58 protein-coding genes and 1 other RNA gene (2 of these 59 cut by a window edge) are annotated in these 54,099 nt (G+C 68.0%); 29 read left to right on the top strand and 30 right to left on the bottom strand.

The genetic code is table 11. From position 1 onward, the window contains the following. A protein-coding gene (locus V5F66_RS11845; protein ID WP_394093922.1) for a GNAT family N-acetyltransferase crosses the window boundary here: on the bottom strand, positions 1–508 show its 5' portion. The gene continues 47 nt to the left of window position 1, outside the view; 508 of the gene's 555 nt are visible here — the first part of the coding sequence; the start codon lies at positions 506–508; its stop codon lies off the left edge, out of view. Between the two features lie 262 nt (positions 509–770). Then, positions 771–1,901, bottom strand: a complete 1,131-nt coding sequence (locus tag V5F66_RS11840; RefSeq protein ID WP_394093921.1) for a type III PLP-dependent enzyme — start codon at positions 1,899–1,901, stop codon at positions 771–773. A gap of 672 nt (positions 1,902–2,573) precedes the next feature. Between V5F66_RS11840 and V5F66_RS11835 the strand changes: the two genes are divergently transcribed. The 6 genes from V5F66_RS11835 (at position 2,574) to V5F66_RS11810 (ending at position 6,481) form a co-directional block, all read left to right on the top strand. Continuing rightward, the gene (locus V5F66_RS11835; protein ID WP_394093920.1) at positions 2,574–3,125 is read left to right on the top strand and encodes a hypothetical protein; all 552 of its coding nucleotides are present in this window, start codon (positions 2,574–2,576) and stop codon (positions 3,123–3,125) included. A 184-nt stretch (positions 3,126–3,309) separates the two neighbouring features. Continuing rightward, positions 3,310–3,684: a 50S ribosomal protein L21 gene (gene rplU, locus V5F66_RS11830; protein ID WP_012114167.1), complete on the top strand. Its 375-nt coding sequence runs from the start codon at positions 3,310–3,312 to the stop codon at positions 3,682–3,684. A 21-nt stretch (positions 3,685–3,705) separates the two neighbouring features. Then, complete coding sequence (gene rpmA / locus V5F66_RS11825; RefSeq protein WP_012114168.1) at positions 3,706–3,978, top strand: 50S ribosomal protein L27; 273 nt, start codon at positions 3,706–3,708, stop codon at positions 3,976–3,978. A 146-nt stretch (positions 3,979–4,124) separates the two neighbouring features. Next, on the top strand, positions 4,125–4,754 hold the full coding sequence (locus tag V5F66_RS11820; protein ID WP_394007192.1) for a GNAT family N-acetyltransferase: 630 nt from the start codon (positions 4,125–4,127) through the stop codon (positions 4,752–4,754). 131 nt (positions 4,755–4,885) lie between these two features. Beyond that, positions 4,886–5,404 carry an RNA pyrophosphohydrolase gene (locus V5F66_RS11815; RefSeq protein ID WP_012114170.1) on the top strand — a complete coding sequence of 173 codons (519 nt, stop codon included), beginning with the start codon at positions 4,886–4,888 and terminating at the stop codon, positions 5,402–5,404. A 309-nt stretch (positions 5,405–5,713) separates the two neighbouring features. Beyond that, positions 5,714–6,481 (top strand): outer membrane protein, encoded by a 768-nt coding sequence (locus V5F66_RS11810; RefSeq protein ID WP_393999402.1) that lies wholly within the window; start codon positions 5,714–5,716, stop codon positions 6,479–6,481. A 383-nt stretch (positions 6,482–6,864) separates the two neighbouring features. Here V5F66_RS11810 and V5F66_RS11805 read toward each other — a convergent pair whose 3' ends face one another. The 8 genes from V5F66_RS11805 to V5F66_RS11770 all read right to left on the bottom strand — a co-directional run bounded on the left by V5F66_RS11805 (position 6,865) and on the right by V5F66_RS11770 (position 14,099). Continuing rightward, positions 6,865–7,245: a hypothetical protein gene (locus V5F66_RS11805; protein ID WP_394052287.1), complete on the bottom strand. Its 381-nt coding sequence runs from the start codon at positions 7,243–7,245 to the stop codon at positions 6,865–6,867. A gap of 159 nt (positions 7,246–7,404) precedes the next feature. Then, positions 7,405–8,235: a phosphodiesterase gene (locus V5F66_RS11800; RefSeq protein ID WP_394052289.1), complete on the bottom strand. Its 831-nt coding sequence runs from the start codon at positions 8,233–8,235 to the stop codon at positions 7,405–7,407. A 47-nt stretch (positions 8,236–8,282) separates the two neighbouring features. Then, positions 8,283–9,344: an ABC transporter ATP-binding protein gene (locus V5F66_RS11795; RefSeq protein WP_394052291.1), complete on the bottom strand. Its 1,062-nt coding sequence runs from the start codon at positions 9,342–9,344 to the stop codon at positions 8,283–8,285. Further along, on the bottom strand, positions 9,341–10,147 hold the full coding sequence (locus V5F66_RS11790) for an ABC transporter permease (protein WP_012114175.1): 807 nt from the start codon (positions 10,145–10,147) through the stop codon (positions 9,341–9,343). Before V5F66_RS11790 ends, V5F66_RS11795 begins: the two co-directional genes overlap by 4 nt. Positions 10,148–10,151: 4 nt before the next feature. Next, a complete protein-coding gene (locus V5F66_RS11785; protein ID WP_394052293.1) occupies positions 10,152–10,970 on the bottom strand; it encodes an ABC transporter permease in 819 nt (272 codons plus the stop codon). 102 nt (positions 10,971–11,072) lie between these two features. Then, complete coding sequence (locus V5F66_RS11780; RefSeq protein WP_393999408.1) at positions 11,073–12,101, bottom strand: ABC transporter substrate-binding protein; 1,029 nt, start codon at positions 12,099–12,101, stop codon at positions 11,073–11,075. A 30-nt stretch (positions 12,102–12,131) separates the two neighbouring features. Beyond that, entirely contained in the window at positions 12,132–13,145 is a 1,014-nt protein-coding gene (locus V5F66_RS11775; protein ID WP_012114178.1) for a substrate-binding domain-containing protein, read from the bottom strand. A gap of 252 nt (positions 13,146–13,397) precedes the next feature. Continuing rightward, a complete protein-coding gene (locus V5F66_RS11770) occupies positions 13,398–14,099 on the bottom strand; it encodes a hypothetical protein (RefSeq protein ID WP_394093919.1) in 702 nt (233 codons plus the stop codon). Positions 14,100–14,239: 140 nt separating this feature from the next. Between V5F66_RS11770 and V5F66_RS11765 the strand changes: the two genes are divergently transcribed. Both V5F66_RS11765 and V5F66_RS11760 read left to right on the top strand, forming a co-directional pair. Next, positions 14,240–15,025 carry a response regulator gene (locus V5F66_RS11765; RefSeq protein WP_012114180.1) on the top strand — a complete coding sequence of 262 codons (786 nt, stop codon included), beginning with the start codon at positions 14,240–14,242 and terminating at the stop codon, positions 15,023–15,025. Continuing rightward, the gene (locus tag V5F66_RS11760) at positions 15,022–16,443 is read left to right on the top strand and encodes an ATP-binding protein (protein ID WP_394093918.1); all 1,422 of its coding nucleotides are present in this window, start codon (positions 15,022–15,024) and stop codon (positions 16,441–16,443) included. The genes V5F66_RS11765 and V5F66_RS11760 overlap by 4 nt, the downstream gene beginning before the upstream one ends. Before the next feature lie 71 nt (positions 16,444–16,514). On the opposite strand, the gene V5F66_RS11755 is transcribed toward V5F66_RS11760, so the two are convergent. From V5F66_RS11755 to V5F66_RS11720, 8 genes are all read right to left on the bottom strand, one after another. Beyond that, on the bottom strand, positions 16,515–17,396 hold the full coding sequence (locus tag V5F66_RS11755; RefSeq protein WP_012114184.1) for a 3-hydroxybutyryl-CoA dehydrogenase: 882 nt from the start codon (positions 17,394–17,396) through the stop codon (positions 16,515–16,517). A gap of 141 nt (positions 17,397–17,537) precedes the next feature. Then, on the bottom strand, positions 17,538–18,482 hold the full coding sequence (locus tag V5F66_RS11750) for an electron transfer flavoprotein subunit alpha/FixB family protein (RefSeq protein ID WP_393999411.1): 945 nt from the start codon (positions 18,480–18,482) through the stop codon (positions 17,538–17,540). Beyond that, positions 18,482–19,231 carry an electron transfer flavoprotein subunit beta/FixA family protein gene (locus tag V5F66_RS11745; protein ID WP_393999412.1) on the bottom strand — a complete coding sequence of 250 codons (750 nt, stop codon included), beginning with the start codon at positions 19,229–19,231 and terminating at the stop codon, positions 18,482–18,484. The genes V5F66_RS11750 and V5F66_RS11745 overlap by 1 nt, the downstream gene beginning before the upstream one ends. Before the next feature lie 180 nt (positions 19,232–19,411). Next, positions 19,412–20,143 (bottom strand): rhomboid family intramembrane serine protease, encoded by a 732-nt coding sequence (locus tag V5F66_RS11740; RefSeq protein ID WP_394093917.1) that lies wholly within the window; start codon positions 20,141–20,143, stop codon positions 19,412–19,414. A 193-nt stretch (positions 20,144–20,336) separates the two neighbouring features. Further along, positions 20,337–20,918 (bottom strand): cob(I)yrinic acid a,c-diamide adenosyltransferase, encoded by a 582-nt coding sequence (locus V5F66_RS11735; protein WP_394093916.1) that lies wholly within the window; start codon positions 20,916–20,918, stop codon positions 20,337–20,339. Positions 20,919–20,960: 42 nt separating this feature from the next. After that, complete coding sequence (locus V5F66_RS11730; RefSeq protein ID WP_012114190.1) at positions 20,961–21,155, bottom strand: twin transmembrane helix small protein; 195 nt, start codon at positions 21,153–21,155, stop codon at positions 20,961–20,963. Positions 21,156–21,187: 32 nt separating this feature from the next. After that, entirely contained in the window at positions 21,188–21,694 is a 507-nt protein-coding gene (locus V5F66_RS11725; RefSeq protein WP_394093915.1) for a TspO/MBR family protein, read from the bottom strand. An 82-nt stretch (positions 21,695–21,776) separates the two neighbouring features. Beyond that, positions 21,777–22,223 (bottom strand): host attachment protein, encoded by a 447-nt coding sequence (locus V5F66_RS11720; RefSeq protein ID WP_394093914.1) that lies wholly within the window; start codon positions 22,221–22,223, stop codon positions 21,777–21,779. 255 nt (positions 22,224–22,478) lie between these two features. On the opposite strand from V5F66_RS11720, the gene V5F66_RS11715 reads away from it, so the two are divergent. Continuing rightward, positions 22,479–22,778, top strand: coding sequence for a hypothetical protein (locus V5F66_RS11715; protein WP_393999415.1), 300 nt, complete (start codon positions 22,479–22,481; stop codon positions 22,776–22,778). A 68-nt stretch (positions 22,779–22,846) separates the two neighbouring features. Here V5F66_RS11715 and V5F66_RS11710 read toward each other — a convergent pair whose 3' ends face one another. The 5 genes from V5F66_RS11710 to ffs form a co-directional block, all read right to left on the bottom strand. Continuing rightward, positions 22,847–25,189: a Tex family protein gene (locus V5F66_RS11710; protein ID WP_394093913.1), complete on the bottom strand. Its 2,343-nt coding sequence runs from the start codon at positions 25,187–25,189 to the stop codon at positions 22,847–22,849. Between the two features lie 285 nt (positions 25,190–25,474). Next, positions 25,475–25,795 carry a YbaB/EbfC family nucleoid-associated protein gene (locus V5F66_RS11705; RefSeq protein ID WP_012114195.1) on the bottom strand — a complete coding sequence of 107 codons (321 nt, stop codon included), beginning with the start codon at positions 25,793–25,795 and terminating at the stop codon, positions 25,475–25,477. Positions 25,796–25,907: 112 nt separating this feature from the next. After that, positions 25,908–27,773, bottom strand: a complete 1,866-nt coding sequence (locus V5F66_RS11700; RefSeq protein WP_394093912.1) for a DNA polymerase III subunit gamma/tau — start codon at positions 27,771–27,773, stop codon at positions 25,908–25,910. A 138-nt stretch (positions 27,774–27,911) separates the two neighbouring features. Further along, on the bottom strand, positions 27,912–28,175 hold the full coding sequence (locus tag V5F66_RS11695) for a hypothetical protein (RefSeq protein ID WP_394031565.1): 264 nt from the start codon (positions 28,173–28,175) through the stop codon (positions 27,912–27,914). A gap of 217 nt (positions 28,176–28,392) precedes the next feature. Beyond that, positions 28,393–28,490: signal recognition particle sRNA small type (ffs, locus tag V5F66_RS11690), an RNA gene on the bottom strand. Between the two features lie 164 nt (positions 28,491–28,654). Here ffs and V5F66_RS11685 point away from each other — a divergent pair. Next, positions 28,655–28,951: a GIY-YIG nuclease family protein gene (locus tag V5F66_RS11685; RefSeq protein WP_394093911.1), complete on the top strand. Its 297-nt coding sequence runs from the start codon at positions 28,655–28,657 to the stop codon at positions 28,949–28,951. A 773-nt stretch (positions 28,952–29,724) separates the two neighbouring features. Here V5F66_RS11685 and V5F66_RS11680 read toward each other — a convergent pair. Continuing rightward, complete coding sequence (locus tag V5F66_RS11680) at positions 29,725–30,525, bottom strand: DUF5677 domain-containing protein (protein ID WP_394093910.1); 801 nt, start codon at positions 30,523–30,525, stop codon at positions 29,725–29,727. Positions 30,526–30,853: 328 nt separating this feature from the next. Between V5F66_RS11680 and V5F66_RS11675 the strand changes: the two genes are divergently transcribed. From V5F66_RS11675 to V5F66_RS11600, 16 genes are all read left to right on the top strand, one after another. Continuing rightward, complete coding sequence (locus V5F66_RS11675; protein ID WP_012114201.1) at positions 30,854–31,966, top strand: hydrogenase small subunit; 1,113 nt, start codon at positions 30,854–30,856, stop codon at positions 31,964–31,966. Then, a complete protein-coding gene (locus tag V5F66_RS11670; RefSeq protein WP_012114202.1) occupies positions 31,963–33,777 on the top strand; it encodes a nickel-dependent hydrogenase large subunit in 1,815 nt (604 codons plus the stop codon). Before V5F66_RS11675 ends, V5F66_RS11670 begins: the two co-directional genes overlap by 4 nt. 12 nt (positions 33,778–33,789) lie before the next feature. Continuing rightward, a complete protein-coding gene (gene cybH, locus V5F66_RS11665) occupies positions 33,790–34,542 on the top strand; it encodes a Ni/Fe-hydrogenase, b-type cytochrome subunit (protein WP_012114203.1) in 753 nt (250 codons plus the stop codon). Between the two features lie 394 nt (positions 34,543–34,936). Next, positions 34,937–35,563: a HyaD/HybD family hydrogenase maturation endopeptidase gene (locus tag V5F66_RS11660; RefSeq protein ID WP_012114204.1), complete on the top strand. Its 627-nt coding sequence runs from the start codon at positions 34,937–34,939 to the stop codon at positions 35,561–35,563. 3 nt (positions 35,564–35,566) lie between these two features. Next, a complete protein-coding gene (locus tag V5F66_RS11655; protein WP_012114205.1) occupies positions 35,567–35,899 on the top strand; it encodes a HypC/HybG/HupF family hydrogenase formation chaperone in 333 nt (110 codons plus the stop codon). Next, entirely contained in the window at positions 35,899–36,309 is a 411-nt protein-coding gene (locus V5F66_RS11650) for a thioredoxin domain-containing protein (protein WP_282641344.1), read from the top strand. Before V5F66_RS11655 ends, V5F66_RS11650 begins: the two co-directional genes overlap by 1 nt. A 29-nt stretch (positions 36,310–36,338) precedes the next feature. Next, positions 36,339–37,193, top strand: coding sequence for a hydrogenase expression/formation protein (locus V5F66_RS11645; RefSeq protein WP_012114207.1), 855 nt, complete (start codon positions 36,339–36,341; stop codon positions 37,191–37,193). 5 nt (positions 37,194–37,198) lie between these two features. Then, positions 37,199–38,113, top strand: a complete 915-nt coding sequence (gene hybE, locus V5F66_RS11640; protein ID WP_393999422.1) for a [NiFe]-hydrogenase assembly chaperone HybE — start codon at positions 37,199–37,201, stop codon at positions 38,111–38,113. Further along, the gene (locus tag V5F66_RS11635) at positions 38,110–39,099 is read left to right on the top strand and encodes a nickel-dependent hydrogenase large subunit (RefSeq protein ID WP_394093909.1); all 990 of its coding nucleotides are present in this window, start codon (positions 38,110–38,112) and stop codon (positions 39,097–39,099) included. Before hybE ends, V5F66_RS11635 begins: the two co-directional genes overlap by 4 nt. After that, positions 39,092–39,433 (top strand): hydrogenase maturation nickel metallochaperone HypA, encoded by a 342-nt coding sequence (hypA, locus tag V5F66_RS11630; RefSeq protein WP_012114210.1) that lies wholly within the window; start codon positions 39,092–39,094, stop codon positions 39,431–39,433. The genes V5F66_RS11635 and hypA overlap by 8 nt, the downstream gene beginning before the upstream one ends. Continuing rightward, entirely contained in the window at positions 39,433–40,479 is a 1,047-nt protein-coding gene (gene hypB / locus V5F66_RS11625; protein ID WP_394093908.1) for a hydrogenase nickel incorporation protein HypB, read from the top strand. Before hypA ends, hypB begins: the two co-directional genes overlap by 1 nt. Continuing rightward, complete coding sequence (locus tag V5F66_RS11620; protein WP_012114212.1) at positions 40,476–41,969, top strand: sigma-54-dependent transcriptional regulator; 1,494 nt, start codon at positions 40,476–40,478, stop codon at positions 41,967–41,969. The genes hypB and V5F66_RS11620 overlap by 4 nt, the downstream gene beginning before the upstream one ends. Positions 41,970–42,076: 107 nt before the next feature. Continuing rightward, complete coding sequence (locus V5F66_RS11615) at positions 42,077–42,376, top strand: HypC/HybG/HupF family hydrogenase formation chaperone (RefSeq protein WP_012114213.1); 300 nt, start codon at positions 42,077–42,079, stop codon at positions 42,374–42,376. Between the two features lie 10 nt (positions 42,377–42,386). Next, complete coding sequence (gene hypD / locus V5F66_RS11610; protein ID WP_394093907.1) at positions 42,387–43,511, top strand: hydrogenase formation protein HypD; 1,125 nt, start codon at positions 42,387–42,389, stop codon at positions 43,509–43,511. Further along, positions 43,508–44,572 (top strand): hydrogenase expression/formation protein HypE, encoded by a 1,065-nt coding sequence (gene hypE / locus V5F66_RS11605; protein ID WP_394093906.1) that lies wholly within the window; start codon positions 43,508–43,510, stop codon positions 44,570–44,572. Before hypD ends, hypE begins: the two co-directional genes overlap by 4 nt. Positions 44,573–44,595: 23 nt before the next feature. Further along, positions 44,596–45,195, top strand: coding sequence for a HupE/UreJ family protein (locus V5F66_RS11600; protein ID WP_012114216.1), 600 nt, complete (start codon positions 44,596–44,598; stop codon positions 45,193–45,195). Positions 45,196–45,507: 312 nt separating this feature from the next. Here the strand turns inward: V5F66_RS11600 and mmsB are convergent, their stop codons facing one another. The 5 genes from mmsB to V5F66_RS11575 all read right to left on the bottom strand — a co-directional run bounded on the left by mmsB (position 45,508) and on the right by V5F66_RS11575 (position 49,956). Next, positions 45,508–46,407, bottom strand: a complete 900-nt coding sequence (gene mmsB, locus V5F66_RS11595; RefSeq protein WP_394093905.1) for a 3-hydroxyisobutyrate dehydrogenase — start codon at positions 46,405–46,407, stop codon at positions 45,508–45,510. A 128-nt stretch (positions 46,408–46,535) separates the two neighbouring features. Beyond that, on the bottom strand, positions 46,536–47,678 hold the full coding sequence (locus V5F66_RS11590) for an isobutyryl-CoA dehydrogenase (RefSeq protein WP_394093904.1): 1,143 nt from the start codon (positions 47,676–47,678) through the stop codon (positions 46,536–46,538). Position 47,679: 1 nt separating this feature from the next. Further along, on the bottom strand, positions 47,680–48,105 hold the full coding sequence (locus V5F66_RS11585) for a type II toxin-antitoxin system VapC family toxin (protein ID WP_394093903.1): 426 nt from the start codon (positions 48,103–48,105) through the stop codon (positions 47,680–47,682). Next, complete coding sequence (locus V5F66_RS11580) at positions 48,102–48,326, bottom strand: FitA-like ribbon-helix-helix domain-containing protein (protein ID WP_012114220.1); 225 nt, start codon at positions 48,324–48,326, stop codon at positions 48,102–48,104. The genes V5F66_RS11585 and V5F66_RS11580 overlap by 4 nt, the downstream gene beginning before the upstream one ends. Positions 48,327–48,459: 133 nt before the next feature. After that, on the bottom strand, positions 48,460–49,956 hold the full coding sequence (locus V5F66_RS11575) for a CoA-acylating methylmalonate-semialdehyde dehydrogenase (protein WP_393999431.1): 1,497 nt from the start codon (positions 49,954–49,956) through the stop codon (positions 48,460–48,462). Between the two features lie 217 nt (positions 49,957–50,173). Between V5F66_RS11575 and V5F66_RS11570 the strand changes: the two genes are divergently transcribed. From V5F66_RS11570 to rpmB, 3 genes are all read left to right on the top strand, one after another. Then, complete coding sequence (locus tag V5F66_RS11570) at positions 50,174–51,097, top strand: LysR family transcriptional regulator (RefSeq protein ID WP_012114222.1); 924 nt, start codon at positions 50,174–50,176, stop codon at positions 51,095–51,097. 81 nt (positions 51,098–51,178) lie between these two features. Beyond that, on the top strand, positions 51,179–52,669 hold the full coding sequence (locus V5F66_RS11565; protein ID WP_394093902.1) for a sensor domain-containing diguanylate cyclase: 1,491 nt from the start codon (positions 51,179–51,181) through the stop codon (positions 52,667–52,669). A gap of 143 nt (positions 52,670–52,812) precedes the next feature. Further along, positions 52,813–53,115, top strand: coding sequence for a 50S ribosomal protein L28 (rpmB, locus tag V5F66_RS11560; protein ID WP_012114224.1), 303 nt, complete (start codon positions 52,813–52,815; stop codon positions 53,113–53,115). A 192-nt stretch (positions 53,116–53,307) separates the two neighbouring features. Here rpmB and gcvPB read toward each other — a convergent pair whose 3' ends face one another. After that, positions 53,308–54,099, bottom strand: partial view of an aminomethyl-transferring glycine dehydrogenase subunit GcvPB gene (gcvPB, locus tag V5F66_RS11555; protein WP_394007247.1) — the 3' portion only. 780 nt of this gene lie beyond the right edge of the window; the window shows 792 of its 1,572 coding nt (coding positions 781–1,572); its start codon lies off the right edge, out of view — the gene reads right to left on this strand; it ends in the stop codon at positions 53,308–53,310.

The following is a 54,099-nucleotide window of genomic DNA, read 5'->3' as shown; positions in this document are numbered from 1 at the left end:
GCTGGGTCGCGCGCGCGCCGGTGGGGCTGATGAGGCCGTGGGCGCCATCGAGGGCGCCCGTTTCCAGCTCCACCGCCAGCAGGCGGTGGCGCGCATAGGGGCCGGGCATCCAGAGCGCGCCGGTCTTCTGCGCCGAGAAGCCGAAGCGCTCGTAATAGGCTGCATCGCCCACCAGGATCACCGCGCCATGTCCCTTCGCGCGCGCGGCATCCAGCGCCGCGCGCATGAGGCTGGCGCCGAGGCCATGGGCCTGGAACCAGGGGTGCACCGCCAGGGGGCCGAGCAGCAGCGCCGACTTGCCGGGACCGGCGGCGACGTTCCACAACCGCACCGTACCGACGAGACGACCGTCCGGACCACGAGCGGCGAAGGCGAGGCCCTGGGCCGGCAGGCGGCCTTCCCGCAGGCGCTCGGACGACTTGGAAAAGCGCTCGGCGCCCAGGCACAGGTCCAGCAGGGCCTCGCGCGGGGCCACATCTTCCACGTTTTCCAGCACGATCTCAGTCATCAGCAGCTCCTGTGCCAACGTGAGAGGCGAAGACATCCGTCCCGCCGCGCGGGAGGCGCGATCGGCCATGGCCTTTCGGGACGGTGCGGAAGACGAGGGGAAACCCCCTCCTCATTGCCACCGAGGCGGACCAACAGGTCCGGCGCGCGGTGGGGATCGTGCGGGGGCAGGAGGCGCCAAAGACCGGACCTCTCGGGTCCGGTTCCTCGACGCGCTGTCCCCTTTCGATCGCAGGGCCTGAGACGCGGCCTTAATCAGGTGCTCAGATCACGTAGGACTTCAGCGGCGGGAAGCCATTGAACGCCACCGCCGAATAGGTGGTGGTGTAGGCGCCGCAGGCCTCGATGATCACCTTGTCGCCGATGGAGAGCGACAGCGGCAGCTCGACCGGGGTCTTCTCATACATCACGTCGGCCGAATCGCAGGTCGGGCCGGCGAGCACGCAGGGGGCGGTGTCGTCGCCGTCGCGCGGGGTGCGCAGCGGGTAGCGGATCGCCTCGTCCATGGTCTCGGCGAGACCGCCGAACTTGCCGATGTCCAGGTACACCCAGCGCATGGCGTCGGCCTCGGACTTCTTCGAGATCAGCACCACCTCGGCCTCGATGAGGCCGGCGTTGCCCACCATGCCGCGGCCCGGCTCCATGATGGTTTCCGGGACCTGGTTGCCGAAGTGCTTGCGCAGGGAGGAGAAGATCGCCTCGCCATAGGACTGCGCGCCCGGCACTTCCTGCAGGTAGCGGGTGGGAAACCCGCCGCCCAGGTTGACCATGGAGAGCGAGATGCCCCGCTCCGCGCAGGCCCGGAAGATCTGCGCCGCCGAGGCGAGCGCGCCGTCCCAAGCGTGCACGTTCTTCTGCTGCGAGCCCACATGGAAGGACACGCCATAGGCGGCAAGACCCAGGCGATGGGCGTGCTCCAGCACGTCCGCGGCCATCTCCGGCTCGCAGCCGAACTTGCGCGACAGGGGCCATTCGGCGCCGGCGCCGTCGCACAGGATGCGGCAGAACACCCTGGCGTGGGGCGCCACGCGGGCGATCTTCTCCGCCTCCTCGTAAGAGTCCACCGCGAACAGGCGCACGCCAAGGCGGAAGGCGCGCTCGATGTCGCGCTCCTTCTTGATGGTGTTGCCAAACGAGATGCGCTCGGCGCCGGCGCCGGTGGCGAGCACCATCTCGATTTCGCCCACGGAGGCGCAATCGAACGACGAGCCCAGCTCTTCCAGCGCCTGCAGGATCGCGGCGTCGGGGTTGGCCTTCACCGCGTAATAGACGCGGGTGTCCGGCAGGGCGCGGGCGAAGGCCTGGTAATTGGTACGGACCACGTCGAGGTCCACCACCACGCAGGGGCCATCCTCTCGTCGGGTACGCAGGAATTCGCGGATGCGATCGGTCATGGTGTCCTCCCCGTGACCTGAAGCCTCGTGAAGCACGGAGAATTCCGCGCGACGACAGGGACGGACGAACCCGCGCTGGGCTCGGCCGGGGCACGCGCAAGCAGCCGCCCGGCGCTGTGGACACGCCGGGCGGCTGCGGGCCGTACCCGCTTCGCCGGGGCTCTATCCCGGCCGCATCATCGGACCGAACGGCAGATGAACCGCCCACCAGGCAATGAGCCAGGCGAGGGCGAGACAACTGCGCACGATTGGAGAGGGATTCCCGCTCCGCACGGCCGGCAAGATGTAGTGCCTCTTCAGTAACGTCGCCCTTTGGAGGGGTGACCGAGACCAAAAAAGCCCTTACGTCGTTGCTTCAAGTCACGTCCCCCGCATGAGGAGCGGGGTGGGCCGGTTCCCTCCGGCTATCGGTCGTCCTGGCAGCTTTCCGGCCTCTTGTCCGGAGATCCTACCGACCGACACGCGACCACAGGCACGTGCGAATTTGGGCAAAGCGGATTTAGTGGATTCGACCCGCCCATGCAAGTGACAATTTGATGATTTTTGCAGCGCGGATTTTGACGCAGCAAGGGGTGGAAGCCTGGAGGTGAAGCTAAGCTGCCGGAGGTACTCCAGACCAGCGGGAGAAACCGGGGCCTCGGCCCATCGAACGGTCTTCGGCAGGACGATTCCATGTGTCTCCAGCGTATCTTCTCCCTCTCCCCAGCGGCCGCCGTGCTGGTCGCCCTTCCCCTGGCTCCGGTGGTCCTTGCATCTGCGGCTCCGGCGATGGCGCAGCAGGCCTACGTTCTCGCATTCGAGGGCTGGCAGCGCACCGCATATTCCAACGGCATTGTCGCCTATGAATGCGTCAGTCGGGGCTGCCCCGCCAATGCGCGCGTGAGCTACAGGCGGCAGCCCCATCGGCCCGTGCTTGAGATGGCGCAGTTCGAGGCCCACCACCAGCGTCTCTCCCGAGAGGCGCCTGCCAGTTCCCAGGGCCGCGTCAGCGAGGCGAAGGCGAGCGGGTTCGCCGAACGCGCGGTGGAAGGGGTGCGGGTGCTGACCCTGCGCCGGGACGTGACATGGACCGACGGTGTGCAGACCGCCGCCATCGACGCCCTGCTCATTGGTCCGGACGCCTCGTTCAGCGTGGTGAGCGATGCCGATGACCTGGCCGATGCCCAGGCCGATTTCGCCCAATTCCTGCCGCGTCTCATCGATCTGGTGCTGCAGACCCGCTGAACGCCCGCCCCGAGGCCGCGCCATTCCTGCGCAACTGGGGGCGCAGATGCGACCGCGACGTTGACTTTTAAGGCGCCGGTAGTGTATCGGACCCACTTCGCGTGGGCCCTTGTGCCCGCATTCCCATTCCCGACCGGAAGAAGCCAGCCCTTCGAGGCTCGGCGGAACACGAAAGCGAGACAAGATGTTCGCGGTCATCAAGGCAAACGGCAAGCAGTATCGCGTTGCCGCCGCCGACGAAATTACGATCGACCACCTCGATGCCGAGGTCGGCTCGGTCTTCACCTTCCCGGTGTTGATGCTGGGCGGCGCCACCGTCGCCATCGGCGCGCCCCACGTGGATGGCGCCACCGTCACCGGCGAAGTGGTCGAGCAGACCCGCGGCGACAAGGTGATTGCCTTCAAGAAGCGCCGCCGGCAGAATTCGCGCCGCAAGCGGGGCTTCCGCGCCGACCTCACCGTCGTGCGCATCACCGAGATCTCGGGCCTCGGCGAGACCGTCAAGGCTGAACCCAAGTCCAAGCGCGCGCCGGCTCCCGAAGCCGCTGCCGACGCCTGATAGCGAACGAGGAGAGCAACAATGGCTCATAAAAAGGCAGGCGGCTCGTCTCGCAACGGTCGTGATTCCGACGGTCGCCGTCTTGGCGTGAAGCGCTTCGGCGGTCAGGACGTGATTCCGGGCAACATCATCGTGCGCCAGCGCGGCACCAAGTGGCATCCCGGCACGAACGTGGGCATGGGCAAGGACCATACCCTCTTCGCCCTGGTGGAAGGCAAAGTCACCTTCCAGACCAAAGCCAACGACCGCACCTACGTATCGGTGCTTCCCCTTGCCGCTGAGGCGGCTGAATAAACGGCGAGACCTGAGAATGCAGGTTCCCGCCGGTCACGTCGACCCGGTGGGCGCCTGAGCAGGCCGAACCTCAAAGCTCAGACACGAACCGGGGAGACGGGACACCTCTCCCCGGTTTTCGTTTGTCTGGCCTTGAGGAGCTTGCCATGACCCTGTGTGAGACGCCGTCCGGAGCGCCGCTCGCGGAGAACTGTATCCCCGTCCTCGAAACCGACCGGCTCGTGCTCCGCGCGCCGCGCCTCGAGGACGTTGCCGCCGTCGCGGAGCTCGCCAACAATCGCAAGATCGCGGAAATGACCGCGAACCTGCCCTTCCCCTACAAGCGCTCCGACGCCCATGCCTTCGTCGAGACGCTGGCCGCCGTTCCGGACGCGGCCACCTTCGCCTTGTTCCTGAAAGGCGAGGGCGCCCTGACCTTCGCCGGCATGGTGAGCTTCGGCCGCCGCCCGCCCGAACCCGCCCCGGAGATCGGCTACTGGATCGGCGAGCCCTTCTGGTGCCGCGGGATCGCCACCGAGGCGGTGCGCGCCGTGATCGACTATGCGTTTTCCGAGACCGATCTCCAGCTCCTCATCGGCTCGGCCCGCGTGGTCAATCCGGCCTCGCGCCGGGTGCTGGAGAAGTGCGGCTTCCAATGGTCGGGCGTCGGCCTCACCCGGGTGAAGGCGCTGGGCGCCTCCGTGCCCGTGGACCGCTTCCAGCTCGACCGGCGCATCTGGGCCTCGCTGCGCGCCTGGGGGTCTACCGCCCTGCCGCGCCATAGCGCGGCCCACTGAGGGCCCCGCGCCATCGCGCGGCGCGTGGACGGACCGCCGCGTCATCGCGGGGTGCCTGAAGGCATGGGGCCTTGCGCGGCGACGCCGCGCGGGCCAATCAGGAGTTAGCAACTCTCCTTCGGATCACGACCATGTCCAATCGTCACGACAAGAAACAGGACGACCTGCCGTACCGCCCCTGCGTGGGCCTGTGTGTGTTCAATGCGGCCGGCAAGGTCTTCCTCGGCCGGCGCATCGGCGGGCCGGAGCACGTGGACGCCACCCATTCATGGCAGCTGCCCCAGGGCGGCATCGACAAGGGTGAGGAGCCGTTCGCCGCCGCCTTGCGCGAGCTCTACGAGGAGACTTCCATGCGCTCGGTGACGAAGCTCGCCGAGGTGGGAGAGTGGTTGTCCTACGATCTGCCGGGTCGCATCGCCGGCGAGGCCTGGAAGGGCAAGTATCGCGGCCAGACACAGAAATGGTTCGCCCTGCGCTTCACGGGCCTCGATGCCGAGATCAACATCACCCGCCCGGGCGGCGGGCACCACAAGCCCGAATTCATGGACTGGCGCTGGGAGAGCCTCGACAAGGTGGCGGACCTCGTCGTGCCGTTCAAGCGCAGGGTCTATGACGAGGTGGTGAAGGCCTTCCGCCCGTTCTCCGGATAGCGAAGCGTCGCTCTTCGCATCCGAATGATGGTGGCGACGGAAGTATCACGCGGCGAGACGATGCATGCCGAGATGAAATCGAAAGAAAAAGATTAGACGACTTCCGATTTTCTAAACAAAATCGCCAATGATGGCTTTATTTCAGGAATGGGCCGAACAGAAGTCCCATTGTAGTCCTAATATACCAGACTTTTTTGTCTGTGGTATGACAGTCCGGGCAGGGTCACCTGTTGCCGCTGGGAGACAGTCAGGGGGGCTGAACTGCGCTAAGACCCCCTCATCCTGTTTTATCCGGGCTCGGGGGATCACATGCGCAAGTCGCTGCTCGCTACCACCATTCTCGCGGCGATGGTCGCCGTCGGCGCCGCCCAGGCGGCGGACCTTGCCACCAAGATGCCAGTGAAGGCCGCGCCTGTCGCGCCGGCCTTCAGCTGGACCGGCTTCTACATCGGCGCGCAGGGCGGCTACGCCTGGGCCGACAACAGCTTCAGCAACACCCACGACCTTTACAACACCTACGCGAACGACGCGAGCTACACGCTCGACGGCGGCCTCGTCGGCGGCGTGATCGGCTATAACTACCAGATCAACAACATCGTGCTCGGCGTCGAGGCCGATGCCAACTGGGCCGACATCTCCGGCTCGGGCTCCGTCCTGCGCGCCGGCGAGCTCGCCACGAACTGCATCGTGAGCAACAACCCCTGCTCGTCCAAGATCGACGCGCTCGGCACCATCACCGCCCGCCTCGGCGTCGCCTTCGATCGTGTTCTGCTCTACGCCAAGGGCGGCGCGGCTTGGGCCAACGTCAAGCACACCGCCGGTAGCACCGACTACGAATATCCGGAGTTCAGCTACAGCGCCTCCAACAGCAACACCCGTTGGGGCTGGACCGTGGGCGCGGGCGTCGAATGGGCCTTCTTCAACAACTGGTCCGCGAAGGTCGAATACAATTACATCGACCTCGGCAGCAACGACGTGACCTTCAACTTCGTCCCCAATACCTATATGCCGGCTTATACCTCGACGGCCGACACGACCGTCAATCTGGTGAAGGCCGGCATCAACTATCGCTTCTGATAACGACGACGGCACCCGCGGCGGCTTTGCGCGACACGCGCCGACCTGCCGCGGGTATCGGCATGCCACGACGGGTGGTGTGACCGGGTCTCTTGAGGAACCGTCCGCCAAAGATCCGCGTGGTCGCGCGAAGAAGAGATGATCCGGAGGCACTTGGTCCCCGGCATTAAGACTGCCTTTGCCATCGTCGATCGTTTTTGCATCCCACCGGTGGCGACATCGCTCGAAAATGCTCTCGCTCGGTCGCGTCAGCATCGGGCCGTGAATGGTCATGGATGGCCAGGACTCCGGCGAAGGCCGTGCACCAGGCGGTGGCGCCACGCGCATGAGTCGCGCGCTCCAGCGAGCCGCCAGGGTCTTTCAGCTGGGCCAAGAGCAGGCGCTCAGGTTTCCGGTCCGGTCGCAATGAAGCGGATGGTCAGGACCCGGGCCGCTGCGACGCGGGCGAATGCCTCGGTCATCAGCACCGGCGTGCAGTTGCTCAGGGAGAGAATGGCGGCGGCCACGAAGTCCCGTTGAAGGTCCGGCGGGCCGGGCAGAACCGAATAGGTGGCCAGCGGCTTGCCGCGCAGCTCGCCCTTGCCTGTGAGGCCGAAGCGCAGCGTGATCTGGAAGCCCATCGTTCCCGGCGGCGGAACCCAGCAGGCGAACAGAGCGCGGGACAGGTCATCGAAAGAATTGACCGGCACCGTGTTTGCCGGCGGCCGGGCAGGCGGCTCGGCGCGCGCATCCCCGCCCGACACCGATGCGAGCAGAGCGATCACGAGCGCTGCGAAGAGCCTCTGCAAAGGGCTGCCGGGCTGAGAGTGGGCCATCGACCATCATCGGTACGTCAGGTATGGCCTTCAGCCAAGCGGATCGCGCCGTTTCCCGCTTGCGAAGTGCGCTCATGATGCGCCGCCTTCACGATAGTCGAACCGATTTCAGGCGCGCTCCGGCGTGCCGATGGCCTTGCCGTCCGGGCCGAAGAACGGATGCGGGCCGTCATAGGCGCCGATGAAGCTGCGATGGGTCACCACGCGGCCGTCGGTGAACAGGTGCAGGGACAGGCTCGGCGGCTCCATGTGGAAGGTGGGCGGCGCCTGCGGATCGAGGGCGAGGCTCACCGCGTGGGCGGGGGCCGGGCCGATGGTGGCGGCGATGCCGGCGAAGGTGGTGGTCACCGCCCGGTGGACATGGCCGCAGGTGAAGCCCAGCACCTGGGGCCAGTGCCCGAACACCTCTTCCAGCCCCGCCGCATCGGACAGGTTCTGCACATCCATGTGCCGGATGCCGGTGAGGAACGGCGGATGATGGGCGCAGACGAAGGCCGGCCGCCCGGGCGTCGCGCCCAATGCGCGGTCGAGGAAGGCGAGGCCCTCTTCCCCCAGCTGGCCATGCGGGCAGCCGTAGACGGTGGAATCCAGCATCACCAGCCGCAGCGGGAAATCCTCCACCACATAGTTCACCCGGCCGCCGTCGCAGCGTGCCGCAATCTCGGGGAACGCGGCGAGCAGGCCGGCGGAGGAATCGTGGTTGCCCGGAATGGGAAACAGCGGCATGGGCAGCGCCGCCGTCAGCGCCCGGAAGCGGGCATATTCGGCCGGATCGTCGAAATCCGTGAGGTCGCCGGTGACGATCACCACGTCGGGCCGGGGCGTCAGCGCGAGGATGTGGGCGACGGCCGCTTCCAGATAAAGCGCAGTGTCCACCACCCCGTAGGCGAGGGTGCCGGGGCGGCGGATGTGGGTGTCGGTGAGCTGGGCGATGAGCATGGGGCAGGATCAGACGAGCAGGATAGTCGGGACAGGGCGAATGGAAATCAGGCGAGGCTGATTCGGGCAGGATCGAGGATAAGCCCGACGGCGGCGCCGGGCGCCAGCACCCCATCGGCCGGCGCCTCCACCAGGATGCGCGCACCGGCCGGGTCCTTGAGGGTGACCTTCTGGCGGGCGCCCTGGAATTCCACCTGCATCACCTCGAACACCAGCCCGGCTTCCGGGGGTGGGATGAGCCGCGCCGCCTCGGGACGGAACAGCAGCCGCACCGCGCCTTGCCCGGCCGGGGCGGCCGCCGGGGACGCAAGATCCGGCGGCAACGGTATGAACCCGGCAGCGGTCTCGAAGCGGCCGTTCGTCACCGTGCCCGCGAGGCGGTTGGTGATACCCACGAAATCGGCCACGAAATCGTCAGCCGGGCGGAAATACACATCGCGCGGGGTGCCGACCTGGGCGATGGCGCCGTTGCGCATCACCACGATGCGGTCGCCCAGCGCCAGCGCCTCGGCCTGGTCGTGGGTGACATAGATGGCGGTGATGGCGAGGCGCTTCAGCAGTGCATCGATCTCGCCGCGCAGATGCTCGCGCAGGGCGGCGTCCAGCGCGGTGAGCGGCTCGTCCAGCAGGATCACCCGCGGCTCCACGGCCAGCGCCCGGGCGAGCGCCACCCGCTGGCGCTGGCCGCCGGAGAGCTGGTCGATGCGGCGCTCCGCCAGCGCGCCGATGCGCATCATCTCCAGCACGCCGGCCGCCTGCGCGCGGCGTGCTGCCTTCGCCATGCCGCGCACCCGCAGTCCGTAGGCCACATTGTCGATGACGCTCATGTTGGGAAACAGGGCATAGGACTGGAACACCATGCCCACGTTGCGCTTCTCGATGGGCAGGGCGGTCACGTCCGCACCGTCGAAGCGGATCTGCCCGCCCGCGTCGGGGGCCTCCAGCCCGGCGATGAGGCGCAACAGGGTGGTCTTGCCGCAGCCGGAGGGGCCGAGCAGCACTAGCGTCTCGCCTGCCGTCACATCGAGGTCGAGGGGGGCGAGGGCGCGGGTGCCGTCGGCGAAGGTCTTGCCGCAGCCGGAGACGGTGATGGCGGCACCCCGGTTCATTTCGCGGCACCCTGCACGGTGCGGCCGAACAGCTGGAGGGCGACGAGCAGGGGCACGATCATGACGAAAAATACCAGCGTATAGGCGCTCGCGATTTCGAGGCGCATGGAGGCGTAGCTGTCGGCAAGTCCCACCGGCAGCGTCTTGGTGAGGGGGGTGTGCAGCATCCAGGTGAGGTTGAACTCGCCGATGGAGAGGGTCACCACCATCAGCGCCCCGGCGAGGATGCCGCCGCGCGCATTGGGCACCACCACTTGGAAGAAGCGTTGCAGCGGCGAGGCGCCGAGCGAGGCGGCACCTTCCTCCAGTGTGCGCACGTCCACGGCGGCGAGCACCGCCATCACCGCGCGCAGCATGAAGGGCAGGGTGTAGAGCACATGCCCGGTGAGGATGAACAGCGGGCTCATGCGGAAGTCGCGGATGCCGCCGTAGGCCAGGATCAACGCCAGCGCCAGCGCGAGGCCGGGGATGGCGACGGGCAGCGTCACCACCTCCTCCACCAGCCGGGTGAGCCGCGACGGCCGGCGCGCCAGCGCCCACGCCGCCGGCACGCCGATGAGCAGGGTGACGCCGAGGGTGCCCAGCGCGATGGCGATGGAGAGCGCGATGGTGTCGGAATAAAGCGCCAGCACCTCGCCGATCCATTTCAGCGTAAGACCGGAGGAGACACCGCGAAAGTAATTGGCGGTGAAGCCGGCGAGGATCGAGGCGCCCGCCGGCACCATCAGGAAGGCACACGCCAGAAGCGTCACCGTCAGCTGGAAGGCGAAGGTGAGGCGGTGGGGTTTCATCGACGCGGTCATGGCCTCACCCCGCCGCCGCCACGCCGGCGCCCGCGAGATTGCGCGCCAGCGCGAGCACCACCCAGGTGATGAGGCCGAGCGCGATGGAAAGGGCGGCGGCCGTGGCGAAGTTCGCGTTCAGGGTGAACTCCGTATAGATGGTCATGGCCAGCACATCGATGCGTGTCGCCAGCGTGAAGGCGGTGCCGAAGGCGCCCATGGCGGTGGCAAACGCAATGGCGCCGGAGGCCATGAGCGCCGGGGCGATGCCGGGCAGGGTCACGTCCCGCAGCACCTGCGCCGGGCTGGCGCCCAGCGAGCGGGCGGCCTCCTCCAGCGCCGGGTCCAGCTTCTCCACCGCCGCCATGAGGGTGACCAGCACCCGGGGCAGGGAAAAATAGACATAGCCGGCGAACAGCCCGGCCATGGAATAGGCGAATACCCACCGCCCCATCCCGAGCCCCATGGAGAGGCTGGAGAGCAGCCCCTGCCGCCCTGCCAGCAGGATCACCATGAAGCCCACCACCACGCCAGGAAAGGCCAGCGGCAGGGTTAGCAGGGACACCAGCAGCGGTCGGCCGAAGAAGCGGTTGCGGGCGAGGAACAGGGCCACCACCGTGCCGATGGCCAGCGTCGCCGCCGTCACTGCGGCCGAGAGCGTCAAGGTGGCGACGAGGGTCGCGAAGTGACGCGGGTTGGTGAGAATGGCGAGATATTCCGCCATGCCGTTTGGCCCGGAGCCAGCCACGCCGATGAGCCGCACCATGGGCAGCAGGAAAAACGCCGCCACGAACAGGAACAGCGGCAGCAGGAACAGGCGGGCGAGGCGGTCGGCGCTGTGCATGGGGTGGGACCGGGTTGGAGAGTGCCGGGGTGATGGCGGCGCAAGGACAGTCGGGCTCCCTCCCCCGCAAACGGGAGAGGGCTTTGCCGCGGCTCGTAGCCCTCACTTCACCGCGTTCAGATAGGCTTCCGAGAAGGCCTTCTGGGCGGCTTCCATCTTGGCGTAGTCCACCGGCTTGGCGCGGGCATAGTCGGCGGCGGGCAGGAAGCGGCTCGCCACCTCCGGCGGCAGCTTGATGTCGCGGGCCGGGCGCAGATAGGCCTTGGCCCACATGGTCTGGCCCTTGTCGGAGAGCACGTAGTCCAGCACCTTTTTGGCCGCTTCCGGGTGGGGGGCGCCCTTCACCATGGTCATCACATAGGGCACCACCACGCTGCCCTCGCACGGGATGACGAACTCGAAGTGGCCCATGTCCGAGTAGCGGGCGCGGTAGGCGTTGAAGTCGTAGTCGAACAGGATCGGGATCTCGCCGGAGACCACGCGGGCGTAGGAGGTCTGCTTCGGCACGATGGGCTGGTTCGCCTGCAGCTTCTTGAAGTATTCGATGCCCGGCTTGAAGTCGTCCAGCGAGCCGCCCATGGCGCCGTTCACCGCCACCGCGCCCACATAGCCCACGAAGGCGCTGGTGGGATCGAGATAGCCGACGAGGCCCTTGTATTCCGGTTTCAGCAGGTCGGCCCAGCAGGCCGGCACCGGCGCGCCGCCGAGCGCGTCCTTGTTCACGAACATGCCGAGGGTGCCGGAGTGGATGGTAAACCAGTTGCCATCCTTGTCCTTCAGTCCGTCCGGGATGTCGGCGAAGCCCTTGGGCTCGTAGGGCTGGGTCACGCCGGCGTCCTTGGCCTTGATGCCGAAGGTGACGCCCAGATAGGCCACATCCGCCACCGGGCTCGCCTTCTCGGCAATGATCTGGGTGAGGGACTGGCCGGAATTCTTGTTGTCCTGCGGCACGTCGATGCCGGTGTCGGCCTTGATGGCCTTCAGCATGCTGCCCCAGTCGGCCCATTCGGGCGGGCAATTGTAGCAGATGGCGTCCGCCGCCGCGGCCGGCCGGCCGGCGAGGGGAAGCGTCGCGAGGGCGAGAGCGGCAAAGGCGCCGGCTTTGAGGAGGCGGGGAAGGGTGGGGCGCATGGCTGGCCTCGGGAGAAGGAGAGGGGCGTTCTAAACTCTGGACGCAAGCGTTCCGCCGGGGCGGAGCGTAAACGGCAGGTGCTCGACACGGGGCGTGGCGCCCGTCTCGATCATGGTGAAGAGCATCGCCACCGCGTGCTCCCCCATGAGGCGGGTGGGCGTATCCACCGTGGCGAGGGTGGGGTGAACCGCCCCGCCCAGGGCAATGCCGTCGAAGCCGGCAACGGAGATGTCGTCCGGCACGCGGAGCCCCAGCGTGCGCAGGGCCCCGACCACGGACAGGGCGAGCAGGTCGTTGGAGCAGAGCGCCGCCGTGGGCGGCGCTCCGGCGCGAAAGAGGCCGGCGAGGGCCTCGGCATGGCTCGGCGCATCGCCGAGATAATCGAGCTCGAGGGGACCCTCGGGCTCAAGGCCCGCCGCTTCCATGGCGGCGCGGTAGCCCTCAAAGCGGCGGCGGGCGCGATCGGAGGTGGCGAAGCGGCCGGCGAGATAGGCGATGCGCCGGTGGCCGGCCGCGATCATGGTCTCGGTGAGGGCGCAGGTGGCGCCGGCGTTGTCCACGCACACGGCGGCCCGGCCGGGGCGGGCCGGTTCGTTGTGGACCAGCACGTAGGGGATGCCCTCCGCCTCCAGCAGGTCGAGGGTGGCATTCTCGCAGGCATCGGCGACAGTGAGGATGAGGCCGGCCACGTTCTGGGCGACCAGCGTCTCCACCAACTCGGCCTCGGCACCGGGCTCGTAATCGGTGGCGGTGAGCAGCAACGTGTGCTGCCGCTCCCGCGCCGCCGACTGCATGCCGGCCACCGAGGCTGCGAACACCGGGTTGGTCAGGCTGGGGATGACCACGCCTAGCGTCCGGGTGCGCAGGGTCTTCAGCGCGCGGCCGATCTCGCTCGGGCGGAAGCCGAGTTCAGCGACGGCGGCCCGCACGCGCGCCTCAACAGCTGTGCTGGTGGGGGCCGAGCGGTTGATGACCCGGCTGACGGTGGCGATGGAGCAGCCGGCGCGTTCGGCGACGGTGCGAATGGTGACGATGCGTGCCATCCAGCGATCCTGAAGCCGGCGACTGGAGGCCGTCCAGTCCGTGAAATCGTTTTCAGGAACTTATTCTACAAAGCACGACAGGCATATGACCGTTGGCGCGATCCTTTGAAACGGGACCTCGGCTGTGCGTCTCGCAGCGGATCCCGGTGACCCTGACCACATGTGCAAACGCGGACAGCGGGCGTGCCGGAGCACGCCCGCTGTGGGGAAGGGAGGATCAAGGGCGGCGAGACTCCCTTCCTTCGCTGAGCCTCACCGGGGTGGGAGGCGATCTGGGGGGCCGCGGCGTGCGCCGGGCGGAACGAGGCCGGGGGGCGGCGGTGGCAGCAGCGCCGGCTCGATCTGCGCCAGCCGCTGGAGCTGGTCCGGGGACAGGCGCGCCTTCAGCGCTTCCACCGCCTGCCTCAGCCGTGTTCCGGCCCGGCCGGCCTCCTCGTCGCGCACCGCAAGGGCGTTGACGAGGGCGAAGGGGGCGGGCGCCGCGGCCGGGGCGGCAGGGGGCGGGACGGGCGCGCCCGGAGGCGGCGGGGGCGGGGGAAGGGCGGCCTGGAAGGCGTCGGTGAAGTCGCGCCAGGCGTCCATCTGGTTCGGCCGGACGCCGATGGCGGTTTCGGCAGCGGCGAGAGCCTGGGCGAGCCCCAGCGGACCGCCGGGGGGCGGGCCACCGCGCGGTCCGGCGGCGTCTCGTGGATGGCCGGGGCGCGCCGGCGCGCCGGCCTCGTCAAGACCGGGGGGCGGCGGGATGCGGGGCAGGTCCGGGGGCACGTCCGGCGGCAGCGGCTGGCCTTCCATCGCGAGGGCAGCGAAGCGAACCGGTGCGCTCGTGGCCTGCGGCAGCCGGTCCTGGGTCTTCGAGGCGGCGGGGGCGGACATGGACGCAGCGAGTGCGCATCCCGCCACGAGGGCGAGGGCCGCGCCAGCAAGAAGCTTGGTGCGCAGGGGCTTGAAGATCATGGAGTGCCTCCTGTCTTTCTTCAGGTTGAAGGCACCTTCACCCCCTCCCGTTGCTGGCGAAGGTCGGGACATGTCCCAAGGTGTCGGCGGTGGGCGAATTTGTATCGCAATGTTGCTGAGAGCCCGCAGGCAACGCTTCGATGCAATGGAGGGCGCGGCGGAGGCGGGTCTCCGCTAGACTCGGCGAAAAGGAGACGCCGGTGCAGTCCGAAGGCGCAACGCATATTCTCGTCGTCGATGACGATCTCGAAATCCGGAAATTGCTCGGGCGCTACCTGGCGGCCCAGGGCTTCCGCGTCACCACGGCCGGCGACGGGCGGGAGATGGAGGAGAAGCTCGCCACCCAGCGCATCGACTTCGTGGTGCTCGACCTGATGCTGCCGGACGCCTCCGGCCTCGATTTGTGCCGCGCCCTGCGCAACCGCTCGAAGATCCCCGTCATCCTGCTCACCGCGCTGAAGGAGGATGTGGACCGCATCATCGGGCTGGAGATCGGCGCCGACGATTATCTCGGCAAGCCGTTCAACCCGCGCGAGCTGGTGGCGCGCATCCGCGCCGTGCTGCGGCGCACCGGCGCGGCCGAGCCGGAGCCGGTGGCGGCCACCGCCTTCCGCTTCGCCCGCTTCCGCGCCGAGCCGGAGCTGCGCCGCGTGACCGATGCCGAGGGAGTGGAGGTGGCGCTCACTGGCGCCGAGTTCGACCTGCTGATGGCGTTCCTGGAGCGGCCGGGCCGCATCCTCTCCCGCGAGCAGTTGCTGGACATCACCCGTGGCCGCGAGGCCGGGCCGTTCGACCGCTCGGTGGACGTGCTGGTGAGCCGCCTGCGGCGCAAGCTCGGCGACCAGGGCGCGTTCCAGATCCTGAAGACCCTGCGCAACGGCGGCTATCAGCTGGCGGTGCGGGTGGACCGGGAGGACGCCTCGTGAGGACCCTGCGCGCGCAGGTAACCGCGCTTCTGGTGGTGGCCGTTCTGGTGGTGACGGCGCTGGCCAACGTCGCCTCTTTCTTTCTGACCCATCCCGAATGGCCCCCCTTTGACGAAGGCGACAAGGCTCAGGACATCGCCCTCCTCGCCGATCTGGCGGCGGCGGTGCCGGTCACGGGCGCGCCTGTGACCGTGTTCGGCGGGGGGCGCGGGGTGATCCAGAAGGCGCCGCCCGACGGCGAGATCGACCAGGTGGCCACGCGCATGCTGGCCGACGGTCTCGCCCGTCTCGGCCGCAGGATGCCGGTGCGGGTGTTGCGGCCGGGACCCGCAAGCCAGAAAGGTCCAGGCCAGGCCGGATTCGGCCCCCCGGGCCCAGGTCAAGCCGGGCCAGGTGAGCCGGGACCGCCCAATGTGGACCCGGGGCGGCCGGGCCCGGACCATTCTGGCCCTGATGAGGGTCCCGCGCTTACGGCGCTCGGCCTTGCCGACGGGCGCTGGCTGGTGATCCAGCGGCGCTTCGGTCCCATGGGCCCGCCCTCCGGACCGCCGGGCGGGACCTTCGGCTTTGCCACCTGGCTCGCCTTCATGGTGGCGGGGGTGACGCTGGTGGTGGTGTTTGCTGTGCGGAGGCTGACCAAGCCCCTGTCCCTCATCGAGGAGGCGGCCGGGCGCATTGGCCCTGACGGCGAACTGCCGGTGCTGCCAGAGGAGGGGCCGACGGAGGTGCGCGCGGCGGCGGCCGCCATCAACCGCCTGTCGGCGCGCCTCAAGGTCGCCATGGACAGCCGGATGCGCATCGTGGCCGGCGCCGCCCACGACCTGCGCACGCCGCTCACCCGCATGCGCCTGCGCGCCGAGTTCATCCCCGATGACGAGGAGCGCGCCCAGTGGCTGTCCGACCTGGAGGAACTCGACCGCATCGCCGACAGCGCCATCCGGCTGGTGCGCGAGGAGGTGGAAGGTGGACCGGAGGAGATCGTGCGTCTCGACGATCTGGTGGATGGTGTTGTCGCCGAAGTGGTCGAGGCGCGCCGGCCCGTCCGCCTCGTGCGTGCATCACCGGCGGCGGTGCGCGGGCGGCCCTTGTCGCTGAAGCGGGCGGTGCGCAACCTGGTGGTCAATGCCGCCACCCATGGCGGCGGCGCGCGGGTGTCTGTCAGCGCCGAGGCCGGCCGGGTGGTGCTGCTCATCGAGGATGACGGCCCCGGCATTCCCGAGGCGCTGATGGGGCAGGTGTTCGAGCCGTTCTTCCGGGTGGATCCGGCGCGCCAGGTCAAGATTCCCGGCGCGGGGCTGGGGCTTGCCATCGCCAACGAGATCGTCTCGCGCCACGGCGGCCGCCTCACCCTCGCCAACCGGCCGGGCGGCGGCCTGCTGCAGCGGGTGGAACTGCCGGGGGTCGCCGTGGAGGGGTGAGGGCGCGGGGAGGGGGGCGACGCGCATGACGCTCCGGCAAGCGGGCGGCCTTGAGGCCGCCCTGCGGGGGCTCAGCGGGTCGGGACCGGCTTCTCGCCGCGATAATCGTAGAAGCCGCGCTGGGTCTTGCGGCCGAGCCATCCGGCTTCGACATATTTCACCAGCAGCGGACAGGGGCGGTACTTGGAGTCCGCTAGGCCCTCGTGCAGCACCTGCATGACCGCCAGGCAGGTGTCGAGGCCGATGAAGTCGGCCAGCTGCAGCGGTCCCATAGGATGGTTCGCGCCGAGCTTCATGGCCCGGTCGATGGAATCCACGCTGCCGACGCCCTCGTAGAGGGTGTAGATGGCCTCGTTGATCATGGGCAAAAGGATGCGGTTGACGATGAAAGCCGGGAAGTCCTCGGCCACCGCATAGGTCTTGTGAAGCCGGGTGACGAACTGCTTCGAGCTTTCGAAGGTGTCGTCGTCGGTGGCGATGCCGCGCACCAGCTCCACCAGCTCCATCAGCGGCACCGGATTCATGAAGTGAATGCCGATGAAGCGCTCGGGGCGGTCGGTGGCGGCGGCGAGGCGCGTGATGGAGATGGACGAGGTGTTGGAGGCGAGCAGCGCGTCGGGCCGCAGCACCTGGCAGAGGCCGGTGAAGATCTTGCGCTTCACCTCTTCCTTCTCGGTGGCCGATTCGATGACGAGGTCGCAGTCGGCCAAGTCCTCGGTGCGCTCGGCCATGCCGATGCGGGCGAGGGCCACCTGCCGGGCTTCCTCGGTCACGGTGCCTTTGGAGACCTGCTTGGCCATGTTGCCGTTGATGGTGGCAAGGCCGGAGCGAATGCGGTCGGGGTCCGCGTCATGGATGAATACGTCATAGCCGGCGAGGGCGCAGACGTGCGCGATGCCGTTGCCCATCTGGCCTGCGCCGATGACCCCGACCTTCTTGATCTCGAGCGGCATGATTCTCTCGTTTCACCTTGAAGCCGGGGGGAGGAGCCGGCGCCCCTGATGGCAGCGGCCGGGGCGTGCCCGGCCGCTCGTTTCTAGATCATTTTCGCGCCGCGTTGAATGGGGGGCACCGCGCGCGAAAACGCTTTGGCCTTATCCCTTCGCCTTGGCGAGTTCCGCCTTGAGCTCGGGGATGACGGTGTTGATGTCGCCGACGAGGCCGTAGTCGGCCACCTGGAAGATGGGGGCCTCCTCGTCCTTGTTGACGGCGACGATGACCTTGCTGTCCTTCATGCCGGCCAGATGCTGGATGGCGCCGGAAATGCCCAGCGCGATGTACAGCTCCGGGGCCACCACCTTGCCGGTCTGGCCCACCTGCCAGTCGTTGGGGGCATAGCCCGCGTCCACCGCGGCGCGCGAGGCGCCCACCGCCGCGCCCAGCACGTCGGCCAGCGGCTCGATCAGCTCGGCGAACTTCTCCCGCGAGCCCAGGGCGCGGCCGCCGGAGACGATGATCTTCGCCGCCGTCAGCTCCGGACGGTCGGAGGCCGCGATGGTCTCCTCCACGAAGGTGGAGACGCCGGGATCGGCCACCGCCGCGATGGCCTCGACCGCGGCGGAGCTACCCTCGCCGGTGGCGCCAAAGGAGGCGGTGCGCACCGTGATCACCTTCTTGGCGTCCGAGGACTTCACGGTCTGAATGGCGTTGCCCGCATAGATGGGCCGCTCGAACGTGTCGGGAGCCACCACCTTGGTGATGTCCGACACCTGCATCACGTCCAGCAGGGCGGCCACGCGCGGCAGCACGTTCTTGGCCACCGCCGTGGAGGGGCCGACGATGGCGTCATAGCCGGGGGCCAGCGCCACGATGAGCGCGGCGAGCGGCTCGGCGAGGCGATGCGCATAGAGCGCGTCGTCCGCCAGCAGCACCTTTTCCACGCCGGAAAGCTTGGCCGCGGCATCGGCGACGCCCTTGGCGTTCTGGCCGGCCACCAGGATGTGCACCGGGCCACCGAGGGCGGCGGCGGCGCTGAGCGCCTTGGCGGTGACGCCGTTGAGAGCCGAATTGTCGTGTTCGGCGAGCAGCAAAGTTGCCATCAGATCACCCCCGCCTCATCCTTGAGCTTCGCCACCAGCTCGGCCACCGAGCCCACCTTCACGCCCGCCTTGCGGCCCGCGGGTTCCGCGGTGGAGAGCACGGTGAGGCGCGGGGCAACGTCCACGCCGTAGTCGGCGGGCGTCTTCTCGGCGATGGGCTTCTTCTTCGCCTTCATGATGTTGGGCAGCGAGGCGTAGCGCGGCTCGTTGAGGCGCAGGTCCGTGGTGACGATGGCCGGGCCGTTGAGCTTCACGGTCTGCAGGCCGCCGTCGATCTCGCGGGTGACAGCGACGCCGCCGTCCTCGATCACGACCTTGGAGGCGAAGGTGCCCTGCGGCCACCCCAGGAGGGCGGCCAGCATCTGGCCGGTCTGGTTGCAGTCGTCGTCGATGGCCTGCTTGCCAAGGATGACGAGGCCGGGGGCTTCCTCGCCCACCACGCCCTTGAGGATCTTGGCGACAGCGAGGGGCTCCACCACCCCGTCCACCTTCACCAGGATGCCGCGGTCGGCGCCCATGGCGAGGGCGGTGCGCAGGGTCTCGGAGGCCTGCGCCGGGCCGATGGAGACGGCGATCACCTCGGTGGCCTTGCCGGCTTCCTTCAGGCGCAGCGCCTCTTCTACCGCGATCTCGTCGAACGGGTTCATGGACATCTTGACGTTGGCGAGCTCTACGCCCGACCCGTCCGATTTCACCCGGACCTTCACGTTGTAATCCACCACCCGCTTAACGGGCACCAGGATCTTCATTGAGGCGTGCTCCCCGTTCCCGAAATATCGACCGGCAGTCGAAAAATCGCACCGGTCTTCCAGTCTTCCGCGTCGTCCCTGCATTGCAGCATTTTGTGCGGGCCGGCAACGTAGGAGGGGCCAGAAAGTGTGTCAACGCTCGCGCTTTCAAGGTCTGCTAAAGTTGGATTTGCAGATCTTCTACGGCTCGTTCTTCCGCGGCGCCTGCCGGCTCGGCACTCCGGAGGGGTCGGTATCCAGCAGCGCCACCCCCGGCCGGCGCATCACGGTCACCAGCAGCGCTCCGGCAACGAAACCGCCCACATGGGCCCACCATGCGGTGTCCTGGTCGCGGCTCACCAGGATCTGCCAGATCTGGAGGGTGAACCACGCGCCGATGGCCCAATAGGCCGGCACGCGCAGCGGGATCTTCATGAGCACCAGCGCCCACAGGCGGATATTGGGGTGCAGCACCAGATAGGCGGCGATCACCCCTGCCACCGCGCCCGACGCTCCCACCAGAGGCGCTTCCGAGGCGGGGTTCGCCAGCACGTGGGCGCTCGCCGCCAGGGCGCCGCACAACAGGTAGAAGGCGAGGAAGCGGACGTGGCCAAGCGCGTCTTCCACATTGTCGCCGAACACGAACAGGAACGTCATGTTGCCGATGAGGTGCAGCCAGCCGCCGTGCAGGAACATGTAGGTGACGAGGCTGAAGGGCGCGGGAATGCGCGCATAGCCTTCCGGCAGCACCGCCTCGCCCGTCACCACCGCCGGAATGGTGCCGAAGGCGAGGGTGCCGGCCTCGCTCACCGCGCCGAAGGCGCCGTGCTGGAGCGCCAGGAACACGAACAGGTTGAGCGCCAGCAGCGCCCAGGTGACGTAGGCGTGCCGCACATGCTCCAGCGGGTTGGCGTCGGCGATGGGGAGGAACATGGCCCAAGGTCTTCCACGGGCGCCCTGTGCGCGCCCATGGCCGGAAGCCTAGAGTATTTTCGGGTGGAGGGGGCAGCGGACCGCGCGAAGAAAATGCGCCGGAGTGACGATCCGGGACGCGCCACCCCGCCGGTGGGCGGAGGGTGCGCCCTCATCACTTGCCTGGAGGCCGCCTCGTGGGGCCGGCTCGGCGTCAGGTACGGCTGGCTCCCGGCACCCAGAGCACGTCGGCGGCGCCGCGGGCGTTGGCGTAGCGGCCGGCCACGAACAACAGGTCCGACAGGCGGTTCACATAGTGGATGGCCGGCCCGCCCACGCTCTCGTCCGGCTGGTGCGACAACTCCACCATGATGCGCTCGGCGCGCCGGCAGACGGTGCGGGCGAAATGCAGGTGGGCGGATGCCGGCGATCCCGCCGGCAGGATGAAGGAGGTGAGGGGCGACAGCTCGGCATTCAGCAGGTCGATGTCGCTTTCCAGCCGGCTCACCTGCGCCGGAAGGATACGCAGCGCCGCGCCCGCCGCCTCGTCCGCCTTAGGGGGCACGCACAGGTCGGCGCCGAGATCGAACAGGTCATTCTGCACACGCATGAGCATGGCATCGAGCACCGCTTCGCCCGAAAGATGCAGGCGGGCGAGGCCGATGGCGGCGTTGGTCTCGTCCACCGCGCCGTAGGCGTCCACGCGCAGGTCGTATTTGGGTACCCGCGCGCCGGTGCCGAGCCCCGTGGTGCCGTCGTCGCCGGTGCGCGTGTAGATCTTGTTCAGCTTCACCATCTGGCTGCAGTTCCTCTCAGCGTCCGAGCGTGCCGACCCAGCTCACCGCCCCATGGCGAAGATGGTGATCATCACCAGGATGATGGCGCCGAACTGGAACAGCACGCGCAACTGCATCAGCCGCTGGGACCGTTGGGGCGAGCCGCCCGAGGCGACATTGAACAGGCCGAGGATCAGAACCCCTGCCACCAGGGCCAGAGCCAGCGGGATGAAGAGATAGATGGACCAGTGGAGCATGGGGCAGACCTCGGGGACGCGGTAGGGCCGCGTCAGTTGAGGAAGACGATAGCTGCATTCAGGGTGGAGGCGTAGCACACCCAGGCGAGATAGGGCACCAGCAGCCCTCCCGCCGTGCGGTCCACCCGGAAGGCGGCCCGCACTGCGAGGGCCAGAACGACGATGAGAGCGAGGATGACGACGAGCCCCGCCACCGGCGCGTGCAGCCCGAAGAAGACGGGCGACCACAGCGCATTCAGCGCCAGCTGGGCGAGGAACAGGCCGATGGCGGTGCGCCGCGCCGGCGACGGGGCGACCTTGTCCCACAGCCGCCAGAGCGACAGCGCCATCAGGATGTAGAGGATGGTCCAGGCGATGGGAAACGCCGCGTTGGGCGGGGTCCACGCCGGCTTGTGAAGACCCTGATACCAAGCGGGAATGGCGGGGGCCGTTACGGCGCCGCCCACCGCCGCAACCACCCCCACCAGTGCAAGGCAGGCGAGGAGCCTCAGCCGCGAGACGGCGCAGGGGGAAAAGGATCTCGATTGGATCAGCGACATGGGCCACCTTTTGCGTTCGAACTTATTCGAACGCGGTGCCGGGACGGATCGTTTCCCGAGATTCCCAAGCTGCGGCTATGGCTCAGCTCACGATGTGGCGGCTGATTTCCTCCACCGGCAGCATGACGAGGTCCTTGGCGATTTCCCCGTCCACGCGGCCCTTAACCTTGGCGCTCAGCGCGCCGCGCAGGGTGCCGAGGGCCCGCGGCGGCGCCACCAGGAGGATGCGCTCCGGCGCCGTCCCGGCCTCCACCATCACGCCGAGCCGGGCGGCCACGCGGCCGAGAAACGCGGCTTCCGCCTGCGCGTGCAGATCGGTCTCTTCCATGGCGCTGCGCGCGGTGGTGGCGGATTCATGGACCCGGCCGGGCCGGTCGGTGCCGAGGGCGGCGGTGCCGGGATGGGGTTCGTCGTAGCTTTCGAGGACGCTGAGTTGCGGGACGAGGGCGGTGCCGGCATCGGCCAGAAGGATGGCCTTGGCACCATCGCAGACCACCACCAGGCGGTGGGTCTTGTCGTGCTTCGTCATGTGCTGCCTCCCGTTGTTATTACGCCGACGCCTTCTTCAGTGACGCCGGATACGACGTGATCCTGGACGCCTTGGCGCCCCGGCACCTTGATGGCGCCGCCTTGACTGTTTCGCCTTGATATGGCGTGTCCTGCGACTTTGTGACGGCAGGGGGGCCCTTGCCGCCATCAAAGGCGCGTGAGACCATTTTCGATACGGAAACCCCAAGCCCGCTTGGTCGTTCCAAGTCATGGGCTCAGGAGGGGAGGCCTCGCGATGCCATTTCTCGTTCGTTTCCTGCTGCGGCACGCGGTGATCGGCGTCGGCGTGGCCGCCGTCTTCGTCGCGCTCCTCGCTGCATTCGACGTGGCGCATCTGGGCACCCTGTTCGCCACCTCTCCCGATGGCCCGCTGGCGCTCATCGTGCTTACCCTGGCACTCGGCGTGACCTTCGGCAGCGTGCAGATGGGCTTTGCCGTGATGCTCATGAGCGACAAGGACGAGCCGCCGCGCGGCCGTCGCATCCGCCTCACCCGTCTGGTGCCGCGGCTGGCGCGGGTGCATGCGGGCCGCTGAGGCGGCAGTCTTGTGAACCGTCAGGTCGTTGAAAGGCCGGGCATTGCCCGGCCCTTTCGTTTGCGGACCTACTGGCCCTTGCGCCGCAGGGCGTCGGCGAGGGCAGCGCCGAACGCGCCCTGGGCGGGCTTGTCCTTCGGCGGCGGGCTCCGGCGGGTGTCGTTCTGGCGCGGCTCATTCGGGCGCTGGTCCTGGGGACGGCCGGCGGGGGGCCGCCCGCCGGCATCGTCCTTGCGCATGGAGAGGGCGATGCGCTTGCGCTTCACATCCACTTCCACCACCCGCACCTTCACCACGTCGCCGGCCTTCACCACCTCGTGGGGGTCCTTCACGAACCGGTCGGCCAGCGCCGAGACGTGGACCAGCCCGTCCTGATGCACGCCGATGTCCACGAAGGCGCCGAAGGCGGCCACATTGGTCACCGTGCCTTCCAGAACCATGCCGGGCTTGAGATCACTCATCTCGTTCACCCCCTCGGCGAAGGTGGCGGTCTTGAACTGCGGGCGCGGGTCGCGGCCGGGCTTCTCCAACTCCGAGAGAATGTCACGCACCGTGGGCAGGCCGAAGCGCTCGTCCACGAAGGCGCGCGGGTCCAGCGCCTTCAGTGCCGCCGTGTCGCCCATGAGGGCGCGCACGTCCCGCCCGCAGGCGGCGACGATCTTCTTGGCGAGGTCATAGGCTTCCGGATGCACGGCGGAGGCATCCAGCGGCTCCGTCCCCTCGGCGATGCGCAGGAAGCCCGCGGACAGCTCGAACGTCCTAGGCCCGAGGCGCGCAACCTTCAGCAACTCCTTGCGGGTCTTGAACGGCCCCACCGTGTTGCGATGGGCGACGATGGCCTCCGCCAGCGAGGCGCCGAGGCCTGACACGCGGGCGAGCAGCGAGGCAGAGGCGGTGTTGAGATCCACCCCCACGGCATTCACCGCATCCTCCACCACCGCGTCGAGAGCCTTGGCGAGGCGGGCCTGGTCCACGTCGTGCTGGTATTGGCCCACCCCGATGGCCTTGGGCTCGATCTTCACCAACTCCGCCAGCGGGTCTTGCAGGCGGCGGGCGATGGAGACGGCGCCGCGGATCGACACGTCGATGTCCGGCATTTCGGCCGCGGCGGTGGCGGAGGCGGAATAGACCGAGGCGCCGGCCTCGCTCACCACCACCTTGATGGGGTGGGGTGGCGGCAGCATGCCAAGGAGATCGGCCACCAGCTTGTCGGTCTCGCGGCTCGCGGTGCCGTTGCCGATGGCGATCAGCTCCACCTTGTGCTGACGGATGAGGTGGGCCAGCGCCGCGCTCGCCCCCTGCACGTCGTTGCGCGGCTGGAAGGGATAGACGGTGGAGGTGGCAATGAGCTTGCCGGTGCCGTCCACCACCGCCACCTTCACGCCGGTGCGGATACCGGGGTCGAGGCCCATGGTGGCGCGCGATCCGGCGGGGGCGGCCAGCAGCAGGTCCTTGAGGTTGCGGGCGAACACGCGGATGGCCTCTTCCTCCGCCCGCTCCCGCATTTCGCCCATCAGCTCCACGGTGAGGTGGAGCGAGAGCTTCGCCCGCCATGCCCAGCGGGCCACCTCCAGCAGGAAGCCATCGGCGGGCGCGCCGTTGGCCAGCGGAATGGCGAAGGCTTCCGCCACGATGCGCTCGGCGGGCTTCACCGGGGTGGTGGCGTCCTCGTCCACCACCAGGTCCAGCGTCAGCATCTCTTCATTGCGGCCGCGCAGCATGGCGAGCACGCGGTGGCTGGGGGCGGTGGCCCATTTTTCCGAATGGTCGAAATAATCGCGGAACTTGGCGCCCGCCTCCTCCTTGCCCTCGGCCACCCTGGCCTTAAGCACGGCATTGGCCTTCAGATGCGCGCGCAGGCGGCCCACCAGTTCCGCATTCTCCGCGAAAGTCTCCACCAGGATGTCGCGCGCGCCGTCCAGCGCCGCCTTGATGTCTACCACCTGCTCGTTGAGGAACGCCGCCGCGCGCTCGGCGGGGGCGACGGACCGGTCGGCGAGGAGGGCCTCGGCCAGCGGCCCCAGCCCCTTCTCGCGGGCGATCTCCGCCTTGGTGCGTCGCTTGGGCTTGTAGGGGAGGTAGAGGTCCTCCAGCTCCGCCTTGGTGGTGGCGGCGTCGATCTTGCCGCGCAATTCGTCGGAAAGCTTGCCCTGCCCGTCGATGGAGGACAGCACGGCGGCGCGCCGCGCCTCCAGCTCGCGCAGGTAGGACAGGCGTTCTTCCAGGGTGCGCAGCTGGGTGTCGTCGAGGCCGCCCGTGACCTCCTTGCGGTAGCGGGCGATGAAGGGAACCGTGGCGCCTTCGTCGATGAGGGACACGGCCGCGCTGACCTGCGCCGGGCGGGCGCTGATCTCGGCGGCGATGATGCGGGCGATGGTCTCGCTCATTCCCTGCGGTGCGGCGGCAGCCATGGGCTCTCCTTCGGAATCGGGGCACGCCCCATACCGGACCAACGGGACGCTGTCACGATGCGGTAACCAGGCCCCGCCGTCCGCGGTGGAAAAGCGTCTCGGAGCTGCGATCACTCCCGTCATGGCCGGGCTTGTCCCGGGCATCTACGCCGAACCGCTTGGGACAGGATGTGAAAGTATTTCCCAGCCTCTCCGAGTGGATGGCCGGGACAAGCCCGGCCATGACGGCGCTAAAGTTCAGGATGGGGTAACGAGCGCCCATCCTGGGAATGCTTGATCAGTCTGTCAGAACAGGTTCAGGCCCGGCGGCAGGGCAAGGCCGCCGGTGAGGCTCTTCATCTTCTCCTGCATCACCCGCTCGGCCTTCACGCGGGCATCGCCCAGGGCGGCGACGAGGAGGTCTTCCAGGATCTCCACCTCGTCGGGCTTAACGAGGGAGGGGTCGATGCGCACGGCCTTGCATTCGCCCTTAGCGGTGACGCGCACGGTGACCAGGCCGCCGCCGGAGGCGCCTTCCACCTCGACCTGCTCCAGTTCCGCCTGCATCTGCTGCATGCGGTCCTGAAGCTCCTTGGCCTGCTTCATCATCCCCATCAGGTCGCGCATGGACTTCATCTCCCTGTCATGGCGCGCGGCGGCGCTCGGCGCCGCGCGGACCGATCATTGAACCTACGCGTTTTCTTCACGCGAACCGGTATCCACTTCGCTCGAAAACGCTCTAGTATTCGAGTTCGTCGTCGGCCCCGGGGCCGGCATAAAGGTCTTCTTCCGAGGGGGCGAGCACCTCGGTGTCGATGGGCGCTTCCTCGCGGGTCCGCACGTCAACCACCTCGGCGCCGGGGAAGCGGGCGAGCACGGCGGCCACCAGCGGATGGGCCTTGATGCCCTCCTCCCGCTCGGCCTTCACCGCCGCATTCTCCTCCGCCAGGGTCGGCCCGCCCGCCTGCGAGGAGATGGAGACCAGCCAGCGACGGCCGGTCCAGTCCGAGAGCTTGCGGGAGAGGTCTTGAATGACGCTGGCGGGGGCACCGGGCGCCAGCGCCACCTCGATGCGGCCCTCCTCCACATGCACCGGACGCAGCGATGTCTCGACCGCATGCTTCAGGGCGAGGTCGCGCTTGGCGGCGACATACTGTGCCACGTCGGCAAGGCTGGCGAGACGGGGACCGGCCGCCGGAGCCGCCACGGCCGCCACTGGCGCGGAGCGCATCTGCGGACGCGCCTCTGCGGGGCGGGGGGCGAGGGACAGGCGTGCGCTGCCGCCCCCTCCACCGCCGCCGCCAGAGGGGGCGGAGGGCGGGGCCGGGGCGTCGGTAACAGGCTGGTCTTTCAGGCGCCGCAGGGCTTCGTCCGGGGTGGGCAGATCGGTGGCGTAGCCGAGGCGCACCAGCGCCATTTCCGCCGCCTGGGCGGGCTTGGGAGCCTGCTGCACCTCGCCGATACCCTTGGTGAGCATCTGCCACGCCCGCGCCAGCACCCGCATGGACAGGCCCTGCGCCATCTCCAACCCGCGCACCCGTTCGGCTTCCACGAGGGCTGCATCCTGCGCCGCGTCGGGCATGATCTTGAGGCGGGTGACCAGATGGGTGAATTCGGCCAGATCCGTGAGGATCACCGCCGGATCGGCGCCGGCATCATACTGGTCGCGGAATTCGGAGAGCGCGCGGGCCATCTCGCCCTTCATCAGCGCCTCGAACAGGTCGATGACGCGGCCCTTGTCGGCAAGGCCCAGCAGCCGCCGCACCTCTTCCGCGCCCACCGCGCCGCCGCCATGGGCGATGGCCTGGTCGAGCAGGGAGAGGCTGTCGCGCACTGAGCCTTCCGCCGCCCGCGCCACGATGGCAAGGGCCTCCGGCTCGATGGTGACGCCTTCCTTGGCGCAGATGCCGGCAAGATGCGCCGCCAGCTCGCCGGCCTCCACGCGCCGCAGGTCGAAGCGCTGGCAGCGCGACAGCACGGTGACCGGCACCTTGCGGATCTCGGTGGTGGCGAAGATGAACTTCACATGCTCCGGCGGCTCTTCCAGCGTCTTCAACAGGCCGTTGAAGGCCGCCGTGGAGAGCATGTGCACTTCGTCGATGATGTAGACCTTGTAGCGCGCCATCACCGGGCGGTAGCGGGCGCTCTCGATGATCTCGCGGATGTCGTTGATGGAGGTGTTGGACGCGGCGTCCATCTCCATCACGTCCACATGGCGCGATTCGATGATGTCGCGGCATTGCCTGCCCATCACCGACAGGTCGAGGCTGGGCCCGCCGGCGCTGCCATCCATCGGCTCGTAGTTCAGCGCGCGGGCGAGGATGCGCGCGGTGGTGGTCTTGCCCACGCCGCGCACACCGGTGAGGATATAGGCCTGCGCGATACGCCCGGAGGAGAAGGCATTCCTCAGGGTGCGGACCATGGCCTCCTGGCCGATGAGGTCGGTGAAATTCTGCGGGCGGTATTTGCGGGCCAGCACCCGATAGGCGGCGGGGGCCTCCGAGGTCGGAGCCGGACGCGCGGGGGCGGACGGGGCGCCGAGGTCGAGGCCTAGCCCCGGATTCGGCCCGTCATCGTCCTGGTGCGCGTGGGTGTCCTCGCTCATGAAGCTGCCTTTGGGGATGTGCAGGGGATGCCTGCCCTAGGATGCACCTGCCCCATACATAGCATCGCGGTCGCCCGCGTCGATGGGCGGGCCGGCAAAACGCTGCCGGCCGCGCTTGTGCAACGGGCCTTCGGCGCCTCACTTGGCCTTGGGGGCCTCAACCTTCGGCGCGTCGGCCTTCGGAGCCTCGGCCTTGGGCGCTTCCGCGGCGGGGACGCGGATGCAGACGTAGCGGCGGTAGCCCTCGGCCACGGCTTCCTTGTGCTTGGCATCGAGCCGGGCGGGCACGTTCTTGGCGATGGCGGCCTTGCAGGCCTCCTCGGTGGGATAGGAATTGTCGCGGTTGACCACCGCTTCCGGCTTGACGAGGGCGCTGAGGACGAGGACGACGACGACCCACATGGGAGCCTCCTTGGAACGGTGGCCTGTCTTATCCCCAAATCCGATCCGGATTGCGACCGGGGCGCGGCAATTCACAGGGCGAGGGGAGGCGCGGCGGGGAAGCGCCAACGCCCAAGCCCCTACGCCCAAGCCGCAACGCCCAGGCTCCTCACGCCAAAGGCCCCCCGCGCACCTTGACGGCGCTGCGGGCGGGACTTTGCGATGCGAGGATCGATAAGGTGGGAGGCTGGACGAAGACCCGAGTCGGGCTCGTTGGGGCTGCTTCCTTCCGGACCTGACCCGGTTGGCGAGTGGCTCGTCCACCGCCAACCTCCCGAGGGCTATATGGCAGGGGCGGGGGAGGGATGCAAGGGGGCGCCAAAGCCGCGTGTCTACCTCAAAAGTCGTCATGCTCCGGCTTGACCGGAGCATCCATGGGACCGCTGGCGAAGCGGCCGGCTCAAGGTGCAATGTAGCCGCCACCGCAGCGGAGCTTGAGCATGGAGCGGCGCTACTTCGTCTATCTCCTCGCCAGCAAGCCCCGCGGGACGCTCTATGTGGGCGTGACCAATGACCTGACGCGCCGCGTGTTCGAGCACCGGCTTGAAACCGGACCTGGCTTCACCAGCCGCTACCATATCCAGCGCCTCGTCTGGTTCGAGACACACGAGACGGCGATGGCCGCCATTCAGCGCGAGAAGCGGCTGAAGGCATGGCTGCGGCAATGGAAGATCGATCTGGTGGAGAAGCACAATCCCGAATGGCGGGACCTGTTCGACGAGATCGCGCTTGGCTGAAGCATGGTCCCGCCCCGGCGCGGTGCCCGGCGGGGCGATGGACCCTCCGGTCAAGCCGGAGGGCGACGGTGGGAGGAAAGCCCCGTCATGGGAAGGTCCCCCGGCGCTCGTGCCGCGCCCTCCACCCCAAACCGCCGTCATGCTCCGGCTTGACCGGAGCATCCATGGTCGCGCCCAGCGCGGTGCGCGGTGGTGAGATGGGCCCTCCGGTCAAGCCGGAGGGCGACGGTGGGGAGAAGGCCCCGCCATGAGAATGTCCCCGGCGCTCGTGCCGCGCCCTCGACCCCAAACCGCCGTCATGCTCCGGCTTGACCGGAGCATCCATGGCCCCGCCCCGCGCGGTTCCCGGCGGGGCGATGGACCCTCCGGTCAAGCCGGAGGGCGACGGTGGGGAGAAGGCGCCGTCATGGGAGGGCCCCCGGCGCTCGTGCTGCGCCCTTCACCCCAAGCCGCCGTCATGCTCCGGCTTGACCGGAGCATCTATCGGCAGGCCGCAGGCGCTTATGTGAGGGACAGGGACGGGAGGCCGGACGAAAACCCGAGTCGGGCGCGTTGGGGCTGTTTTCACCCGGACCTGACCCGGTTGGCGAGTGGCTCGTCCACCGCAAACCTTCCAGGTGCTATCGGGTAGGGGCGGGGGAGGGATGGAAGGGGGTGCAAAAAGGGTGCTCTGAGCCAACGCAAAAAGGCATGAACGAAATCGCAGAGGCAATCCCATAAGGCCGCTCTTTGTTACAATGCATCCTCAAAGTAATTCAATTATTATTTTCCAATTAATCGATCGTAATTGGGTTTATATCTAATACTTTTGCCATACGAATAATTGATTTAGCCAGAGGCCATTCCGCGACTTTAAGTGCCGTAGCCGCGACGCCAATTTGCCCCGCAGCAGGGTCAATCGCATTTACTCCCCATAATGCGGCGCGGTAAAAACTCATCGGCGCTCCATGCGAATATGCTGAAAGATAACTATAAAGTGAGTCAAATTCTCCGTCTTTATACCCGATCAATTTTGCAGCTTTTCTCAAACCGTTTATATACAGAACCTGTCCTCCGAGCATTTTTGATTTTTTATCCTGATCAAATGACTTAAATAATTTATTATCTCGGATAATTTTCTTTACGTCATCGATGGATCCTTTAATTAGGGCTAAATTGATGGCTGCATCCAGATCTTCATCGCTGGCGTTAAATCCTTTAAATAAGCGATATCTTGCGGATGCGTCGTGTAGATGGAGTAATAATATTCTAAGGCTAATCTCGTCATCTGAAAGGTTGTCTTCCGTCAGATAATGCAGCATCATACAATGTTCGATAACCATTCTTGATAAATTAGCTGCTGAATAATGATCTACGCGCCCGACCGGGGTTTTAGGTAAAAATTGTAACATTGACTCCGATGCCATGCAAGCCGCGAATAGCAAAGATGCGCTCATGCTATACCTATCTTGCCATTCATTGTTAGAGCAGTTTTCTGAAACTATCTTGCCAAAATCGGTCGTTTTTCTCAAAATCTTATAAGAATCAACGTAATTTATTATCAGTTGATTGTAATTTTCTGGCTTGTGGGTCATTTTATCCTTCTATGTGCGAGAGTTTGCACGATTTCTCAATGGCGGATGAGCGCTTTATCGCCCTGCAAATGCCGTGCTGAAGAGCTGCCAATCTGCCATCGCTAGCTTGGCCGTTCGACACATTTCAACATCATTCATCGCTCCCCCGATAACCCCCTTTCCACCCCACCCGTCAAACCGCTCACCCCCCATCCACCCCCGCCACCCTGCCACCCCATCGAACCCCCTGAAATCCCTCACATCCCCCCTCTGGCACACCCCTTGCTGAACCTCTCCCAATCCCCCGGCCTCGACGCCGGTGGGGTGGTCAGCCAAGGGGGAGCGCCGGATGGCCCTCGAGACGTTCTATGAAGTCATGCGGCGGCAGGGCATCACCCGCCGCTCGTTCCTGAAATACTGCTCGCTCACCGCCGCGGCCCTCGGCCTCGGGCCGGAGTTCGCGCCGCAGATCGCCGAGGCCATGGAGACCAAGCCGCGCACCCCGGTGCTGTGGCTGCACGGGCTGGAATGCACCTGCTGCTCGGAAAGCTTCATCCGCTCGGCCCATCCCTTGGCCAAGGATGTGGTGCTGAGCATGATCTCGCTGGATTATGACGACACCCTCATGGCCTCCGCCGGCCATCAGGCGGAAGCGATCCTCGACGAGGTGATGGAGAAGTACAAGGGCAACTACATCCTCGCGGTGGAAGGCAACCCGCCGCTGAACGAGGATGGCATGTATTGCATCATCGGCGGCAAGCCCTTCGTGGACCAGCTGAAGAAGGTGGCCAAGGACGCCAAGGCCATCATCTCCTGGGGCTCCTGCGCTTCCTATGGCTGCGTGCAGGCGGCGCGGCCGAACCCCACCCGCGCCACCCCGGTGCATGAGGTGATCTTCGACAAGCCAATCATCAAGGTGCCGGGCTGCCCGCCCATCGCCGAGGTGATGACCGGCGTCATCACCTATATGCTCACCTTCGACCGCCTGCCCGACCTCGACCGGCAGGGGCGGCCCAAGATGTTCTATTCCCAGCGCATCCACGACAAGTGCTACCGCCGTCCCCACTTCGACGCCGGCCAGTATGTGGAGAGCTTCGACGACGAGGGCGCGCGCAAGGGCTATTGCCTCTACAAGGTGGGCTGCAAGGGTCCCACCACCTACAACGCCTGCTCCACCGTGCGCTGGAACGACGGCGTGTCCTTCCCCATCCAGGCCGGCCACGGCTGCATCGGCTGCTCGGAAGACGGCTTCTGGGACAAGGGCTCCTGGTACGCGCGCCTCTCCGACCTGAAGAACGCCGGCTTCGGCATTGAATCCAACGCCGACCAGGTGGGTCTCATCGCCGCCGGCGCGGTGGGCGCAGGGGTCGCGGTGCATGCGGCGGTGAGCGCGCTCAAGCGCGCCCAGCACAAGAATACGGACAACGGCGCTGACACGGGCGCGACGGGAGGCGAGAAGTGACCATCCAGACGCCGAATGGCTTTTCCCTCGACACCTCCGGCAAGCGCATCGTGGTCGATCCGGTCACCCGCATCGAAGGCCACATGCGCTGCGAGGTGAATGTCGATTCCAACAACATCATCCGCAACGCGGTCTCCACCGGCACCATGTGGCGCGGGCTGGAAGTGATCCTGAAGGGCCGCGACCCGCGCGACGCCTGGGCCTTCGTGGAGCGCATCTGCGGCGTGTGCACCGGTTGCCACGCGCTGACCTCCGTGCGCGCGGTGGAAGATGCGCTGCAGATCAAGATCCCCAACAATGCCTTCCTGATCCGCGAGATCATGGCCAAGGTGCTGCAGTGGCATGACCATGTGGTCCATTTCTACCACCTGCATGCGCTGGACTGGGTGAACCCGGTCAACGCGCTCAAGGCGGACCCGAAGGCGACGAGCGTCCTGCAGCAGTCCATCTCGGCGCATTCCAAGTCCTCGCCGGGCTATTTCCGCGACGTGCAGAACCGGCTGAAGAAGTTCGTGGAGAGCGGACAGCTCGGCATCTTCAAGAACGGCTATTGGGACAATCCGGCCTATCTCCTGCCTCCCGAGGCGGACCTGCTGGCGGTGACCCATTATCTGGAAGCCCTCGACTTCCAGAAGGAGATCGTGAAGGTCCACACCATCTTCGGCGGCAAGAACCCGCATCCGAACTACCTGGTTGGCGGCGTGCCCTGCGCCATCAACATGGACGGCGACCTGGCCGCCGGCGCCCCACTCAACATGGAGCGGCTGAACTTCGTGAAGCTGAAGCTTCAGGAAGCCTTCGAGTTCTCCCAGAACGTCTATGTGCCGGACGTGATCGCCATCGCCAGCTTCTACAAGGGCTGGCTCTATGGCGGCGGCCTCTCCGGCCAGAACGTGATGGATTACGGCGACTACGAAGCCATCCAGGGCCAGAAGAAGACCGACCGCCTGCCGGGCGGCGTCATCCTCAACGGCAACTGGAACGAGGTGCACCCCATCGATCCGCGCAATCCGGACGAGGTGCAGGAATTCGTGGCGCACTCCTGGTACACCTACGGCGACGCGAACAAGGACAAGGGCCTGCATCCGTGGGACGGCATCACCGATCCCCAGTATGTGCTCGGCCCCAACGCCAAGGGCACCCGCACCAATATCGAGGCAGTGGACGAGAACGCGAAGTATTCGTGGATCAAGGCGCCGCGCTGGAAGGGCAATGCGGTGGAGGTGGGTCCGCTCGCCCGCTACATCCTCGCCTATGCTCAGGGCGTCGACTATGTGAAGGGGCAGGTGGACGAGGCTCTGGGCCAGTTCAACACCCTGGCCGGCACCCAGCTGACCGCAAAGCAGGCGCTGCCCTCCACCATCGGGCGCACCCTCGCCCGCGCGCTGGAGGCCCACTACTGCGCCAAGATGTTCCTGGATGATTTCGACCACCTCATCGCCAACATCAAGGCCGGCGACACCTCCACCGCCAACATGGAGAAGTGGGACCCCTCGACCTGGCCGAAGGAAGCCAAGGGCGTGGGCACGGTGGCAGCCCCGCGCGGCGGGCTCGGCCACTGGATCAAGATCAAGGACGGGCGGATCGAGAACTACCAGTGCGTGGTGCCCACCACCTGGAACGGCGGGCCGCGTGATCCCAAGGGCAATATCGGCGCGTTCGAGGCCTCCCTCATGAACACGCCCATGCAGCGCCCCGAGGAGCCGGTGGAGATCCTGCGCACCCTGCACTCGTTCGACCCGTGCCTGGCCTGCTCCACCCATGTCATGTCCGAAGGCGGCGAGGAACTCGCCCGCGTCACCGTCCGCTGAGGGAGGGATGCCATGAGCGAGACCTCACTGTCCGGCGCCGCGCCTCCGGCGGCCCCTGTTTCCCCGGTTGCCAAGGCGGCGGCCGGTGGAAAGAAGCTGACAACCGTCTATGTGTACGAGGCGCCGGTGCGCCTCTGGCACTGGGTGAATGCGCTTTCCATCGTGGTGCTGTGCATCACCGGCTACTTCATCGGTTCGCCGTTCCCGACCCTGTCGGGCGAGGCGAGTTCCCACTACCTCATGGGCACCATCCGCTTCGTGCACTTCTCGGCGGGCTATATCCTCGCCGTGGGCTTCCTCGGGCGGATCATCTGGGCCTTCTTCGGCAACAAGTATTCCCGCGAGCTGTTCACCTTCCCGTTCTGGCGCAAGAGCTTCTGGCGGGGCTTCTTCGTCGAGATCAAGTGGTATGCGTTCCTCAAGCCGCGTCCGCTGAAGTTCGTGGGGCACAATCCGCTGGCCCAGGTCTTCATGTTTTTCGTGATGGTGCTGGGCCTGACCTTCATGATCGTCACCGGCTTTGCCCTCTATTCGGAGGGGGCCGGGGCAGGCTCATGGCAGGACCGGCTGTTCGGCTGGGTGCTGCCGCTGCTGGGCGGCTCCATGCAGGTGCACACGCTGCATCATCTGGGCATGTGGATGATCATCCTGTTCGTGATCATCCACGTCTATTCGGTGATCCGGGAAGACATCATGTCCCGCCAGACCATGGTCTCGGCCATCACCAACGGCCACCGCACCTTCCGGGACGACGACCCGGAGTGAGCGGCGGAAGCAGCTTGGAAGGAAAGGGCGCGGCTTCGGCCGCGCCCTTTTCGTTTGGCGAGCCGTCGCGCGTTTGGGTCGGCGGAAAGGCCTGCGCCCGCGCCCGCGATGTCGCATGGTCCCGCTCGGTCAGGCCACCGCGTTGGTCCGGAGTGGCGTGAAATTGCATCCCGCCATGCGGAAAGTGGAAATCAGAATTCCAATTTATGGATAAAAATGACATTATTGTTCCACTTGTCATGCTCCAGCCACGTATGAGGTATGCAGCCGCCACGATCCGAATCAACGCTTTGTCCGGAATTGCGAACGGCTGGCATGCTCCTTGAATTGGAGGAACTCGAAAATCAGGCGGCGGTAGACCGCCGTGGGAGGCTAGCCAGGAGGGATGCGTCGCATGGACGACGATCGGCAAGTTGCGCGCATTCTGGTGCTCGGCATCGGCAACATCCTGTGGGCTGACGAGGGCTTCGGCGTCCGCGTGCTGGAAGCGCTGGACGCTTCCCATGTCTTTCCCGACACCGTCACCCTGCTCGATGGCGGCACCCAGGGCCTCTATCTGCTCCCATATCTGGAAGAGGCGGACGGCGTCGTCATCGTGGATGCGGTGGATTACGGCCTCGTTCCGGGCACGCTCCATATCCTCGCCGATGGTGAGGTGCCCGCCGTGCTCGCCGCCCGCAAGGTGAGCCTGCACCAGACCGGCTTCCAGGAAATCCTCGGCCTGCTCGCTTTGCGCGGCAAGACGCCCGCGCGCATCGTGCTGGTGGGCGTGCAGCCCGAGCTGCTGGACGATTACGGCGGCGGCCTCACCGCCACCATCGCTGCGCAGGTGGAGCCGGCGGCGCGCAAGGTGCTCGACATCCTGAAGGACGAGTTCGGCGTGATGCCCGCGCCGCGTGCGGGAGAGGGCAGCCTCGTCACCGCCGCCGTCGGCCGGCAGTCCTATGAAAGCGAGCGCCCGAGCGCGGAGGCGGCATGCCGCATCGGCGATCCCCGCGTCCTCGCAACCTCCCGGAGCTGAACCATGTGCCTTGGCCTGCCCATGCGCATCGAGGAGGTGGAGGGCAGCTTCGCCCTGTGCCGGGCCGAGGGCGCCCGCGAGCGGGTGGACCTCGCCCTGGTGCCCGAAGCGCGCACCGGCGACCATGTGCTCGTCTTCCAGGGCACCGCCCGTCGCCTGCTGGACGCCGACGAGGCGCGCCTCATCACCGAGGCGCTCGCCGGCGTCGCCGCCATCATGGCGGGGGAGGCGGATGCCGCAGTCATCGACCGCGCCTTCGCCGACCTCGCTGACCGCGAGCCCACTTTGCCGCCCCATCTCGCCGCGGCCTATGCCGCCGGCCGAAAGGAAGCCTGATGTCCGAGGCCGCGATCCCCGATCCCAACCTGCATCCCCTGGTGCGCCGGCTCGTGTCCGAGCGCGCCTGGCCCTATCTGGAAGCGCCCGAGGACACGGCGCGGCTCGATGCCCGTGACCATTTCCTGTTCCTGCCGGCCCACGGCAAGGCGCATCTGGAAAGCCCGGACATCGCCGTGGTGCTGCCCGAGCTGGTGAAGGCGCTGGGCGGCGAGGCGGTGCTCGGCGGCGCCGTGGCGGGGCCGAAGACGGAGGCCGCCTTGCGCGATGCCCTCAGCCTCGCCCTGCCGGCCATCGTGGTGGTGCGCGGCGGCCTGCCGGTGGGTGCCATCTCCCGCATGCGCGACTGGGACGAATATCTTGAGCGCCTCGGCGCGCTGCTCAAGACGCCCTCCGCCGCCACCCACTGAGGCCGAGAACCCGAGAAGGCACGCCCCGAATGTCCTCTTCCCCCTTCGCCACACAGCCCCCCGTCGGCTTTGGTCCCGGCAGCCAGTCCGGCAGCGACGAGGAGGGTCTCGCCTATCTGCCGCTGCCCTCCGGCATGCGCATCTTCGAGGCCCATCTGCCGGAAGTGGCGGACCCGGACCGCCTCGCTCCGGCACTGGGCGTGCTGGAACAGGTGATCGCGGCGCTCCGGAGCTGGGAGCCGGGGACGAGCCATGTCATCCCGCTGACCCATCTCGACCGGGACAATATCGCCCTCGTGGACGAGGCCATGGGCGAGGGCGAGGTGGCCATCAAGGTGGCGGCCTTGGGCGATGCCCGGGCCATGGAGATCCAGGAGGCGACCTTCGCCGGAGTGTGGCGCCTGCGGGGTGCCGCCGGCACCGATCGCATCGAGGTGGCGGCCTTCCCGCGCGGCGCGCTGGTGCGGGCCTTCGGCACCGGCGCGGCCATCGACCTTGAGGGGCTGGACACGCCGGCCCCCGGCATCTTCAACGCCCCGGCCCTGCTGGTGGAGATCGACCACCGCGCCCGATCCCGCCAGCCGGGAGATCTGCCCCACGTCATCAACCTGTCGCTGCTGCCCCACACGCCGGAAGACCTCGCCATGCTGGACGCGCGGCTGGGGCAGGGGGCAACCACCGTGCTCTCGCGCGGCTATGGCAATTGCCGCATCGACGCCTGCGCCACGCGGAACGTCTGGCGGGTGCGCTTCTTCAATTCGCAGGACATGCTCATCCTCGACACCATCGAGGTGACCGAGGTGCCGGAAGTGGCCTGCGCCGCCCGCGAGGACATCGCCGACAGCGCCGAACGCCTCGCCGACGTGCTGGCGGCGATCCGGTGAGCGCCATGTCCGCCACCTCCTCCCCCTCCCACGCCTTCTTCGAGGGCTCCTATCTGGGCGACAAGGCGCGCCTTGCCCCTACAGCGCGCCTGGAATGCAAGGTGTGCTGGCACGTCTACGACCCGGCCGAGGGCTGCGAGACGTGGCAGATCCCGGCCGGCACGCCGTTCACCGCGCTGCCAGAGCATTGGCGCTGCCCGGTGTGCGACGGCGCCCGCGACCAGTTCATGGTGCTGGATGGCGGCGCGCCGGATCTTTCCGCGCTCGCCCCCGCCCCGGCGGCCGTGGCGGCGGATCCCCATCTGGAAGCCCAGCTTCGGGACATGCCGGGGCGGTTCGAGGCGGTGTTCCGCGAGATCCATTCGGCCAAGATGAAGGGCGTGCCCTTCGTCAACGAGAGCCTGGGGGTGAAGGCCGTGGGCTTCCGCGCCCATGACGGCCGCGCGCTCGGCGTGCTGGTGACGCCCTGGTTCATGAACCTGGTGCTGCTGCCCAACGCGCAGGATGACTGGAGCGGCCTGAAGACCGGCGACAAGGAGCTGATCGCCTTCCCGTCCGGTTCTTATGAATTCCTCGCCGCCAACCGGCCGGAGACGGGGCCCTACAAGGCCTGTTCCCTGTTCTCGCCCATGTTCGATTTCTCCTCCATGCTGCAGGCGGTGGAAACGGCGGCGGCGGTGCTGCCGGCCCTGTTCGATGCCGCCAACCGAGAGGAGGGCACCCGCTCCGGCGAGATCCGCCGCCGCGCGGAAGAGGAGGCGGCAACGCTCGCCCAGGCCGAAGCGGCCGCGCTCGCGTCCGAGGAACCCGCCCCCCGGCCCGCCGGTCCGCCGCCTGAGATGTCCCGCCGCGCAGTGATCCTCGGCCCGCGCGCGGCACAAGGGGTGGCCCCGGAAGTCCCGCAGGACGGCATCGCATGATCCACGCTCCCGCCACGCTCCGCCGCCTCACCATCGCGCTCGACGGGCGCGCGGGGATGTGGCGCTTTGGGCGGGAGACGGGGCCTGACCCGGCGCAGGCGCTGGTCGGGCGTACGCCGGATGAGGCGGCGCGGCTCGCGCCCCTCGTCTTCAACCTGTGCGGCGCCGCCCACGGCTTCGCCGCTGCCACCGCGCTGGGCCTGCCGGCGGCGGCGGACGGGGCGGCCATGGCGCGTGAGACCGTGCGTGACCACGCCCTCGCCATGCTCCACACCTGGCCGCAGGCGCTGGGCGAGGCCCCCGACCGCGCCGCGCTGGGCCTGCTCGCCCGGCCGGGACGCCCGGAGGATTTCGCCGCCGCCCTGGTAGGGGAGGGGGCGGACCTGTCCTCCTTCTCGCGCGCCGAGCTGGATTCCTGGCTTCGCGAGGCGACGACGCCCACCGCCCGGCTGCTGGCCCGCATGCGTCGCGAGGTCGATCCCGCCGAGGGGCGGGCAGGGTTGCCAGAACTGACGGCGCAGGACGTGGCGGCGGCGCTGGATCCCGCACGGACACCGGGCGCCGAGGGACTTCGCGAAACCAGCGCCCTCGGCCGTGTCGCACACACCCCGCTCGTCTCCGCCCTCCTCGCTGGCGAGGGGCCGAGCCTGTTCGTGCGCCTGCTGGCCCGGCTGGTGGATTGCCTCGCCGCGTTGAAGCCGGCCTCCGCCGTCCCGACATACGATCTGCCCGCCGGCTTCGGCATCGCGCCCGCCGCGCGCGGGCTGCTCGGCCATGGGGTGCGGTTGGAGGCGGGGCGTGTCGCTGCCTATCGCATCCTCTCCCCCAGCGCCTGGAACCTTGCTCCCGGTGGCCTGCTGGAGCGCGTCTTCGCGGCGCTGACACACGGCCCCACGGCACGGCGGCTTGCGCCGCTTCTGGTGTCGGCCATCAATCCCTGCGTGCCGGTCACTTTGTCCTATGCGGAGGAGCCGGCCCATGCATGAGATGGCGGTGTGCGAGAGCCTGCTTTCCGCCATGGAAGAAGCGGCGAAGGCGCAGAATTTCTCCCGGGTCACCCGCGTGCGCCTCGCCATCGGCCGCTTCGCCGGCATCGAGGTGGAGGCTCTGCGCTTCGGTTTCGACGTGGTGATGCGCGGTTCCCTCGCCGAGGGGGCCGAGCTGGTGGTGCTGGAAGAGGACGGCAGCGCCTGGTGCTTCGACTGCTGCGAGACGGTGGCGCTCTCCCACCGCCTCGCCTCCTGCCCGAAATGCGGCGGGGAACGCCTCGTGCCCAATGGCGGCACGGACATGAAGATCAAGGACCTGGAGGTGTTGTGATGTGCACGGTCTGCGGCTGTAGCGGCGACGGCGCCACCATTTCCGATGCCACGGGCGGGCACGCCCATGCCCATGCCCATCCCCATGAGCACGGCCATGAGCACGATCACGTGCACGGCGAGGGCCATTCCCACGGCCATGGCGAAGCCCATGTCCATACCCATGCGGACGGCACCACCCACAGCCACGGACACGGGCACGATCATGGTGACGGGCACGCCCATCACCACCACGATCATGACCACGCCCACCCCGCCGGCGACACCCTCGACTACGGCGCCGGCCCCGCCCGCGCCCATGCGCCGGGCCTTTCCCAGGCGCGCATGGTGGAGATCGAGACCTCCATCCTCGCCAAGAACGACGATTACGCCGCCCGCAACCGCGCCCGCTTCGAGGCCGCCGGCCTGCTCGCCCTGAACCTGCTCTCCGGCCCCGGCGCGGGCAAGACCACGCTCCTGGTGGAGACGCTGAAGGCGCTGGCCGGCCGCCTGCCCACCGCCGTCATCGAGGGCGACCAGCAGACCGACAACGACGCTGCCCGCATCCGTGCAGCCGGGGCGCCGGCGGTGCAGATCAACACCGGCAAGGGCTGCCACCTGGACGCCCACATGGTGGGGCACGCGGTGGAAAAGCTGCCGCTGCCGCCCGGCGGCGTTCTGTTCATCGAGAATGTGGGCAACCTCGTGTGCCCCGCCGCCTTCGACCTCGGAGAGACGGCCCGCATCACCCTCATCTCGGTGGCGGAGGGCGACGACAAGCCGCTGAAATATCCTGACATCTTCGAGGGTGCCGACCTCGTCCTCATCACCAAGGCGGACCTTGCGCCGCATGTGGACGCCGACATGGCGCAGCTCGAGGCCAACATCCGCCGGGTGAACCCGCGGGCCGACATCCTGCGCGTCTCCGCGCGGGGCGAGGTGGGGCTCACCCGCTGGCTGGCGTGGCTGGAGAAGGCCCGCGCGGAGCGCCTCGACGCGCTCGCCGCCGCCCGCGAGCGCGAGGCGCAGGCCCTGCGCGCGGCCATGGTGGCGGGAGGCGCGCGGTGAACCGCCGCCCCGCCATCCTCGTGGTGGACGACGAGCCGCGCTCGGTGGAAGTCATTGCCCGCGTGCTCGACGAGGAGTTCGACGTCTTTACCGCGCTCAACGCGGACGAGGCCCGGCGCATCCTCGAGAACGAGTGGATCCAGGTGATCTTCTGCGACCAGCGCATGCCGCACACCTCCGGCGTCGCGCTGCTCACCGAGGTTCGCGAGCGCTGGCCGGACATCCTGCGCATCATCGTCACCGGCTATACCGAGCCGCAGGACATGATCGGCGCCATCAACGAGGCCGGCATCTACCAGTTCATCCCCAAGCCGTGGCACCCGGACCAATTGCTGCTGGCCGCGCGCAACGCCGCCCACCTCTTCCAGCTCCAGCGCGACCATGAGCGGCTGAACCTGGAAATGAAGCTCACCGCCGTCACCGCCGAGGCGCGGCTCGGCGCCCAGCAGGCGCGGGTGAAGCAGAATTTCCATTTCGACACCCTCATCCGCGCCCCTGGCAGCGCGCTGAGTGCGGTGTGCCTGCGGGCGGCGCAGGTGGCGACTTTCGACGTGCCGGTGCTCGTCCATGGCGAGACCGGCACCGGCAAGGAGCTGCTCGCCCGCGCCATCCATTATTCGAGCCTTCGCTCCGACCGGCCGTTCTTCGCCGTCAATTGCGGGGCGATCCCCGACGAGCTTCTGGAATCGGAGCTGTTCGGCCACAAGAAAGGGTCGTTCACTGGCGCCCACGTCACCCGCATCGGCCTGCTCGACCAGGCGGACGGCGGCACCATCTTCCTCGACGAGATCGGCGATGTGTCCCCCGCCTTCCAGGTGAAGCTGCTGCGCTTCCTGCAGGAGGGCGAGATCCGCCCGGTGGGCTCCAACGAATCCAAGCGCGTCAACGTGCGGGTGCTCGCCGCCACCCATCGTGACCTCTATGGCGAGGTAGGGCGAGGCCGCTTCCGCGAGGACCTCTATTACCGCCTGTGCGCCATGGTGCTGACCCTGCCGGCCCTGCGCGAGCGGCGCCCCGACATCCCGGTGCTGGCCCAGAGCATCCTCGATGCGCTGTCCGCCCACCACGGCAAGCGCGTCAAGGGCTTCACCGAGGAAGCGCTCGCCTGCATGCAGGCCTATGACTGGCCCGGAAACGTGCGCGAGCTGCAGAACGAGATCACGCGCATGCTGGTGCTGGCCGAGCGCGACACGCTCTCCGCCGACCTGCTGTCGCCCCATGTGGTGCGCGCCGCCGCCGCCGAGACACGGGCGGTGGAGACCCGCGCATCCGAGGCGGGGGCGTCTCAGGCCATCTCCCTGCCCGACGGCGGGCCGCTGAAGGAGCGGGTGGAGCGCATGGAAGCCACCATCCTCACCGAGACGCTGGTGCGCTGCCGCTGGAACAAGAGCCGCGCGGCGGAGGAGCTTGGCCTCTCCCGCGTGGGACTTCGGGCGAAACTCGACCGCTACGGGATCTCCCGCGGCGGGGCCTTTTCCAAGTCGCATTGAGGGGGTCGGGATGACCGCCTTTTATCGGCAAATGCTGTCAAGCCCGGCCATGACGGTTGCGAAAGCGGCGTTGTTCCACCGAATTTTGACCCTTTAGGAGCCCTCCCATGTGCCTCGGCATTCCCGGTCAGATCGTCGCCGTCGCCGATGAGGACGCCATGCTGTGCGTCGTGGATGTCTCCGGCGTCCGCCGCAGTGTGGACGTGGTGTGCGTCGCCGAGCCCGGTGCGCCGCTGTCCGACCTCGTGGGCGCGTGGGTGCTGGTGCATGTGGGCTTCGCCATGAGTCGTATCGACGAGGAGGAGGCCGCCGCCACCCTCAAGGTGCTCACCGAGATCGGCGAGGCGGCGGCGGAAATGGAAGCGCTGACAAAAGGCAGCGTCGATCTTCACCCCACCACTGCCTGAGGAGACGGCCATGCGCTACGTCGACGAATTCCGCGACCCCGCCCTCGCCTCGGCGCTGGTGAAGGAGATCGGCGCGATCTCGGCCCGGCTGGAACGCGGCCGCGACCGGCCGTTCGCCATCATGGAGGTGTGCGGCGGGCATACCCACGCCATCTTCCGCTATGGGCTGGAAGGCCTGCTGCCGGACCTCGTGGAATTCGTGCATGGGCCGGGCTGCCCGGTGTGCGTGCTGCCCATGGGCCGGGTGGACGATTGCGTCGCCATCGCCGAGCGGGAAGAGGTGATCTTCGCCACCTTCGGCGACGCCATGCGCGTGCCGGGTTCGAAGAAGAGCCTGCTCCAGGCCAAGGCGGACGGGGCGGACGTGCGCATGGTCTATTCGCCCCTTGATGCGCTCACTTTGGCCAAGCGCAATCCCGAGCGGCAGGTGGTGTTCTTCGGCCTCGGCTTCGAGACCACCATGCCCTCCACCGCGCTCACCGTGTTGCGGGCGGCGCGGGAGCGGGTTCAGAACTTCTCCCTGTTCTGCAACCACATCACCATCATCCCCACGCTCCGGGCGCTGCTGGAGCAGCCGGACCTCGGCATCGACGGCTTCATCGGGCCGGGGCATGTCTCCATGGTCATCGGAACGTCGCCTTACCGCTTCATCGCCGAGGAGTTCCACAAGCCCCTCGTGGTGGCGGGCTTCGAGCCCATCGACCTGTTGCAATCCCTGCTGATGGTGCTGCGCCAGATCGAGGCCGGGACGGCGCGGATCGAGAACCAGTATGCCCGCGTGGTGCCGGAGCATGGCAATCCGCAGGCGCTGAAGGCGGTGGAAGAGGTCTACGAGCCGCGCGAGACCTTCGAGTGGCGCGGGCTCGGCTCCATCGCCGGCTCCGGGGTGCGGCTCAGGGCGCCCTATGCGGCGTTCGATGCGGAGAAGCGCTTCAGCGTGCCGGACGTGAAGGTGGCTGACCCCTCATCCTGCCGCTGCGGCGAGGTGCTGACCGGCGCGGTGAAGCCGTGGGCCTGCCCGGAGTTCGGCGCCGGCTGCACCCCCGAGACGCCGTTGGGGGCGCTCATGGTGTCGTCCGAAGGCTCTTGCGCCGCCTATTACCAATATGGTGGCGTGCGGGGAGAAGCCGCATGAACATCCCCGTCCTCCCCCCCACCCGGCGCCGGCCGCTGAGCCACAAGACCGTGACGCTCGCCCATGGCGGCGGCGGCAGCGCCATGCGCGACCTCATCGACGACGTGTTCCTCGCCACCTTCTCCGGCGACGGCCGCGCCGCGCCCGAGGATCAGGCCCGCTTCGACCTCGCCGCGCTGATGGCCCATGGCGACCGCCTCGCCTTCACCACCGACGGCTTCGTGGTGGACCCGCTGTTCTTTCCCGGCGGGGACATCGGCAAGCTCGCGGTCTGCGGCACCGTGAATGACCTTGCGGTGGGCGGCGCGACGCCGATGGCGCTGTCCTGCGCCGTCATCATCGAGGAGGGCCTGCCGGTGGAGACCCTGCGGCAGGTGGCGGCCTCCATGGCTGAAACCGCGCGGGCGGCGGGCGTTGCCATCGCCACCGGCGACACCAAGGTGGTGGCGCGCGGGGCGTGCGACAAGCTCTTCATCACCACCACCGGCATCGGCGTGGTGCGCCGTGGGCTCGACGTGGGCATCGCCAGGGCGCGGCCCGGCGACGTGCTGCTGGTGAACGGCCTTCTGGGCGACCATGGCGCCGCCATCCTGAATGCGCGCGGCGACCTTGCCCTTGAGACCGCCATCGAGAGCGACTGCGCGCCCCTGAACGGCCTCATCGACACACTGATCGCGGCCGCCCCCGGCATCCGCATGATGCGCGATGCCACCCGCGGCGGCGTGGCGGCTGTGGTGAACGAACTGGCCGAGGCCAGCGCCGTGGGGGTGCGGCTGAAGGAGCTCAGCCTGCCCATGCGGGCCGAGGTGATGGGCTTCTGCGAGATCCTCGGCCTCGACCCGCTCTATCTTGCCAACGAGGGCAAGATCCTCGCCGTGGTGCCGCCCGAGGAGGCCGACGCCGCGCTTGCGGCGCTGCGCGGCCATCCGCTGGGACGGGAGGCGGCCATCATCGGCGAGGTCACGGCCCAGCGGCCCGGACGGGTGGTCATGCAAACGCGCTTCGGGGGAGAGCGCATCGTCGATATGCTGGTCGGCGATCAATTGCCCCGCATCTGCTGAAACCTTCATTTGGGGAGAAGACTATGCGTTACACAGCCCGCACGGCCCTTGCCGTTGCAGCCTTTTCGGTCCTGCCGCAGCTGGCCTTCGCCCATACGGGCGTGGGTGCCGTGCACGGCTTCGATGCCGGCTTCGCCCATCCCATGGGTGGCCTTGACCACCTGCTCGCCATGGTGACCGTGGGTGTCTTCGCCTTCCAGCTGGGTGGGCGCGCCCTGTGGGCGGTGCCGCTGAGCTTCGTCGCCCTCATGGCGGTGGGCGGCGCCCTGGGCGTCGGCGGCATTGATCTGCCCTTCGTGGAGCTGGGCATCGCCCTGTCGGTGGTGGTGCTGGGCGCGGTGGTGGCCCTTGGCCTCAAGGCGCCGCTGGCTCTGGCCATGGGCCTTGCAGGCTTCTTCGCGCTCTTCCACGGCCACGCCCATGGCACCGAGATGCCGATGGATGCCTCCGGCCTCACCTATGGCCTCGGCTTCATCAGCGCCACCGCGCTGCTGCATGTGGCCGGCCTCGGCCTCGGCATGGCCATCGGCCGCTTCGGCGAGACCCATGGCACACGCTATGTGCGCGGCGCCGGCGCGGCGGTGGCGCTGGCCGGCCTCGGGCTGGTCACCGGCATTCTGTGAGGTTTGCCGGGCTTGTCGTCCGGAGCGTCTTCGGGCGAAGCGGATGCCGGTTTGCGTGCGGAAAACGCGTCGACACCCTAGTCTGGGGCGGTGGCCGTGAGCCAAGTCCAGCGGACGGCGCTCTGACATAAGGCTGGACCCCGCACCGATCGATTGCAGCGCAATCCGATCGGTGCGGGGTCCGGACCATTTACGTAATCTCATCGTGTATTTGGTCGCATTTTCCATGCAAACCGGTGCCTGCTTCGCCTGAAAGGCGTCGGGCCTGGCCGTAGCGTCCGCAGGAAATGCGGACGATCTTTGAAACGGCCCTCAGGTCTCGTCGGCGCGGGTGCGGATCCACTCCACGATGCCGGAGAAATCCTTGCCTTCGTTCCCCTCCGCCGCGAAGGCGGTGTAGAGGGCGGTGGCCGCCGCGCCCAGCGCCGTGGCAGCGCCGGAGGTCTCGGCGGCGTCCTGCGACAGCTTCAGGTCCTTCAGCATCAGCGCCGCCGCGAAGCCCGGCACATAGTTGCGGTTGGCGGGGCTGGTGGGCACCGGGCCGGGCACCGGGCAGTAGGTGGTGAGCGACCAGCACTGGCCCGACGAGGTGGAGGCCACGTCATAGAGCGCCTGGTGGGACAGGCCCAGCTTCTCGCCAAGCACGAAGGCTTCCGACACCGCGATCATCGAGATGCCGAGGATCATGTTGTTGCAGATCTTCGCCGCCTGACCTGAGCCCGCGCCGCCGCAATGGACGATCTTCTTGCCCATCAGCTCCAGCAGGGGCCGCGCTGCGCCGAAGGCGTCGTCGGTGCCGCCCACCATGAAGGTGAGGGTGCCCGCTTCCGCCCCGCCCACGCCGCCGGAGACGGGGGCATCCACGCTGGCATGCCCCGCCGTCTTAGCCGCCTCGTGGAAGGCGCGGGCGGAGGCCACGTCGATGGTGGAGCTGTCGATGAACAGGGTGCCGGGCCTGGCCGCCGCGAACAGGCCGTCGGAACCGCTGGTGGCGGCAACCACATGCTTGCCTGACGGCAGCATGGTGACCACCACGTCGGCTTCCGCCACGGCCGCCCTGGCACTGTCCGCCAGCCCCACGCCCCGCGCCTTCGCCCCCTCCAGCGCCGCCGGGGCGAGGTCGAAGCCGAGCACGCTGTGGCCGGCCTTCACCAGGTTGCCGGCCATGGGCCCGCCCATGTTGCCGAGGCCGATGAATGCGATGGTGGTCATGTGGTTCCTCCCCAATGCCGCAGGGGGGCTTCCCCCCTCTCCACCCCCCCAAGCGGCAGAGGGGGGCGGACCGGTTCTTCCGGCCTGAATGACTTGCCCACGGCCGGCGGCAGCGCCAGCCGGCCCGCTCAGTTCCCCTGCGCGATCAGCGCGCGGGAGATGATGAGCCGCATGATCTCGTTGGTGCCTTCCAGGATCTGGTGGACCCTGAGGTCGCGCACGATCTTCTCCACCCCGTAGTCGGCGAGATAGCCGTAGCCGCCGTGGAGCTGGAGCGCCTCGTTGGCGACATTGAACCCGGCGTCGGTGGCAAAACGCTTGGCCATGGCGCAGAGCCTGGTGGCGTCCGGCGTCTTGGCGTCCAGCGCCGCCGCCGCGCGCCACAGGAAGGTGCGCGCCACCTCCAGCTCGGTGGCCATGTCGGCGAGGCGGAATTGCAGTGCCTGGAAGGCGTCGAGCCGTTGCCCGAACGCCTTGCGCTCGCGCATGTAGGCGAGCGTTTTGTCGAGTGCCGTCTGCGCCCCGCCCAGCGAGCAGGCGCCGATGTTCAGCCGCCCGCCGTCGAGCCCGGCCATGGCGATCTTGAAGCCGTCGCCCTCAGCGCCGAGGCGGTTTTGCACCGGCACGCGCACGCCCTCGAGGATGACGGCGCGGGTGGGCTGCACGTTCCAGCCCATCTTCTTCTCGTTGGCGCCGAAGGAGAGGCCGGGGGTGCCGGCTTCGATCACCAGGGTGGAGATGCCCTTGGGGCCGTCCCCGCCGGTGCGCACCATCACCACATAAATGTCGGAGGCCCCCGCCCCGGAGATGAACTGCTTCTGCCCGTCCACGATGTAATGGTCGCCGTCGCGCACCGCCTTCGTCTTCAGGGCGGCGGCGTCCGACCCCGCGCCCGGCTCGGTGAGGCAGTAGGAGGCGATGTGCTCCATGGCGGTGAGGCGCGGCACCCATGTGGCGCGCTGGTCCTCGTCGCCGAAGCGGTCGATCATCCAGGTGGCCATGTTGTGGATGGAGAGAAAGGCCGCGGTGCCGGGGCAGCCGGTGGCGAGCGCCTCGAAGATCAGCGCGGCGTCGAGCCGCGACAGGCCGGACCCGCCCACGTCGTCCTGCACATAGATGCCGCCCATGCCCAGCGCCGCGGCGGCGCGCAGGGTGTCCACCGGGAAGTGCTTCTTTTCGTCCCACTCCACGGCGTGGGGCGCGATCTCGGCGTTCGCGAAATCCCGCGCCATCTCGCGGATGGCGATCTGGTCCTCGGTGAGCGTGAACATGTCAGGGGCGCCAGTGATCGAGTGAGAGGATTGGGGGAAGGTCCCTCTCGCCCGCAGCCTTGCGGGCGAGCCGGCGGTCGGCAGTCAGGAAAGGGCAATCCGTTTCGCGGGCGAGGCTGAGATAGATGCAATCGTAAATGGCGTGGTCGAGCCTGAACGACAGCTCGATGGCGACAGGAAGCAGCGGCTCGACCGGAAATAGCCGTTGGAAGAAGGGCGGAAGCTGCGCGCAGATGTGGATGGCATCTTCCACCGTCATGGCTCCCGCACGTTTCTTCTTCCAAAGAGCATTGGCGACTTCCGCCTGAACAAGCGTCGGCGCCAGCAGGTTTGCGCCGGATGCAAGAAGGGCACGGGCTTCGGCCCGATCTCCTTCGTCGAAGAACCATTTCAGGACGATGCTGGCATCGACCACGAAGCGGCTCATTCAAGTCCCTCACGAATTTCGTCGAGGGTCAGGGGAGGGGATGGCTTGGTCCGGGCCAGAAAATACTCCGACACCGCCACCCGCTCCTCCGGCGTGTAAGGCCGGTTTCTTTCCAGCAGGTTGCGGATTTCCTGCTCCAGCGAGATCCCGTTCCGCTTGGCCCGCTCCCGGTAGACGTTGAGGGTCTCGTCGGGAATGTTGCGGATCAGCACCTGGGCCATGGCCGCCTCCTGTTCTCATCTCGTGCTATCAAAAATGATAGCACGAGATTTCGGGTGCAAGGAGGAGGATGCACATCTTCACTCAGGCGCCGCGCGGGCTTGACCCGGCCCCTGCACGCCGGGACCGGCGCCGTCAGCCCATGGTGGGGATGACGAAGTCCGCGCCGTCCTTGATGCCCGAGGGCCAGCGGGAGGTGACGGTCTTGGTCTTGGTGTAGAAGCGCACGCCGTCCGGCCCGTGCTGGTTGAGGTCGCCGAAGCCGGAGCGCTTCCAGCCGCCGAAGGTGTGGTAGGCGAGCGGCACCGGGATCGGCACGTTGATGCCCACCATGCCCACGTTCACCTTGGAGGCGAAGTCGCGGGCCGCGTCGCCGTCGCGGGTGAAGATGGCGACGCCGTTGCCATATTCATGCTCGGTGGGAAGCCGCAGGGCTTCCTTGTAGTCGGGGGCGCGCACCACGGAGAGGACGGGTCCAAAGATCTCCTCCTTGTAGATGCGCATGTCGGCGGTCACATGGTCGAACAGGCAACCGCCCATGTAGAAGCCGTTCTCATAGCCCTGCATCTTGAAGCCGCGGCCATCCACCAGCAGCTTCGCGCCCTCCTGAAGGCCGATGTCCACGTAGTTCTTCACCCGATCCACCGCCTCACGGGTGACGAGGGGGCCGAAGTCCGCCGCGCCGTCGGTGGAGGGGCCGATCTTCAGGTTCTCGACGCGAGGCACCAGCTTTTCCAGCAGCCGCTCGGCGGCGTCCTCGCCCACCGGCACTGCCACCGAGATGGCCATGCAGCGCTCGCCGGCGGAGCCGTAGCCGGCGCCGATGAGGGCGTCCACGGCCTGGTCCATGTCGGCGTCGGGCATGATGATCATGTGGTTCTTGGCGCCGCCGAAACCCTGCACCCGCTTCCCGTTGGCCGCGCCACGGGCATAGATGTACTGGGCGATGGCGGTGGAGCCCACGAAGCCGATGGCCTGGATGTCCGGATGGTCGAGGATGCCGTCCACCGATTCCTTGTCGCCGTTCACCACGTTGAGGATGCCCGGGGGCAGGCCGGCTTCCAGCATCAGCTCGGCCAGCATCATGGGCACGCCGGGATCACGCTCCGAAGGCTTCAGGATGAAGGCGTTGCCGCAGGCGATGGCCGGGCCGAACTTCCACATGGGGATCATGGCCGGGAAGTTGAACGGGGTGATGCCCGCCACCACGCCCAGCGCCTGGCGCATGGAATAGATGTCGATGCCGGGGCCGGCGCCGTCGGAATAGTCGCCCTTCATGAGGTGGGGGATGCCCACCGCGAACTCCACCACCTCCAGCCCGCGCTGGATGTCGCCGCGGGCGTCGGGCACGGTCTTGCCGTGCTCGCGGGCGAGCAGGTCGGCGAGCTTGTCATAGTCGCGCTGCACCAGCTCCAGGAATTTCATCAGCACGCGGGCGCGGCGCTGGGGATTGGTGGCGGCCCAGGCCGGCTGGGCGGCCTTGGCGTTGGCGACCGCAGCCTTCAGTTCGTCCGCGGAGGCGAGGGCCACGTGGGCGATCACCTCGCCGGTCATCGGCTGGTAGACGTCGGCATAGCGGCCCGACGTGCCGGGCACGTGCTTGCCGCCGATGAAATGGCCGATCTCGCGCATGATGCGTTTTCCCTCGTGGTGCGTTTCCAAAAGCGGGCGCCGGCTGACCGGCACCCATTGTTGGCCGGCACATTGCCCTATCTTTTTGTGCACAGCTACGGCAATCTCCGCACCATTGATGTGCGCTAATTCATACCAGGGGCCCCGGCCTGAGACCGGTTGGGGGCTTGTTCCCGGCCGCCGGGATGACATGACCGGGCTCACATGAGGGGGAAAAGTGCGCGCGGGCGATTTCGACTGGTCGGACCTCACCTTCTTCCTCGCCGTGGCACGGGCCGGGCGGCTGACAGCGGCGGCGGCGCGCCTGAAGGTCGAGCATTCCACCGTGAGCCGGCGCATCGGCGCGCTGGAGGAGGCGCTGGGGGCGAAGCTGTTCGACCGCCGGCCCCATGGCTACGGCCTCACCGCCGCCGGCGAGCGCCTGATGGCCGCCGCCGAGGGCATGGAGACCTTGGCGCTGGCGGCGCAGGGCGAGATCGGTGGGGCGGACCTGGGCGTCGCCGGCACTGTGCGGATCGGCGCGCCGGACGGCTTCGGCACCTTCTTCCTTGCCCCCCGCATCTCGGCGCTGGCGGACCTGCATCCGGAGCTGGACATCCAGCTTCTTGCCATGCCACGCCTGTTCTCCCTGTCGAAGCGCGAGGCGGACATCGCCATCTCCCTGTCGCGGCCCAAGGAGGGGCGGCTGCACGCCCGCAAGCTCACCGACTACCGGCTGGGGCTCTATGCGTCGCGCGCCTATCTGGAGCGGCATGGGCCCATCGAGAGCCGCGCCGGCCTCCAGCGCCACCCCTTCATCGGCTATGTGGACGACCTCATCTATGCGCCGGAGTTGGACTACGTGCCCTTGGTGGCCAAGGACATCAGGGTGCGGCTGAAGAGCTCGAGCCTTGTCGCCCAGCTCACCGCCACCCAGGCGGGGGCGGGTGTGTGTGTCCTGCCCTGCTTCATGGCGGACCTGTTCGCGGGCGACCGGCCGAATGCGCTGGTGCCCATCCTCCCCGGCGACGTGGGGCTGACGCGCACCTTCTGGCTGCTCACCCACACGGATACGCGCGACCTCGCCCGCATCCGCGTGGCGGCGGATTTCATCGCCGGCGTGGTGCAGGCGGCGCGTGGGCAATTCCTGTCCCCAAGGTAATGCGGTATCAACGAGCGTAAAGCATCGGCCACCGCCGCGTCGTGGACGGAACCGAGCCACGAACCGTCGGCCGAGACCTCGATGCACACCAGGACACCGCCCGTCGCGTCGCTGCCCGATGTGACACCTGCCAACCTGCGCCATACGGTGGCCTTGTCGCTGGTGCTCGCCGCCGCCTATGTGGTGCTGGGGCGGCTGACGTTCGCTGTTTCGGTGGAGTACGGCAACGTCACCAGCGTGGTGTTCGCGCCGGAGGGTGTGGCGCTGGCCTTCTGCATCCTGTTCGGGCCGCGGGTGGCGCTGGGCATCTTTCTCGGCCAGACCATCCTGTCCCTGTGGTCGGGGCCCTCGCTGCTCGGCGGGGCGGTCATCGGCCTCACCAATGCCGCAGAGGGCGCGCTCGGCGGCTGGCTGTTCCGGCGCATGGCGATCTCGCCGCGCTTCGGCCGCCCGCGCGACGTGGCTCTGTTCGTGGCGCTGGTGTTCCTGATCCTGCAGCCCGTCAGCGCCAGCGGCGGCGTGCTGGTGCTGTACCTGCTGGGAGCCATCCCCACTGACCTCATCCCGGCGGATTGGGCGCCGTGGTGGATCCAGGGCCTGCAGAAACCCCTGCCGTCGCTGGATCTGGTGCCCTCGGCCTGGGTGCACTGGTGGATCGGCAATTCGGTGGGGCAACTGCTGGTGGCGCCGCTCATCCTCGCCTGGAGCACGCCGCCCACTCCCGGAGCGCCCAAGGGTTGGCTCGACATCATGCTGAGCGCTGGCGGGGTCGTGCTGGTGGCTGCGCTGACCCTGAGCGGGATTCCGACCCATCCCCTGCTCCTGCTTGCCATGACCTATTTCCTGCTGGTGTGGATCGGGCTCCGGCGCGGGCTCAGAGGCATCACCCTCGCCAACGTGCTCATCGGCGCCGCGGTGACCTGGGCGGGGGCATCGGGGGCGGGGTTCATGTCCCACCTGTCGGTGGCCGACCGCCTGTCCAACGTGGGCTTCTTCGTGGCGGCTGCGTGCACCTTTTCCCTGATGCTGTTCGCCATGTTCGAGGAGCGGCGCCTCCTCATCGACCGGCTGACCCGGCTCGCCTCGTGGGATTCGCTGGTCGAGCTTCACAACCGCCGCCATTTCATCGAGAGGGCGGATCGCGAGGTGGCCGCCGCGCAGCGCTACGGCCGCGACCTGGTGCTGCTCATGCTCGATGCCGACAATTTCAAGGAGCTGAACGACCAATACGGCCATGCCGCCGGGGATGCCGCCCTGAAGATGATCGCGGAGGCCTGCGCGGCGGTGGCGCGCCAGACTGACGTGACGGGCCGGATCGGCGGCGAGGAATTCGCGATGCTGCTGCCTCACGCCACCCTTGACGGTGGTCAGGCCCTGGCGGAACGGCTGCGCCGGCAGATCGAGGCCACCCCGGTCCAGATCGCGACCGGCCGTCCCTTCCATGTCACCGTCAGCATCGGCATCGCCCGGCTGGGCCGGCGGGACGGCCTCGATGCGCTGATGCGTGCCGCCGACCGGGCGCTCTATGCCGCCAAGCGGGCCGGTCGCAACCGGGCAGCGCTGGCGGATTGAAGGGCTGGCGGCATCCCATACCTTGACGCCGCAGCGCTCTGCCCCTATACGAGCCGCTTCCCGATAGAGCGGGTGAGTGCGGCAGGGTCGTCTGGCCCCGCTTCGCGTTCCCCGCTGAAGACCAGATAAGAAGGACTTCTGCCATGTCCCGGCGGTGTGACCTGACCGGCAAGGGGGTTCTGAGCGGCCACACGGTGAGCCACTCGAACCACAAGACCAAGCGCCGGTTCCTCCCGAACCTGTGCAACGTCACCCTTGAGAGCGAGACGCTGAAGCGCACCATCCGCCTCCGGGTGAGCGCCAATGCGCTCAAGAGCGTGGATCATCGCGGCGGCCTCGATGCCTTCCTCAAGAAGGCCCGCGACGAGGAACTCTCCCCGCGCGCCCTCGACTTCAAGCGCCTGATCGCCAAGGCTGCGGCCGAGGCGGCTTCCACCGCGGCCTGAGGTCCGGCGCCCGGGTTCCGGGCACAATGTTAGAGATGTCGACCCGCGGGTGGCCATGCCCCCGCGGGTTTTCGTCGTTTCGGGGCTGAGAGCCCTACCCGACCTGCGCCCGTCGATACGCTGAGAGCCGTGCGCGAAATTGCCTCCTGTCGGCTCCCTGCGTGGTCGGGAGCAGGCGGAAGGCAGCAGTGATTACTCCGCCGCGTCGGCCACGGGCGCCGGCTTCACCCAGCGCAGCACCGGGGCGCGGGCGGCGCGGGTTTCGTCCAGGCGGCGGCGCGGGGCGTAATAGGGAGCGCCAAGGAAGCGCTCCTTGTCCCCGGCCTTGGCGGCGAGCGCCAGATCCCGCAGGGCGGCGATGAACAGGTCCAGCGAGGCCTTGGATTCGCTCTCCGTGGGCTCGATGAGCATGGCGCCGTGCACCACCAGCGGGAAATACACCGTCATGGGGTGGTAGCCCTCATCGATCAGGGCCTTGGCCACGTCCAGGGTGGTGAGGCCGGTGCCGGCCAGCCAGGCGTCGTCGAACAGCGCCTCGTGCATGGCCGGCCGCTCGGCGAAGGGCGCGCTCATGAGGTCCATGAGGCTGGCGCGGATGTAATTGGCCGACAGCACCGCGTCTTCCGAGGCCTGCCGCATACCGTCCGCGCCGTGAGAAAGCATCCACGCCAGGGCGCGCACGAACATGCCCATCTGGCCGTGGAAGGCGCTCATGCGGCCTAGCGCCTGCTGGGCGCCCTCCGCGCCCTCGTCTTCCACCAACGCCAGCCCGTCGGCGGTGGCCACCAGTGCCGGTACAGGGGCAAAGGGGGCGAGCGCGTCGGAGAGCACCACCGGCCCCGCGCCCGGCCCGCCGCCGCCGTGGGGCGTGGAGAAGGTCTTGTGCAGGTTGATGTGCATGGCATCGACCCCGAGGTCGGCGATGCGCACCTTGCCGAGGATGGCGTTGAAATTGGCGCCGTCCGAATAGAAATAGGCGCCGGC

It is taken from the genome of Xanthobacter versatilis (assembly GCF_043193975.1).
Taxonomy (GTDB): Bacteria; Pseudomonadota; Alphaproteobacteria; order Rhizobiales; family Xanthobacteraceae; genus Xanthobacter; species Xanthobacter autotrophicus_E.
The sequence above is the reverse complement of the archived record's forward strand: the minus strand, read 5'-3'. Positions and strand labels throughout refer to the sequence as shown.

Excerpts from the sequence above, each read along its gene's own strand:
- V5F66_RS11565 (WP_394093902.1), top strand. The coding sequence starts at position 51,179 with ATGCACACCAGGACACCGCCCGTCGCGTCGCTGCCCGATGTGACACCT.
- V5F66_RS11725 (WP_394093915.1), bottom strand. The coding sequence starts at position 21,694 with ATGTCGCTGATCCAATCGAGATCCTTTTCCCCCTGCGCCGTCTCGCGG.
- V5F66_RS11810 (WP_393999402.1), top strand. The coding sequence starts at position 5,714 with ATGCGCAAGTCGCTGCTCGCTACCACCATTCTCGCGGCGATGGTCGCC.
- V5F66_RS11710 (WP_394093913.1), bottom strand. The coding sequence starts at position 25,189 with ATGGCTGCCGCCGCACCGCAGGGAATGAGCGAGACCATCGCCCGCATC.
- V5F66_RS11585 (WP_394093903.1), bottom strand. The coding sequence starts at position 48,105 with ATGAGCCGCTTCGTGGTCGATGCCAGCATCGTCCTGAAATGGTTCTTC.
- rpmA (WP_012114168.1), top strand. The coding sequence starts at position 3,706 with ATGGCTCATAAAAAGGCAGGCGGCTCGTCTCGCAACGGTCGTGATTCC.
- V5F66_RS11745 (WP_393999412.1), bottom strand. The coding sequence starts at position 19,231 with ATGAAGATCCTGGTGCCCGTTAAGCGGGTGGTGGATTACAACGTGAAG.
- rplU (WP_012114167.1), top strand. The coding sequence starts at position 3,310 with ATGTTCGCGGTCATCAAGGCAAACGGCAAGCAGTATCGCGTTGCCGCC.
- V5F66_RS11815 (WP_012114170.1), top strand. The coding sequence starts at position 4,886 with ATGTCCAATCGTCACGACAAGAAACAGGACGACCTGCCGTACCGCCCC.
- hybE (WP_393999422.1), top strand. The coding sequence starts at position 37,199 with ATGTCCGCCACCTCCTCCCCCTCCCACGCCTTCTTCGAGGGCTCCTAT.
- V5F66_RS11685 (WP_394093911.1), top strand. The coding sequence starts at position 28,655 with ATGGAGCGGCGCTACTTCGTCTATCTCCTCGCCAGCAAGCCCCGCGGG.
- V5F66_RS11695 (WP_394031565.1), bottom strand. The coding sequence starts at position 28,175 with ATGTGGGTCGTCGTCGTCCTCGTCCTCAGCGCCCTCGTCAAGCCGGAA.
- V5F66_RS11775 (WP_012114178.1), bottom strand. The coding sequence starts at position 13,145 with ATGGCACGCATCGTCACCATTCGCACCGTCGCCGAACGCGCCGGCTGC.
- V5F66_RS11765 (WP_012114180.1), top strand. The coding sequence starts at position 14,240 with ATGCAATGGAGGGCGCGGCGGAGGCGGGTCTCCGCTAGACTCGGCGAA.
- hypD (WP_394093907.1), top strand. The coding sequence starts at position 42,387 with ATGCGCTACGTCGACGAATTCCGCGACCCCGCCCTCGCCTCGGCGCTG.
- mmsB (WP_394093905.1), bottom strand. The coding sequence starts at position 46,407 with ATGACCACCATCGCATTCATCGGCCTCGGCAACATGGGCGGGCCCATG.
- V5F66_RS11580 (WP_012114220.1), bottom strand. The coding sequence starts at position 48,326 with ATGGCCCAGGTGCTGATCCGCAACATTCCCGACGAGACCCTCAACGTC.
- rpmB (WP_012114224.1), top strand. The coding sequence starts at position 52,813 with ATGTCCCGGCGGTGTGACCTGACCGGCAAGGGGGTTCTGAGCGGCCAC.
- hypA (WP_012114210.1), top strand. The coding sequence starts at position 39,092 with ATGCATGAGATGGCGGTGTGCGAGAGCCTGCTTTCCGCCATGGAAGAA.
- V5F66_RS11770 (WP_394093919.1), bottom strand. The coding sequence starts at position 14,099 with ATGATCTTCAAGCCCCTGCGCACCAAGCTTCTTGCTGGCGCGGCCCTC.
- V5F66_RS11800 (WP_394052289.1), bottom strand. The coding sequence starts at position 8,235 with ATGCTCATCGCCCAGCTCACCGACACCCACATCCGCCGCCCCGGCACC.
- V5F66_RS11650 (WP_282641344.1), top strand. The coding sequence starts at position 35,899 with ATGTCCGAGGCCGCGATCCCCGATCCCAACCTGCATCCCCTGGTGCGC.
- V5F66_RS11615 (WP_012114213.1), top strand. The coding sequence starts at position 42,077 with ATGTGCCTCGGCATTCCCGGTCAGATCGTCGCCGTCGCCGATGAGGAC.
- V5F66_RS11740 (WP_394093917.1), bottom strand. The coding sequence starts at position 20,143 with ATGTTCCTCCCCATCGCCGACGCCAACCCGCTGGAGCATGTGCGGCAC.
- V5F66_RS11700 (WP_394093912.1), bottom strand. The coding sequence starts at position 27,773 with ATGAGCGAGGACACCCACGCGCACCAGGACGATGACGGGCCGAATCCG.
- V5F66_RS11790 (WP_012114175.1), bottom strand. The coding sequence starts at position 10,147 with ATGACCGCGTCGATGAAACCCCACCGCCTCACCTTCGCCTTCCAGCTG.
- V5F66_RS11785 (WP_394052293.1), bottom strand. The coding sequence starts at position 10,970 with ATGCACAGCGCCGACCGCCTCGCCCGCCTGTTCCTGCTGCCGCTGTTC.
- V5F66_RS11780 (WP_393999408.1), bottom strand. The coding sequence starts at position 12,101 with ATGCGCCCCACCCTTCCCCGCCTCCTCAAAGCCGGCGCCTTTGCCGCT.
- V5F66_RS11720 (WP_394093914.1), bottom strand. The coding sequence starts at position 22,223 with ATGACGAAGCACGACAAGACCCACCGCCTGGTGGTGGTCTGCGATGGT.
- V5F66_RS11755 (WP_012114184.1), bottom strand. The coding sequence starts at position 17,396 with ATGCCGCTCGAGATCAAGAAGGTCGGGGTCATCGGCGCAGGCCAGATG.
- V5F66_RS11795 (WP_394052291.1), bottom strand. The coding sequence starts at position 9,344 with ATGAACCGGGGTGCCGCCATCACCGTCTCCGGCTGCGGCAAGACCTTC.
- V5F66_RS11675 (WP_012114201.1), top strand. The coding sequence starts at position 30,854 with ATGGCCCTCGAGACGTTCTATGAAGTCATGCGGCGGCAGGGCATCACC.
- V5F66_RS11590 (WP_394093904.1), bottom strand. The coding sequence starts at position 47,678 with ATGTTCACGCTCACCGAGGACCAGATCGCCATCCGCGAGATGGCGCGG.
- V5F66_RS11645 (WP_012114207.1), top strand. The coding sequence starts at position 36,339 with ATGTCCTCTTCCCCCTTCGCCACACAGCCCCCCGTCGGCTTTGGTCCC.
- V5F66_RS11575 (WP_393999431.1), bottom strand. The coding sequence starts at position 49,956 with ATGCGCGAGATCGGCCATTTCATCGGCGGCAAGCACGTGCCCGGCACG.
- V5F66_RS11735 (WP_394093916.1), bottom strand. The coding sequence starts at position 20,918 with ATGGTGAAGCTGAACAAGATCTACACGCGCACCGGCGACGACGGCACC.
- V5F66_RS11635 (WP_394093909.1), top strand. The coding sequence starts at position 38,110 with ATGATCCACGCTCCCGCCACGCTCCGCCGCCTCACCATCGCGCTCGAC.
- hypB (WP_394093908.1), top strand. The coding sequence starts at position 39,433 with ATGTGCACGGTCTGCGGCTGTAGCGGCGACGGCGCCACCATTTCCGAT.
- V5F66_RS11730 (WP_012114190.1), bottom strand. The coding sequence starts at position 21,155 with ATGCTCCACTGGTCCATCTATCTCTTCATCCCGCTGGCTCTGGCCCTG.
- V5F66_RS11705 (WP_012114195.1), bottom strand. The coding sequence starts at position 25,795 with ATGCGCGACCTGATGGGGATGATGAAGCAGGCCAAGGAGCTTCAGGAC.
- hypE (WP_394093906.1), top strand. The coding sequence starts at position 43,508 with ATGAACATCCCCGTCCTCCCCCCCACCCGGCGCCGGCCGCTGAGCCAC.
- V5F66_RS11750 (WP_393999411.1), bottom strand. The coding sequence starts at position 18,482 with ATGGCAACTTTGCTGCTCGCCGAACACGACAATTCGGCTCTCAACGGC.
- V5F66_RS11715 (WP_393999415.1), top strand. The coding sequence starts at position 22,479 with ATGCCATTTCTCGTTCGTTTCCTGCTGCGGCACGCGGTGATCGGCGTC.
- cybH (WP_012114203.1), top strand. The coding sequence starts at position 33,790 with ATGAGCGAGACCTCACTGTCCGGCGCCGCGCCTCCGGCGGCCCCTGTT.
- V5F66_RS11680 (WP_394093910.1), bottom strand. The coding sequence starts at position 30,525 with ATGACCCACAAGCCAGAAAATTACAATCAACTGATAATAAATTACGTT.
- V5F66_RS11655 (WP_012114205.1), top strand. The coding sequence starts at position 35,567 with ATGTGCCTTGGCCTGCCCATGCGCATCGAGGAGGTGGAGGGCAGCTTC.
- V5F66_RS11835 (WP_394093920.1), top strand. The coding sequence starts at position 2,574 with ATGTGTCTCCAGCGTATCTTCTCCCTCTCCCCAGCGGCCGCCGTGCTG.
- V5F66_RS11600 (WP_012114216.1), top strand. The coding sequence starts at position 44,596 with ATGCGTTACACAGCCCGCACGGCCCTTGCCGTTGCAGCCTTTTCGGTC.
- V5F66_RS11820 (WP_394007192.1), top strand. The coding sequence starts at position 4,125 with ATGACCCTGTGTGAGACGCCGTCCGGAGCGCCGCTCGCGGAGAACTGT.
- V5F66_RS11660 (WP_012114204.1), top strand. The coding sequence starts at position 34,937 with ATGGACGACGATCGGCAAGTTGCGCGCATTCTGGTGCTCGGCATCGGC.
- V5F66_RS11840 (WP_394093921.1), bottom strand. The coding sequence starts at position 1,901 with ATGACCGATCGCATCCGCGAATTCCTGCGTACCCGACGAGAGGATGGC.